Here is a 57671-nt window from a genome sequence, read left to right on the forward strand (position 1 = left end):
ACCTCCCGGGCGTACCTGGTCCAGAAGCTCGGTGACCTGCGGCATGAAGCCCATGTCGGCCATCTGGTCCGCCTCGTCCAGAACGGTGATCTCCACCTGGTCCAGACGGCAGTCACGACGCTCGATCAGGTCCTTGAGCCGGCCCGGCGTCGCCACCACGACCTCGGCCCCGGAGCGCAGCGCACCGGCCTGCCGCCCGATCGACATCCCACCGACCACGGTCGCCATCCGCAGCCGCAGCGCACGGGCATACGGAGTCAGCGCATCGGTGACCTGCTGCGCCAGCTCACGCGTCGGCACCAGAATCAGCGCGAGGGGCTGCTTGGAGTCGGCGCGCCGGCCCGCGATCCGGGTCAGCATCGCCAGGCCGAAGGCCAGGGTCTTGCCTGAACCCGTACGCCCGCGGCCCAGAACGTCCCGGCCCGCCAGCGAGTTCGGCAGCGTGGCGCCCTGGATCGGGAACGGCTCGTTCATGCCCATGCTCGCGAGGAGCTCAAGCACCGCGGCGGGCAGGGCGAGGTCGCCGAAGCTCTCGACGGCGGGCAGCGGCGGGGTGACGGTCACGGGGAGGGCAAACTCGCCCTGCGGCGCGGCGGGCCTGCGGCCACCGCCGGAGCGGTTCGGGCCCTGGGGCCGGAAGCGGGCGCCGCGGTCGGCTCCGGGCCTGCGGGCGGCGGAGTAGCGGTCGTTCGTGCGAGCTGAACGGTTCAAGGAGAACCTTCCTCGATATGGCACGTATCGAGGGACGCCCGGCGAAAGTGAACAGCCGGGGCATCGCAAGAACGAGCCGGAAACAGAAGTCGAATTCCGATCCGGCCGCACGGGGGCGCGGAGATTCCCCCGCCCGATGTCGGAATGCCAGGCAGCCGCCGCCTCGAAGGACGGACGGGCCGGATCGTGACAGCGGGCTGATGCCGCCCGGCCGTGGCCGTGGCGGTTCGTCCGCTGGTGGCGGGAGCCCGGGCGGCGCCCAGGATCCCGCGGGCCGTGAAAATGCCGTCACGGTGTGACGGCGGGCCCGGTGGGACAGCAACGGGCTGGGGCCCGCACCCCAAGGTGCGAGCCCCAGCCGCGTGCAGAAAACGCCTCAGCGTCAGGCAGGCGTGATGTTCTCGGCCTGCGGGCCCTTCTGGCCCTGCGTGACGTCGAAGTTCACCTTCTGGCCTTCCTGAAGCTCACGGAAGCCCTGGGTGGCGATGTTCGAGTAGTGGGCGAACACGTCCGGGCCGCCACCCTCCTGCTCAATGAAGCCGAAGCCCTTTTCCGCGTTGAACCACTTCACGGTGCCAGTAGCCATGTCATATCTCCTTCGGGGCAATGCCCGGGGGTCCGCACTGTGCTGACCCCGTCGTTACTGTGATGATTGCCCCGTCCGGAATGCACCGGAAATACAAAAGCGCCCGACGGCATAAAACCATCAAGGCACTTGAAGTCTTTGGGAACCACAACTGCAACTGACAACAACAGTAGCACGGATCCCACTGGGTGGCACGGGAAATCCTCCTAATGTGCGCGTGTCCTCAGTACCTCTGCGGGCTTTACGTGAATTTCTGCCCCGGCGACACCACATATTCTTCCGCGTCCGCTCCGGCCGTCTTCAGCGGGGCGTCCGCGCTGGCCAGTTATCGGTCCCCGGGCTTGATCTTCGGGCGAGTCCGCGAAGACTGGGGCGGTGCGCGGTGCTGCCCGCGCGCCTTCTGACCTGCCCTCGGAGAAATGCGAGCCGTCATGACCACCACTGTCCTGATCACCGGAGCCACCTCGGGCATCGGTGCCGCCTTCACGCACCGGTTCGCGGGGTTCGGGTGCGCCCTGGTCCTGGTCGCCCGGGACGAGGAACGGCTGCGGACCATGGCGGAGGAGCTGCGGTCCCGGTACGGGGTGGACGTCGAGACGCTCTCCGCCGACCTGGTCGACCGTGACGAGTGCCGCCTGGTCGAGGAGCGGCTGGCCTCCGTCGCGGCGCCCGTGGACGTGCTGGTCAACAACGCGGGCTCCGGCCTTCCCGCGCCCTTCCCGCACAGCCCCGTCGACGACGAGGAGCGCATGCTCGATCTGCTGGTGCGGGCGCCGCTGCGGCTCACCCACGCGGTCGTGCCGGGGATGACCGCCCGCAAGCGGGGCGTCGTGCTCAACGTGTCGTCGGTGGCGGGCCTTTTGCCGACGGGCACTTACGGCGCCGCCAAGGCGTGGCTGACCGCGTTCAGCGAGTCCCTGCGGGTCGACCTCGCTCCGCACGGGGTGCGCGTGCTCGCGGTGGTGCCCGGGTTCACGCGGACGGAGTTCCAGCAGCGGGCCGGCATGGATCTCAGTTCGCTGCCCGAGTGGGCGTGGCTGGACGCCGAGAAGGTGGTGGAGCAGGCCCTGAAGGATCTGCGGCGCCGGCGTCCGGTGAGCATCACGGGCCTCCAGTACAAGACGTACGCCTTCGCGCTGCGCCATGTGCCGCGTACGGTCGCGGCGCGGATGGCCCGCTCCCGTACGGGCGCCAAGTGAGGGGCGGCCGCGCCCGCGGTTGGTAGCGTCGCCGCGTGGTTCTTGAGCGCGGTCCTGACGGCAGTGGCGTTCCTCCCTCGGCCCGGGCGGTGAGGGCGCTGCGGGTGGGGTCGGCGGTGCTGGTGCTCGGGGTGGTCGTGCCCGTGTGTCTGGCGGCGGGGCCCTGGGCCGGTGCCGCCTGGCGGCCCGCAGCCGCCCTCGTACTCGCCGTGGCGCAGGCCGTGGTGCTGGGGTGGGCGGTGCGCGGGCCCGGCGCGGTGCTCGGGGCGAGCGCGCTGCTCGGGGCCGCGATGTGGCTGCTCCTTCCGGCGCTGAGCCTGACCGGGGCGCTGTTGGGGGCGCAGCTCGCGCTGTGCGTCCTGTCGGCGCTGCGGCCGGTGCGGGTCTCGCGGTACGGGCTGCTCGGGATGCTGGCGCTCGGCCCGCTCGCCTATGTAGGCGCGGGCACGCTCTCGCTGGTCACCCATGTGCTGGCGGTGACGCTTGCCTGGACGGCGGGGCAGTGGCGCCGGGCGCAGCAGCAGCGGCTGGCCGCCGAGACGCGGCGGGCGGTGGCCGAGGAGCGGGCCAGGATCGCCCGCGAGGTGCATGACGTGGTGGCCCACACGGTGTCGGTGATGGTGATCCAGGCGAGCGCCGCCGAGGACGTGTTCGACGCCGATCCGGAGCAGGCCAGACATGCCCTGCGCGCCATCGACGACGCGGGACGCTCCGCGCTCGGCGAGCTGCGGGTGCTGCTGAGGGCGGAGGGAGGCCGGGAGGGCGACGACGGGCGCCGCCCGCCACGCGGGTTTGATGATCTGGCCGAGCTGGCCGCCAACGCCCGGGCGGCCGGGCTCGCCGTCGAGCTCGACATCCAGGGCAACGCGCCCGCGCCCCCGGCCGCCGTGGCGCTCGCGGCGTACCGCATCGTCCAGGAGGCCCTGACCAACACGCTGCGGCACGCGGGGGCGAGCCGGGTGCGGGTTTCGGTGTGCCGGGACGAGGAGGCCGTGCGCATCGAGGTGAGCGACAACGGCCGCTTTGGCGGCCGGAGTTGGCGGGGTGGCGGGTCGGGGCGGGGCCTGGCGGGGATGAGGGAGCGGGCGGCGCTGCTCGGCGGCACCCTCGACGCGGGCCCCGGCCCCGACGGGGGATTCCGGGTGCGCGCGGTGCTGCCGATAAGGTGCGCGTCGTGACGATCCGGGTGGTGGTGGCCGACGACCAGGCGCTGGTGCGCGGCGGTTTCCGCCTCATCATCGACGCCCGGGACGATCTCGAAGTGGTCGGGGAGGCCTCCGACGGGCGGCACGCGGTGCGCCTGGTCGGGGAGTTGAGGCCGGACGTCGTCCTGATGGACGTGCGGATGCCCGTGATGGACGGCATCGAGGCGACGCGGGCCATCGTCGCCTCGGGCAGTGGGGCCCGGGTCCTCGTCGTCACCACCTTCGACCTCGACGAGCACGTCCTGTCGGCGCTGCGGGCGGGGGCCAGCGGCTTTCTGCTCAAGGACATCCGGCCCGCCGAGCTCGCCGAGGCGGTGCGGGTCGTGGCGCGCGGTGACGCGCTGCTCGCCCCCACCGTCACCCGGCGCATGCTGGACCGTTTCGCGCACACCACCGACCCGCCGGCGCCGGCCGCCCTGGCCGGTCTTTCGCCGCGCGAACGGGAGGTGCTCACCCTGATCGGGCAGGCGCTGTCCAACTCCGAGATCGCCCGGCAGCTGCATCTGTCGGAGGCCACGGTGAAGACCCATGTGTCGGCGGTGCTGCGGAAGTTGGGGCTGCGCGACCGGGTGCACGCGGTGGTCGCCGCGTACGACCACGGCCTGGTGGAACCGCGCCGGGGCTGAGGCGTCCGCTCATCCCGCGGGATGAGTCGTGGGCCCACTCGTCCCACGGTCGCGGTGCGAGGCGCTACGAGGGGTGGATCCCGGCGCGGCGCACAGTGCCTACCGTCGGTTCCATGACGCACACGCTCTACGGCCGGATGTATCTCGCGGCCTACGACACCGACGCCGGGGCCCTGTACGACCGGACCCGGGCCGGCTTTCTGCTGCGCGCGGCGGTCCTCTCCGAACTGGCCTTCCTCGGCCGCGTCGCCGACGCCGGGGGCGAGGTGGCGGTCGTCAGCGGCGAGCCCATCGGCGACTCCGTGCTCGATCTCGTGCTGTCCTCTCTCGGGGCGCACCGGCGCACCTGGAAGGCGTGGGTGCGCGCCGATCGCGAGGAGACCCTGGTCGCCGTCGAGGACCGGCTCGCCGCCGTGGGCCTGGTCGCCGTGGCGGAACGCCATGCCTTCGCACGGGGCGCCCGGCGCGAGGTGACGGCCCTCGATCCGGAGGGCGTGCGGGCCCTTCAGGCGGGGCTCACCGCGCTGGTGCGAGGGGGCGGGCCGGTCGATCCGTACGACGCGGTGGTGGTGGCGCTGGCCTCGGCGGGCCGGGCCCGGCACCTCGTGTCGCGCGCCGACGCGCGGGCCCACAAGGACCGTCTCGACGAACTGACCGGACGGCTCGACGTGCTCGCGCCCGCTCTCGGCGCGGCCGTCCGGGGGCTCGGGACCACGCTGGTGGCGGCCCAGGGTGGGATGGGCGGCGGCTGAGATGCGGTGGCTCGCGGCGGCGCTCGTCTGCGCCCTGATCCCCCTGGCCCCGGCGGTCGCGTCCCCTTCCCCGGTGGTCACCGGGGCGGTGCGCGGCTCCGTGTCGATCCCGGCCCCCGTGGTGCGCACGAGCGCCGGGGCGGTCCGCGGCTCCGTACACGAGGGCTACCGCCTCTTCCAGGGCATCCCGTACGCCGCCCCGCCCGTCGGCGCGCTGCGCTGGACGCCGCCGCGCCCGGCCGCGCCCTGGAGCGGGGTGCGCGACGCGACCCGGCCGGGCCCGGCGTGCGCCCAGGCGGCCGGCGAGGTGCCGGGCGGCAGCACCAGCGAGGACTGCCTGTATCTGAACGTCACCGCGCCCCTGGACGCGACCGCGCGCCGGCCCCGGCCGGTGATCGTGTGGTTGCACGGGGGCGGCTTCACGAGTGGCGCCGCAAGCTCCTACGACGCACACCGGATGGCGGTCGGCGGCGATGTGGTCGTGGTGAGCGTCAACTACCGTCTGGGCGCGCTCGGTTTCCTCGCCCGGGCGGGGCTGCCCGGCTCGGGCACCTTCGGCCTGGCCGACCAGCAGGCCGCGCTGCGCTACGTACGGGACACCATCGGGGCGTTCGGCGGTGACCCGCGCAACGTGACGCTCGCCGGGCAGTCCGCCGGGAGCTACGCCGTCTGCGCACAGCTCGCCTCGCCCTCGGCGGCCGGGCTCTTCCAGCGGGCGATCATGCAGAGCGGCCCCTGCACGGGCGGTCCGGCGCGCCCGTTCGCCCCCTACGCGGTGGCCCCTGCGGTCGCGCGCACCGCCGGGTCCGAGCTCGCCGCCACGGTGGGCTGCGCCGGGGCGGCGGATGTGCTCGGCTGTCTGCGCCGGGTGCCGGTCTCCCGGCTCCTCGCGGCGCAGGGCGCGGACGCCCATCCCTCGTACGGCACCGCGCTGCTGCCGCGCGATCCCGCCGAGGCGGTCGCCTCCGGCCGGATGGCGCGGGTACCGATGCTGATCGGCGCCAATCACGACGAGGGCACCATCTGGGCGGCCGGTCTCATGGCGGCGGGCATCTCCGTCACTCCCGCCAACTGGCGTGCGGTGGCAGGTGGGTTCGTGCCCGATCCGGCGCGGGCCGACGAGGTCGTGAGGTCCTATCCCGTGCACGGCACGGACGGCGGGCCGGTGTTCGGGGCGGTCATCGGGGACGCGGACTACGCCTGTCCCGCGCTGCGCACCGGATCACTGCTCGCCGCGCACCGGACCGTATGGCGCTACGAGTTCGCGGACCCGGCGCCACCGCGCCCGACGCCCGCTCCCCCGCCCTTCGCGCTGGGCGCGACGCACACCACCGAGCTGCCCTATCTCTTCGATCTGGGCGGCCGGGCACGGGATATGACGGAGGGTCAGCACCGGCTGGCCGACACCATGATCGGGTACTGGACGCGGTTCGCGCGCTCCGGGGACCCCAACGGGGGCGGGGCGCCGCACTGGTCGCGCTCCGAGGTGCAGAGCCTGGCTCCGGGGCGTACGGGTCCGGTGCGGCCGGGCGGGGACCACCACTGCGCGCTGTGGGCGACGATGCCGTGAGCCGTGCCGCGGACGGCGGGGGAGCCGCCTCAGACGGCCGGGAAGCTGAAGGTGTACCCCTGCTGGGAGAGCCAGGGCAGCAGCTCCTTCAGGGCCTCGACCGTCTGGGCGCGGCCGCCGCCACCGTCGTGGAAGAGCACGATCGGGCCGTTCTTGAGCTGCTGCTTCACCGTGTTGACGATCGTCGCGGTGCCGGGCTGCTTCCAGTCCTTGGTGTCGACGTTCCAGCCGAGCGGGCGCATCCCGTGACCGGCCGCGAGGTGGCGGTTGTCGGGGGTGAAGGCGCCGCCGGGGGCGCGGAAGTACTGGACCTTGGCGCCGCCTCCGGCCGCGTCCTCGATCATCTTCTGGGCGTCGAGGACCTCGGCGCTCTGGTAGGCGACGGGCTTCTTGTTCATGGCCTCGTCGTGGCTGACCGTGTGGTCGCACAGCCGGTGACCGGCCGCGACGACCTGCTTGACCATCGCCGGGTTCGCCCTGGCCTGCGGGCCGATCATGCAGAAGGTCGCCTTGACGCCGTACTGCTTGAGGACGGCGAGGATCTTCGGTGTCCACACCGGGCTCGGGCCGTCGTCGATGGTGATGGACACGGACTTCCCGCCGCTCTCGGTGGCGTGGTCGATCGTCTCCGATATGCCGGTGCCGGCGGCGGGCGCGGCGGGTCCGGTGGAGTCGGCGGAACCGTCCGAGCCGTCCGGCGCGCTGTCGTCTCCGCCGGGCCCCGACGGCTCGGCCCCGCGCGGCTTGTTGTCGGACTTCCCGGTGGTGGAGGTGTGGGCGAGGGCGGGACCCGGACCGTCGGCGGAGGTGTCGCTGCCGAAGAGCACCGCGGCGGCGACGCCGCCCGTCAGGACCACGGCCGTAGCCGTGGCCATCGCGATGCGGCGTGTGTGGGCAGTCGGTCGCGCCATGGTTTCCCCATCCCCTCGGTACGTGCCGGATCGGCAGCGGAGCTTCACCGGTTGGCCACGATCGCACGATCGCGCTCGAATCCCGAAATGTGAATTCTCCGGCGGGGTATCGACGGAATGCACCCCTATTCCGACAACTTCCTTGCCAGTCAAGGGGGTTGCTGCGACCTGAGTGCTGCGAGTGGTTCAGTGCGGGCGCCGCGCGTCGGGACTTAGGTCCCTATCGCGCAGGCAAAGACCCCGCCAAGGGCCCTTACGGTTCCCGTTCCGAGCAGGGGATTCGCCGCGGGACGTTCGTCCCGGGCCCGGCCGGCGCCGCGGGAGAGCCTCGTCACTCCGCCGCGCCCGGCCCCCTCAGCGTCCGTGGGCGCCCCCCGGCCGGGCTCAGAACTCGTCCACGGTGTGCGGCAGTTGCTCGGTGCGCAGCGCCGCGTCCAGGACGGCGGCCGCGCCCGGGGTGCACTCGGTCACCAGGCCCGCGAGGACCAGGCGGCGGACCTCGGTGCCGCCGAGGTAGCAGGCGGCCAGGTCACGCACGTCGAAGACGAGGTCGGGGGCCGCCTCGGTCGGCTCGTAGGTGCAGCCGTGCTCGGTGGCGTCCAGGCGGAAGCGGCCGCTGTTGGCGGCGATGCGCTCGTCGCGCACCTCCAGCACGAGGAAGGCCTCGGCCGCCCAGGACCGGGCGGTGAGCGCCGCGCCGACGTCCACCAGGCGGATCCACAGCGCGGGGAACTCAGCGACGGCCCTGACCTGGTCCCGGTCGGTGGCGAACAGGAGCAGCGGGTCGTCCGGCGCCAGGCCCCAGGCGCGGACGGTGCCGGTGAGGTCGATGCCGGCCAGGTAGTTCCACAGGGCGGCCTCGCCGGCGGGGGTGTCCGCCACCAGCTCGGCGACCTGGACGGTGCCGGGCTTGGCGGGGTCGTCCTCGCGCCGGGTGCGGTAGAGGGCGTACCCGGCGAGCGGCTCGTCGGTGGCGCCGAGCCCGACGATGCGGGGCGGGCCGAGCTCCTCGTCGTCCTCGTCGGTCTCGGTCAGCCACTCGGCGCGCCAGCGTTCGGCGTCGCGCGCGATGCGCCCGGCACGGCGGGCGCGGGTCGCCTCGTAGTAGGGGCCGAGTTCGGCGGGGGCACCGGCGGGGTCGATCAGGCGCAGGGGGCGCGGGTCGGGGTCGACGCGCAGGGCGAGCGGGCGCGTCGAGTTGATCTCGACGGTGGTGCCGTAGGTGCCCGCGCCGAAGCCGAAGCGGCCGTAGATGGCGGCCTCGGTGGCCCACAGGGCGGCGATGGGGCGGCCGTGTTCGGCGCAGCGGCGGAAGACCTCGGCGATCATGCCGGAGAGCACGCCGCGCCGGCGGTGGGTGGGGGCGACGGAGACGAACGTGAGCCCGGGGCAAGGGAGTTCGGCGCCCGGCACGGAGAGGGTGAAGCGGTGGGCGACGAGAAAACCGACCAGCGCGTCGCCGTCGTACGCGCCCACCCGGTCGCAGCGCAGCACCATCGCGCGGTGGTACTCGCGCTTCTCCCGCTCGTCGGGCCGGTCGTGGAAGACGAGCCACCAGAGCTCCAGGGCGCGGTCGATGTCGGACTCGGGCACGTCGCGGAACTCCAGCTCGCTCATGCGGCGACCCTAACCCGGCCGAAACGGGCAGTCCCCCGCATATCGGCCGGTTCGGGGACGGAGCCCGTGGAGGGGGTGGTGCGACCGGGTGCGGGCGCCGGGGCGGGGCCGCGTGCGGTCAGGCGACCGAGCCCATGCGGCCCCTCGCCGAGTCCGCGGTGTCGTGGTGGATGGGCGTGTGGGCGCCGGTCAGGGCGATCCCGCTGCCGCCGCGCCGGCTGGCGACGATCTCCGCGGCGATCGACAGGGCGGTCTCCTCCGGCGTACGGGCACCGAGGTCGAGGCCGATCGGGGAGCGCAGCCGGTTGAGTTCGAGCTCGGTGACGCCCACGTCCCGCAGCCGCTTGTTGCGGTCCAGGTGGGTGCGGCGCGAGCCCATCGCGCCGACATAGGCGACCGGCAGCTTGAGCGCGGCCTGGAGGAGCGGGATGTCGAACTTGGCGTCGTGGGTCAGGACGCACAGCACCGTACGGGAGTCGGTGGTCGTGCGCTCCAGATAGGTGTGCGGCCACTCCACGACGATCTCGTCCGCCTCGGGGAAGCGGGCCCTGGTAGCGAAGACGGGACGGGCGTCGCACACGGTGACGTGGTAGTTCAGGAATTTGCCGACCCTGACCAGGGCGGCCGCGAAGTCGATGGCGCCGAAGACGATCATCCGGGGGGCCGGGACGCTCGACTCGACCAGGACGGTCAGCGGGCGGCCGCACAGACGGCCGTCGGCGCCGAGCGAGAGCGTGGCGGTGCGGCCGGCGTCCAGCAGGGCGGTGGCTTCGCCGGCCACGGCACGGTCCAGTTCGGGGTGGCCGCCGAGGGCGCCCTCGTACCGGCCGTCGGGGTGGACGAGCAGGGCGCGGCCCATGAGTTCGGCGGGGCCGTCGGTGACGCGGGCGACCGCGGCGGCCTCGCCGCGCGCGGCGGCGGCCAGCGCGGCGGCGAACACCGCACGGGCGGGCGCCTGGCGCCCGACCGGGGTGACGAGGATGTCGATGACGCCACCGCAGGTCAGGCCCACCGCGAAGGCGTCCTCGTCGCTGTAGCCGAAGCGTTCGAGGACGGTCTCGCCGTCGTCGAGCGCCTGTTGGCACAGCTCGTACACGGCGCCCTCCACACACCCTCCGGAGACCGAGCCGATCGCCGTGCCGTCGCTGTCGACGGCGAGGGCGGCACCCGGCTGCCGGGGCGCGCTGCCGCCGACCGCCACCACGGTGGCCACGGCGAACTCGCGTCCCTGCTCGACCCACCGGTTGAGCTCTTCGGCGATGTCCAGCATGTTCGGTCTCCTTACGGATGTGTGGAGGGCGTCGGCGGCACGGCCGCTACTTGACGCCGAGCCAGTTCTCGATCGGATGGAGGGCGAAGTAGATGGTGAAGACGGCCGACAGGGCCCACATGAACCCGCCGATCTCCCTCCACTTGCCCTGTGCTGCCTTGATCACCGTGTAGGCGACGACGCCCGCGCCGACACCGGCGGTGATGTTGTACGTGAAGGGCATCAGCACCACGGTGAGGAAGACCGGGATGGAGACCGCGCGGTCGCTCCAGTCCACGTGCTTGGCGGCGCTCATCATCATCGAGCCGATGACGACCAGGGCGGCGGAGGCGACCTGGGCGGGCACCAGCTGGGTGACCGGGGTGAAGAAGAGGCAGGCCAGGAAGAAGAGGCCGGTGACGACCGAGGAGAGGCCGGTACGGGCGCCCTCACCGGCGCCGGAGGCGGACTCGATGAACACGGTCTGGCCGGAGGCGCCGCTGACGCCGCCGATCGCGCCGCCCGCGCCGTCGATGAACAGCGCCTTGGACAGGCCCGGCATGCGGCCCTGCTCGTCGGCGAGCTTGGCCTCCTGGCCGACGCCGATGATGGTGGCCATCGCGTCGAAGAAGCCGGCCAGCACCAGGGTGAAGACGATCATGGTGACGCCGATGGCGCCGATCGCGCCCCAGCCGCCGAACTCGACGTGGCCGAAGAGACCGAAGTCGGGAGCGGAGACCGCGCTGCCGTCGAGGCCGGGGGCGCTGCCGCCCCAGTCCGCGTCGGTGAGGCCGGCGACCTTGGTGACCACGAAGGCCAGGACGCTGCCGGAGACGATGCCGATCAGGATCGCGCCGGGGACTCGGCGCGCCTGGAGGGCGAAGATCAGGAGCAGGGTGATCGCGAAGAAGAAGACGGGCCAGCCGACGAGCTGACCGGTGAGGCCGAGGGTGACCGGCGGGCCGTGCTCGGGGCCCTTGCCGACGAAGCCGGCCTTCACCAGGCCGAGCAGGGCGACGAACATGCCGATGCCCATGGTGATCGCGTGCTTGAGCGCCAGGGGGATGGCGTTCATGATCATCTCGCGGAGGCCGGTGACGACCAGCAGCATGATGACGACGCCGTACATGACGCACATGCCCATGGCCTGCGGCCAGGTCATGTTGGGGACCACCTGGGTGGTCAGGGCCGCGGAGACGTTCAGTCCGGCGGCGAGTGCGAGCGGCACCTTTCCGATGAAGCCCATCAGCAGGGTGCTGACCGCGGCCGCGAGTGCGGTGGCGGTCACCAGGCCCGCGTGGCCCAGCGTGTGCTTGTCGACGTCGGGCGTCGAGAGGATCAGCGGGTTGAGCAGGAGGATGTAACACATCGCCATGAAGGTGGTGATGCCGCCGCGCACTTCCTGCGCGGTCGTGGATCCTCGCTCGGATATGTGGAAGTACCGGTCGAGCCAAGACCTGCCGGCGGGGGGACGGGAGCCGGAGCCCGCGTCCTCGGCGGTGGTCTTCGGCTCCAGGGACTGCTGGGTCATGGTGCCTACTCCCAAGGTTCACAGGGGCACCCGCATAAGACTTGAATCACTCAGGTCGGACAAGCTGCGGGATTTGGGATGGTGCGTGGGCTGCACGACCCGGGGGACGGCCCGAGACGAACGGTGTCTGCTCCTGCCGGGGTACCGGACGCGGTACCGCAGTGCAGATGACTACGGGTGTTGCTGGTGTGACTCGGTCACGCTGGGTGGTGCGGGTACTGCTGGTACTGCGGGTTGCTGCGAGGACCGCGAGCGGTGCGGTACTGGTGTGCTCCGGGCGGTGCGGGCTTCGGAAGTGTGACGTTCCAGTGAGGCCCGCACCGCCCGGAGGGCTTGTGGGGAGGGGGCCCGGGGACGTGAGTCCCGCGGGAAAAATCTGCCTTCACCCCTCGACCCTCGGAGGGTCAGGCGCCGGTGCCCGTGAGGTGCTCGGGGCGGACCGGGGTCTTGTTGAGCTCCAGACCCGTCGCGTTCCGGATCGCCGCGAGGACGGCCGGGGTGGACGACAGGGTCGGGGCCTCGCCGAGACCGCGCAGGCCGTACGGCGCGTTCGGGTCGGCGAGCTCCAGGACGTCGACCGGGATGGTCGGGGTGTCCAGGATCGTGGGGATCAGATAGTCCGTGAAGGAGGGGTTGCGCACCTTCGCGGTCTTCGGGTCCACGATGATCTCCTCCATCACCGCGACACCGAGGCCCTGGGTGGTACCACCCTGGATCTGGCCGACGACGGAGAGCATGTTGAGGGCCTTGCCCACGTCCTGGGCGGTGGCCAGCTCGACGACCTTGACGAGGCCGAGCTCGGTGTCCACCTCGACCACCGCGCGGTGCGCGGCGAAGGTGTACTGGACGTGGCCGTTGCCCTGGCCGGTGACGAGGTCGAAGGCCTGCGTCGGGCGGTGCCGGAACTCCAGCTCGACGTCGATCTCCTCGCCCTCCAGGACGTCGGCCAGGTCGGCGAGGACCTCACCGCCGTCGGTGACGACCTTGCCGCCTTCGAGCAGCAGCTCGGCGGTGGCCCAGGCGGGGTGGTAGGAGCCGAACTTGCGGCGGCCGATCTCCAGCGCCTTGGCGCGGACGGCCTCGCAGGTGTTCTTCACCGCGCCGCCGGTCATGTACGTCTGGCGGGAGGCGGAGGTGGAACCGGCGGAGCCGACCTGGGTGTCGGCCGGGTGGATGGTGACCTGCGTGACGCCCAGCTCGGTTCGGGCGATCTGGGCGTGCACGGTGACACCGCCCTGGCCGACCTCCGCCATGGCGGTGTGGACCATCGCGACGGGCTCGCCGTTGATGACCTCAAGCCGCACCCGGGCGGTGGAGTAGTCGTCGAAGCCCTCGGAGAAACCGACGTTCTTGATGCCGACCGCGTAGCCGACACCGCGTACGACGCCCTCGCCGTGCGTGGTGTTGGACAGGCCGCCCGGCAGGGCGCGCACATCCGCCTCCTCGCCGGCCGCGAGCCACTGCTGCTCGGGCGGCATCGGGCGGGCCTTGACGCGGCGCAGCAGCTCGGCGACCGGGGCGGGCGAGTCCACGACCTGGCCGGTCGGCATGATCGTGCCCTGCTCCATGGCGTTGAGCTGGCGGAACTCGACCGGGTCCATGCCCAGCTTCGCCGCGAGCTTGTCCATCTGGGCCTCGTAGGCGAAGCAGGCCTGGACCGCGCCGAAGCCGCGCATCGCGCCACAGGGCGGGTTGTTGGTGTAGAGCGCGATCGCCTCGATGTCGACGTCGTCGATGACGTACGGACCGACGGAGAGCGAGGAGGCGTTGCCGACGACGGCCGGGGAGGCCGAGGCGTAGGCGCCGCCGTCCAGGACGATCCTGCACTTCATGTGCGTGATCTTGCCGTCCTTGGTGGCACCGTGCTCGTAGTGCAGCTTCGCCGGGTGGCGGTGCACATGGCCGAAGAAGGACTCGAACCGGTTGTAGACGATCTTGACCGGCTTGCCCGTGCGCAGCGCCAGGAGACAGGCGTGGATCTGCATCGAGATGTCCTCGCGGCCACCGAAGGCGCCGCCGACGCCGGACAGCGTCATGCGGACCTTCTCCGGCGGCAGGCCGAGGACCGGGGCGATCTGCTGGAGGTCGGAGTGCAGCCACTGGGTGGCGACGTACAGGTCGACGCCGCCGTCCTCGGCGGGCACCGCGAGGCCGGACTCCGGGCCGAGGAAGGCCTGGTCCTGCATGCCGAAGGTGTACTCGCCCTCGACGATCACGTCGGCGCGCTTGCGGGCCTCCTCCACGTTGCCGCGGATGATCGGCTGGCGGTGCACGATGTTGGGGTGCGGGACGTGACCGGCGTGGTGGTCGTCGCGGCCCTCGTGGATCAGCGGCGCGTCCGGGGCGATGGCCGAGGCCTCGTCCGTGACGAGCGGCAGCTCCTTGTAGTCGATCTTGATCTTGGCGGCCGCGCGGCGGGCGGTCTCCGGGTGGTCGGCGGCCACGAGGGCGACCGGCTCACCGTGGTGGCGGACCCGGCCGTTGGCCAGGACGGGGGTGTCCTGGATTTCGAGGCCGTAGTTCTTCATCTTGGCCGGCAGGTCGTCGTAGGTGAGCACGGCGTACACGCCGGGCATCGCGACGGCCTCGGAGATGTCGATGTTCTCGATGAGGGCGTGGGCCACGGTGGAGCGCAGCGTCTGGCCCCACAGCATGTCCTCGTGCCACATGTCCGAGGAGTAGGCGAACTCACCGGTCACCTTGAGGGTGCCGTCCGGGCGGAGGGTCGATTCGCCGATGCCGCCCTTGGTGTGGTTCTGGGTGACGTTGGTGGGCGTACCGGCCGGAGCGGTGCGGGTGTTCTGCGCCATGATCAGACCGCCTCTTCCTGACGGGCGGCCGCGAGGCGGACCGCGTCGAGGATCTTCTCGTAACCGGTGCAGCGGCACAGGTTGCCGGAGAGCGCCTCGCGGATGTCCGCGTCGGACGGCTCGGAGTTGCGCTCCAGGAGCTCGTCGGCGGCGACCAGGAGACCGGGGGTGCAGAAACCGCACTGCACGGCGCCGGCGTCGATGAAGGCCTGCTGGATCGGGGAGAGACCGCCCGCTTCTCCAGTCTGCCCGTCCTGCGGCTTGGCCTGCCAGCGCTTGGCCGCGTCGATGGAGGTGCCGCAGGAGCCGGAGGCGCAGCCGCCGCCGGGGTGGGCGTCGGTGCGGTGGGCGGCGTAGTCGGCCAGACCCTCCACGGTGACGACCTCGCGGCCCTCGACCTGACCGGCCGCGACCAGACACGAACACACCGGAACACCGTCGAGGCGGACCGTGCAGGAGCCGCACTCGCCCTGCTCGCAGGCGTTCTTCGAACCCGGAAGCCCCATGCGCTCGCGCAGGACGTACAGGAGGCTCTCGCCCTCCCAGACGTCGTCGGCCTCCTGCTTGCGGCCATTGACCGTGAAATTGACGCGCATGGTTATGCAGCTCCTTCAAGGGTGCGGCCGTTGCTGCCGCGGTACGTCTCCCAGGTCCACATCAGCGTGCGACGGGCCATGACGCCGACGGCGTGACGGCGGTAGTTCGCGGTGCCGCGGACGTCGTCGATCGGGTTGCACGCGCCCGAGGCGAGCGTGGCGAACTGCTTCGCGATCGACGGGGTGATGATCTTGCCGTTGTCCCAGAAGCCGCCCTCTTCGAGCGCCGCGTTCAGGAATTCCTCGGCCGCCTTGGCCCGAATGGGGGTGGGGGCCGCCGAGCCGATGCCGGTACGCACCGTGCGGGTGTCGGGGTGCAGGGCCAGGCCGAACGCGCAGACCGCGATGACCATGGCGTTGCGGGTGCCGACCTTGGAGAACTGCTGGGGGCCGTCCGCCTTGGGGATGTGGACGGCCTTGATCAGCTCGTCCGCCTCCAGGGCGTTGCGCTTGACACCCTTGTAGAACTCGTCGATGGGGATGAGCCGGACGCCGCGCGCCTGGGACTCCACCTCGACGTCGGCGCCGGAGGACAGCAGCGCCGGGTGGGAGTCGCCGGCCGGCGAGGCGCAGCCGAGGTTGCCGCCGACGCCTCCGCGGTTGCGGATCTGCGGGGAGGCCACGGTGTGCGAGGCGAGCGCGAGGCCCGGCAGCTCCGTCCGCAGGTTCTCCATGATGTGGGTGTACGGGACGGAGGGGCCGAGCCGGACGCTCTCCTCCCCGACCTCCCACTGAGCCAGCTCGCTGATGCGGTTCAGGTCCAGGAGGTACTCGGGCCGCCGGTGGTCGAAGTTGATCTCGACCATCACATCGGTGCCACCCGCAATGGGCACAGCCGTGGGGTGCTCGGCCTTGGCGGCGAGCGCCTCCTCCCAGCTGGCGGGGCGAAGGAAGTCCATGAGTGGCTCTCTTCCGATTCTCAAATTCGGGGTCGTTCGCGCGGGTCCCGGGGACGGCAGGCCCTCGACATCTCAGTCGTTCATGTGCTGTTAACGCGGTGTGGAATCAGTACACAAGTCCCCGATCCCTCGGGTGCAGTCACCGAAACCATGAAGGAGTTGGCTGGTGTTCGCTCACGTCTTGTAGATTCGTATGAAAGGCGGTGCTCCGTTACCTCACCGCTTTCCAACGGCAACATCAAGACAGATCGGCGGCGACACGCGATGCGGCTGCGCGCACTTCTGGAAACCGACGCGCTGGGGCTGCGGCTGCTCGGCGGCGAGGACGAGCTGGACCGCACGGTGCGGGGGGTGATGACCACGGACCTGCGCGATCCCAGCCGCTACCTGACGGGGGGCGAGCTCGTCCTGACGGGTCTCGCCTGGCGGCGGGACGCCGAAGATTCCGAGCCATTCGTACGCATCCTCGCGGGCGCGGGCGTGGCGGGCCTGGCGGCCGGAGAGGCGGAGCTCGGCGCCATCCCCGACGATCTTGTCGTGGCTTGTTCTCGCCACCGCCTTCCGCTGTTCGCGGTGAACGAGTCGGTCGCGTTCGCGACCATCACCGAACACGTCGTACGGCAGGTCTCGGGCGAGCGGGCGGGCGACCTGGCGGCGGTGGTGGACCGCCACCGCCGGCTGATGACGTCCGGCCCTGCGGGCGGCGGCCCCGAGGTGGTTCTCGACCTGCTCGGCTCCGATCTCGATCTGCGGGCCTGGGTGCTTTCTCCCACCGGCCGCCAGATCGCGGGCGCGGGCGACGCCCTGAGCCCCGCGGTCGGCGCCGCGCTCGCCGCCGAGCACCTGGGCGCGACCCGCACCGGGCGCCGGGGCCCGCACCGCACCACCGTGGACGGCGTGACCTACTCGCTCTTCCCGATCCGCAACAACGGCCGGGGCGCCGCTCCCGCCGCCCGCGATGTGCGCGAGACGGTGCTTTCGGACTGGCTGCTCGCCGTCGAGGCCGACGCGAGCGACTGGCCGGCGGCCCGGCTCGACCTCCTCCAGGGCGTCACCCAGCTCATCGCGGTCGAGCGCGACCGGCGCGACGCGGCCCGCTCGGTGCGCCGCCGGCTCGCCCAGGAGGTCCTGGAGCTGGTGCAGACCGGGGCCGCGCCCGCCGAGATCGCGGCCCGGCTGCGGGTCGCCGCCCCCGTGCTGCTGCCCGGCCTCGGCTCGGCGCCGCACTGGCAGGTCGTGGTGGCCCGGGTGGACTGGGAGCGCGACTCGGGCGCCGAGATCGCGGGCGGCCCGGTCGCCCAGTCGCTCCTGGAGGAGATCCTGGTCGATCCGGCGGTGGTGGGACCGGAGTCCTCCGACCGGATCGCGGTGGCCCACGCGGGTGACGAGGCCATCGCTCTCGTACCGCTGCCCGCGGTCACGCCCGAGGGCGTCGAGGGCGGTCTGCACGCCGACGCGCTGCTCTCCACGGTGCGCGCGCCGCTCTCCCCCGGCCTCGCCGACGACGGTCGTCTGACACTGGGTGTCAGCGCCGCGGTGCACTCCGCCGAGGGGCTGCGCGGCGCCCTGGAGGAGGCCCGGCACGCCCGCCGGGTCGCCGCGGCCCGGCCCGGCCGGGTCTGCGCGGCCGGCCACCACGAGCTGGCCTCACACGTGCTGCTGCTCCCGTTCGTGCCGGACGACGTACGGCGTGCCTTCACGGCCCGCCTCCTGGACCCGCTGCGCGACTACGACCGGCGCCACCGGGCCGAGCTCATCCCGACACTGGAGGCGTTCCTCGACTGCGACGGATCCTGGACGCGCTGTGCGACGCGGCTGCACCTGCACGTCAACACCTTGCGCTACCGGGTGGGCAGGATCGAGCAGTTGACGGCCCGTGACCTCTCCCGCCTCGAGGACAAGCTGGACTTCTTCCTGGCGCTCCGTATGAGCTGACGGTCGATCCCGGCCATGGTCGGAAGATTGTGAACTCATTCACGCACCCCCCTTGGCCCGGCGTGCCATTCCGTGTTGAGATGCGGATCGACTCAGCAGCTCAATGGCGCGCTCGGGGAGGGCAACGTGGCGCATCCCGCCATGTCTGGTTCCGGAACGACTGCGGAGGACGGGGATCCGCTCCAGACCGCGATATGGCGGCTGCGTTCGCGCGGCTGCTGGACGGATGCCGCGGCCCTGCTCGAACCACATGCGGCGACGCCGGCCGGCGCGCTCCAGCGCTCCGCCCTGCTCACCGAGCGCTGCGTCTACACCGAGTCCGGCTGGGCGGAGGCCGAGGAGGCGCTGCGCGGCGCCGAGGCCGTCGCCCGCAGCGACGAGGAGCGCGGCGCGGCCGCCTGCGAGCGCGGCTATCTCGCCTACGCCTCCACGCTGTTCGGGGTACGGGACCGGGCGGACGAAGCACGCTCCGCGTTCGGCCGGGCCGCCGCCCTGACCGCGCTCTCCGGGCGCGGCCGGGCCCTGCTCGACTTCCGGCGCGGGCTGCTCGCCGAGAACGTGTCCGACGCCCCGCAGGCCGCGCGCGCCGCCTACCTCCGCGCGCACGAGGGCGCCGCCGCCCACGGCGACACCCTGCTCCTCTCCTTCACCTGGCGCCATCTGGCCGGACTGGCCCTGCGCGAGGGGGAGTTGGCGGAGGCGAGACACGGGTTCACCGAGTCCCTGCGGATCCGGGAGGAGCTCGGTTACCTCATCGGCACGGCTCCCGCGCTCGCCGCGCTGGCCGACACCGAGGAGGAGCCGGTCTCGACCCGGCTGCGCACGGAGGCGGCACGTCTGGTGCGGCTGCTCGGCGTTCCCACCTGGCTCGCCGCCCACCTGGACACCGTACCGGCGCCGCGCCCCGCCACCTGAGCCCCCGCGGCCGCTCCCTGACGGACAGTCAGCTCCTGAACGAGCTTGTTCCACCAGGGAGTTGAGGTCCGTGTGGCCGTGACGAGTGGGCTCGGGGCCCTCCCCGCGGCGGGCGGGTGGGTAAGACGGCCGACCGTCGGTGGCCGGGCCTTCGGATCCGCAGGCGCACGTCACCCGGGCCCCGGCGCGTCAGAGTGCGGAGCCCGTGAAGTGTTCCCGTACGAGCGACTGGACGACCGGCAGGTTCTGGGCGCACAGGGCGTCCAGGAGGGCCAGGTGTTCCGCGGCGTCGGCCACCAGGTCGGCCCGGCGGGCGACCGGCGCCGCGGTCAGCGGCCACTGCGCGCGCCGGTGCAGGTCGTCGGCGACCTGGACGAGCTGCTGGTTGCCGGCGAGCGCGAGGACCGCCCGGTGGAAGGCGCGATCGCATTCGGCGTACCCCGCCCGGTCGCCGGTGGCGGCGGCCTCGGTGGTGGCCAGCGCCAGCGGCCGCAGCTCGGCCCAGCGGGCCGCCGGGACGGTACGGGCCAGGCGCAGCATCACCGGGACCTCGATCATGGCCCGCACCTCGGCGAGCTCCGCCAGTTCGCGGGCGCTGCGCTCGGTGACCCGAAAGCCCCGGTTCGGCACGACCTCGACCGCGCCCTCGATGCTGAGCTGCTGCATCGCCTCGCGCACCGGGGTCGCCGAGACCCCGAACCGCTCGCCGAGCGCCGGGGCCGAGTACACCTCACCGGGCACCAGCTCCCCGTCGACCAGCGCGGTGCGCAGGGCGGCCAGGATCTGGCCGCGTACGGAGTGGCGGTGGACGGCGCGGGGGGCGGGGGGCTCGCCGTGGGTGTGTTCACCGCGCGCGGCGCCGGGGCGCTCCCCGGCCCTGGCCTGGCCGGGGACCCTGGGTGACCCGGATGGAGGCACCACCGTCTCGTGCGCTCTGCCCTGCTCCACCCCGGCCTCCTACGGCTCCGCCTGCCCCTCACAGACCATAGGCGGACAAAGCGCGAGTTCAAACATCGAGCACATCGGCTAAGGTAAGCCTTACCTGCCAACGATCGTGATTCGGTGGTTCCGCATGACCGTGTCCGCCTTGCTGCCCAGCCCCGCGCCGAGCCCCGTCGGTGACTCCTACGCCCGGCTCGCCGAGGTGTTTCCCGGTCTGGGCATCAGGGAGCTGACCGCCGCCGAGCCCGCGCCCGAGGGTGCGGGCTGGGTCGGCGCGGCGGAGCTCGCGGCCGGTGGCAGCGCCCTCGACGCCTTTCTGGCCTGGGACAACGCCCAGGTGGTCCGGGACTACGGACACCAGGCCCGCCCCGATGTCATCGCCTCGTTCGGCTTCCACCGGTACGCCTGGCCGGTCTGCCTCCTGGTGACGGTCCCCTGGTTCCTGCACCGCCGGGTGCCGAGGGTGCCGGTCGCCGATGTGGCCTTCCAGCGGACGCACGGCCAAATCGCCGTGCGGGTAACGGAGTTCGCCTGTCTGCCCGACGACCCGGCGGCCGGGCTCCCCGGCGCTTGCGTGGTGGCGGACGAGGAGGCGCTGCGGGCCGAGGTGCGGGCGTCGCTGGCCGAGCACCTCGGGCCGGTGCTCGACGGGTTCGGGCCGCGCATGCGGCGCGGCCGGCGGGCCCTGTGGGGGATGGCGACGGACGAGATCGTCGAGGGGCTCTGGTACATCGGCTCGCTGCTCGGTGAGGAGCCGCGTGCGATGGCCGAGCTCGACGCGCTGCTGCCCGGCACCGCGAAGCCGTATGTGGGCACCCCCGGCTTCCGCGAGCTGACCGCGCCCGACGGGCGGCGCCTGCCGACCCGCGACCGCGCGAGCTGCTGCTTCTTCTACACCGTGCGCCCCCAGGACACCTGCGTCACCTGTCCCCGGACCTGCGACGCCGACCGCGTGCGTCGGCTCAGCGCCGCATCCTGACTCCATGCCACCCGTCCGGGTGAGCGCCAGTCGAACTCAACTCGCGCGCCGGGCACGGTCGTTCGAGTGAATCGCCCCTATCCGAGGGCCCTCGCACTCCGTTGGCGTCCTCTTGCCCCGAAACCCTCCTGCCGCCCCGTCCGGCTGGAGCAGTATGGCGGCCGATACGCCCTACGCGATGCAAGGGACACCGCATGCGACTGACCGACATATCGCTGGACTGGCTGCTTCCGGGCGGCGTGATGATCGTGGGGGTCGTCGTGGCTCTGGTAGTGCTCGCGCGCGGCAAGCGCGCCGGTGACAACGCCACCGGCGACGACTCGTGGGAACGCAGCGAGGAGCGCCGCAGAAGGAAGGAGGCGGTGTACGGCACCGCTTCCTATGTGCTCCTGTTCTGCTGTGCGGCGGTGGCCGCCGCCCTCTCCTTCCACGGTCTGGTCGGCTTCGGCCGGCAGAACCTCAATCTGACGGACGGCTGGGAGTATCTGGTCCCGTTCGGGCTCGACGGCGCGGCGATGTTCTGCTCCGTGCTCGCGGTGCGCGAGGCCAGCCACGGCGACGCGGCGCTCGGCTCACGCCTTCTGGTGTGGACGTTCGCGGGCGCCGCGGCGTGGTTCAACTGGGTGCACGCGCCGCGCGGCATGGACCACGCGGGCGCCCCGCAGTTCTTCGCCGGGATGTCGCTCTCGGCGGCGGTGCTCTTCGACCGCGCGCTGAAGCAGACCCGCCGGGCGGCCCTGCGTGAACAGGGCCTGGTACCACGGCCGTTGCCGCAGATTCGTATCGTCCGGTGGCTGCGCGCCCCCAGGGAGACCTTCGGCGCCTGGTCGCTGATGCTCCTCGAAGGCGTACGCACCCTGGACGAGGCGGTCGACGAGGTACGCGAGGACAAGCGCACCAAGGAGGAGAACAAGCTGCGCAGGCGCGACCAGGAGAAGCTGGACCGGGCGCACTTCAAGGCGCTCAGCCGGCAGAACCGGGCCTGGGGACGCGGCAGGGGCGGCGGCCGTCAGGTCGACGTACCGGGGATCGGTCCGGGGCCGGGCTCCGCGCAGCCCAAGGCTGTCGCGGAGCCGGCCATAGCGGAGCCGGGACAGCTTCCCCTGCGCAACCGGCCCTCCCTCCAGGCCGTCGGGGCCGCTGAGGCCGCGGCCGCCAGGACCGTCGACCTCACCGCCGAGGACGACACCCAGGCGCTGCCGCGGCTCGACTCCCTGGAGCGCAAGCTGAAGGATCTTGAGCAGCAGTTCGGATAAAGGTGACGGCGGTGTCCGCGCTAGGGGCGCGGCGCCGTTCCGTCACCGAGTTCGAACCAGACGGCCTTCCCCAGGTCGTGTTCGTGCACGCCCCAGGCGTCGGCCAGCGCCTGGACCAGCAGCAGCCCCCTGCCGTGCGTCCCGTCGTCGTCGGACGGCGCGTGCGGGGTGGGCAGCGCGGGAACGAAGTCCCGTACCTCCACGCGGAGTCGGCGCTCCTCCGCGGTCACCGTCACGATCGCGCCGTCGTCGGTGTGGACGAGCGCGTTGGTCACCAGCTCGCTGGTGAGCAGTTCCGCCACGTCCACCGCCCCCGCGTGCGGCCAGGGGCCCAGGAATTCCCGCACCGCTCGGCGTATGTCGCGGACGGCACTCAGGTCCGCCCGTCCAACTTTTCTGCGCAGCAGACGCTGGTCCCCCTGCTGCGCATCAGGTGTCCGGACGGGTCCGCTCCCCGCGGAGCCCCGCCCTGCCTGATGCCTTGTCATAACCCCCACCTGCACGTTGCGACGACCTTCCTCCCTCGAACACGCACACGGGATGCATGCCCCACCGGGCCCTGGTCACTCATGGTGATTCCGCAACGACCGAACGGGACCCCTTCGCGCGGCCCGACAGGAGGGGTGGGCACGGGGCGGGAATTCCACGCGGGAGTTTCGGCACGGGGTGTCGTGCGGCGCTCCCCCGCCTCGCCCCGTGCCCAGTCCGGCGTCGCGGCCTTGCCCACCCAGCGGGACTGAAAAGCGCCAACAGGGCTCGCGTACAAGGGTGTTGACGGCGGCATACGAGTCGTACGGGACCGGCGAAAAGCGGCGGCGGCCCCGCTCGGCGGCCCGGTTCCGGATCGAAGGGAGGCCGCCCGGCGCGCGGCCGGGACGCAGGGCCGATGGCGTCCTCGTCCCCGCTTTCACCGGAGCGGGCCTGGGCTTTCGGACGAGCGGGCCGGAGCCCGGCCGCGTGGGCCTCCGGCGGGAGGCGGCCCGGCTCCCCACCGGCATATCCCGGCGGCAGCGGGTCCACGCGGGAATGAGACCCCCCGCCCGGTGGGCGGGCCGCTCCCGCGGCGACGGGGCACGACGTCGAACCGACCCCGTCCCGGGACACGGCGACCGCCGGGCATCGGCCGATCTGCCGAGGGGCGGCTGTCGCGCCCGCCCGGGTCGCCGCGCTCCCCGCGTACAGCGTTGCGTACGACGGTGCCGCCCGGCTGAGGAAGGCCGCGCTGCCCCATCGGATCCACCCGTCCCGCCGGTTGCGTCGATCCCCCGGGCAGACGGGGAAAGCACGAGACGTAGGCCGGGGTACGCGAGGTGCCGGAGGCGTCGTAGCGGGCCCGACCCGGCTCCCGGTACGGCGGGCCGGGCCGGGGGCCGGCCGGAGGGTGCTCAGTAGGGCACGGTGCCGCACCACGTCTCCGCCCATGCGGAGGCGCCGTACTTGTTGGCGGCCCGCACCGAGACGCAGATCTCGTCGCCGGAGAAGGGGCCGTTGATCGTGTAGCTGGTGCCACCCGTGGAGTAGATCGTGTCGACGCTCTTCTTCGTGAAGTTGCTGCCCTTGTTGGTGTAGTGGACGTCGTAGCGGGTCGCCCCCGAGATCGCCGACCAGCTCACCGCGAGCGGCATGGAACACGCCCCCACACAGCCGTTGGTGTACTCGACCTTGTAAGCCTTCAGGGCGGGCGGCGGGGAGCCCGCGGGCGTGCCGCCGCCGGACCCCGACGAGCCCGAACCGTTGGAGGCTCCCCCCGAGGGCCCGGAGGGACCCGAGCCGCCGCCGTCACCGGTGCCCCGCGTCGCGGCTCCCCCGCCCCCGGGCGAGCCCCCGGCCCCGCCCGCGACGGCGCCTCCCTGCGCGGCCGAACTCCCGCCGTTGTTCTGGGCGTTCTGGCCGCCGGCGCCGCCCTTTCCGTCCGGGCCCTTCGTCTCGTTGGCCTTGTCACTGGGCCCGGGCGACGGTGAACTGGCGCTCGGGCTCGGCGAGTTGATCGCGGACGGCGCGCCGCTGGGGCCGGCACCGGGGCCGGCACTGGCACTGGCGCCGGGGCTCGCGCTCGCGCTGCTGCTCGGCGGCTGGGCGTGTGCCTCGCTCCCGCTGTCCCGCGCGAACGGCTGGAGCACGGCGATCGTGCCGCCGCCGACGGTGAGTACGGCGATGACGGGCAGCACGATGAGCCGGCGACGGCGGCGGGGCCGTTCCCGGTGCTCCCGCAGCGTGACGGCGTCGCCCGCCACGACGCCGTCGGGGTGGCCGTCCTGCGGACGCAGGCCGATGGTCGCCCGGTCCACGGGCTCCTCCCGCAGCGGCTTCGCCTCGGCGTCGAGCAGCCGCGCGGACTGCTGGGCCAGGCGCGCCACCACCCGGGCGGGCAGCCAGGCGCCGCGCGCGGTGCTCGGCCGGGGCCGCTCGGGGTCCGTCAACAGCTCCTCGACGCCCGGCCGTTGATCGATGTCCTTGGCCAGGCACCGGGCGATGAGCGCGCGCAGCGGGGCGTCCTCGACTCCGGCGAGGTCCGGTTCGCCCTCCACGATCTGGAACATCACGGCGTGCTGGTTGCTGGCCCCGTGCCCGAACGGGAGCTGTCCGGTCGCCGCGTAGGTCAGCACGCAGCCCAGCGTGAACACATCGCTCTTGACCCCGGCGCTCTGGCCGCGCACCTGCTCCGGCGACATGAAGCCGGGCGAGCCGACCGCCATGCCCGTACTGGTCAGCAGGGACTCGACGGAGGTTTCGAGGGCCCGCGCGATCCCGAAGTCGATGACCTTGGTGCCGTCCACGGTGAGCATCACGTTGGACGGCTTCAGGTCGCGGTGCACGATGCCCGCGCCGTGAATGTCCTTGAGGGCCTTCAACAGCCCTTCGGCGAGGGCGTACAGGGAGGTGGCGGGCAGTGGTCCGTACCGCCGCACGATCTGTTCGAGCGAGAGCCCGGGTACGTATCCGGTGGCGACCCACGGCGGCTCGTCGCCGGGGCCCGCGTCGAGCACCGGTGCCGTGTACCGTTCGCCGACCTTGCGGGCCGCGTCGATCTCGCGGCGGAATCGCGCCCTGAACTGCTCGTCGGACACGTGCTCCTCGTGCACGACCTTCACGGCGACGGTGCGCCCGCTGTCCGAGCGCGCGAGGAACACCCGCCCCATGCCTCCTGCGCCGAGCCGCCCCAGGAGCAGATAGGGGCCGATGCGCGCGGGGTCGCTGACCGCGAGCGGTTTGATGCCCCCGTCGATGTAATCGTCCTTCTCGCCGCGTCCGTCCCCGTTGCTACCGCTCATGATGGTGTGGCTCCCCCGGCCCTTCTCGCCTGGTCATCGGCGTAACTCGGTTGAGAGTAGTCGCTGTTGCGGCGCCGAGTGAAGGCGAGGAAGTGCGCGGGGAGCGCGATGGTCGTGTGGGGCGTGGCGGAGGGGCCGCGTCCCTTTCGGCCCCGGCCGGGCCGTGTGCGGCCGGGACGTTACGGCCTCGGCACGTTGCGGAGGTTGGAGCGGGCCATCTGGAGCATGCGGCCCACCCCGCCGTCGAGCACGATCTTGCTCGCGGAGAGCGCGAAGCCCGACACCATCTCGGCGCTGATCTTCGGCGGGATGGAGAGCGCGTTGGGGTCGGTGACGATGTCGACGAGGGCCGGGCCCTTGTGCCTGAAGGCGTCCTTGAGGGCACCCGCGAGTTGCTTGGGCTTCTCCACGCGCACCCCGTAGGCGCCCGCCGCCCGGGCGATGGCGGCGAAGTCGGGGTTGTGGTTGGTCGTCCCGTACGAGGGCAGTCCGGCCACCAGCATCTCCAGCTCGACCATGCCGAGCGAGGAGTTGTTGAACAGCACGATCTTCACCGGTAGGTCGTACTGGACCAGGGTGAGGAAGTCCCCCATCAGCATGGAGAAGCCGCCGTCGCCGGACATCGAGACGACCTGACGGCGGCGGTCGACGAACTGGGCACCGATCGCCTGCGGCAGCGCGTTCGCCATCGAGCCGTGGCTGAACGAACCGATGATGCGCCGCCTGCCGTTGGGCGAGATGTAGCGGGCCGCCCACACATTGCACATCCCGGTGTCGACGGTGAACACGGCGTCGTCGTCGGCCAGTTCGTCCAGGACGGAGGCCACGTACTCGGGGTGGATCGGGACGTGCTTGTCCACCTTGCGGGTGTACGCCTTGACGACACCCTCCAGGGCGTCGGCGTGCTTCTTCAGCATCTTGTCGAGGAAGCGGCGGTCCTTCTTCTCCTTCACGCGGGGCGTCAGACAGCGCAGCGTCTCCTTCACGTCGCCCCACACCGCGAGGTCCAACTTCGAGCGCCGTCCCAGGTGTTCGGGGCGGACGTCCACCTGGACGATCTTGACGTCGTCGGGCAGGAAGGCGTTGTAGGGGAAGTCGGTGCCGAGCAGGATCAGCAGGTCGCACTCGTGGGTCGCCTCATAGGCGGCGCCGTAGCCGAGCAGGCCGCTCATGCCGACGTCGTACTCGTTGTCGTACTGGATCCACTCCTTGCCGCGCAGCGCGTGCCCGATCGGCGACTTGACGCGCCCGGCGAACTCCATGACCTCGGCGTGCGCCCCGGCGGTGCCGCTGCCGCAGAACAGGGTGACGCGTTTGGCCGCGTCGACGAGTGCGGCGAGCCTGTCGATCTCGGCGTCCCCGGGCCGCACCGTCGGCCGGGACGTGACCAGGGCGTGGTCGATGGCCTTGTCCGGGGCCGGCGCGGAGGCGATGTCGCCGGGCAGCGCGAGGACGCCGACACCGCCCCGGCCGATCGCGTGCTGGATCGCCGTCTGGAGCACCCGGGGCATCTGCTGCGGGCTGGAGATCAGCTCGCAGTAGTGGGAGCACTCCTGGAACAACTGGTCGGGGTGGGTCTCCTGGAAGTAGCCGAGGCCGATCTCCGAGGACGGGATCTGGGAGGCGAGGGCGAGGACGGGGGCCATGGAGCGGTGCGCGTCGTACAGGCCGTTGATGAGGTGGAGGTTGCCGGGCCCGCACGAGCCCGCGCACGCCGCCAGCCTTCCGGTGAGCTGGGCCTCGGCGCCGGCCGCGAAGGCCGCGACCTCCTCGTGCCTGACCTGGATCCAGTCGATCGCGGAGTTGCGGCGGATGGCGTCGACGACAGGGTTCAGACTGTCGCCGACGACTCCGTACATCCGCTGGACGCCCGCGCGGGTGAGGATGTCGACGAACTGCTCCGCAACATTCTGCTTGGCCATGGGTCCATCAACCCACGGCCCCCGCGGTTACGCCTCCCAGACCGCGACGGCCGTACGGTCGTCGGCGTACCCCTTCACCCTGAGCTGTACGTCGGCGAGGAACCCGGCGAGACCGGGCGGCTCGGCGGCGGCCCAGCGTTCGGCGAGTTCCTTGGCGAGGGCGGCCTCGCCGCGCAGCGGTTCGGCGAGGCCCGCGCTGCACAGCAGGAGGGTGTCGCCCGGACGGGCCACCGAGGCCCGGAAGCGGAACGGTTCGCCCGGGGGCGCGGGCGGGTCGATGTAGGGGCGGGCGGGCTCGACCGTGCCCAGGTCCATCGTCAGGCGGTCGCCCGCCGGGGTCTCGGCCGGCGCGGAGCCGAAGCCGACCACCGGCTCGCCGAGGACCGTGCCCGGTTCGGGCACGGCGGGCTCGATGTCCTGCCAGACTCCCCCGCGCAGCCGGAACAGGCCGCCGTGCCCGACGCCGAAGAACACCCGGGTACGGCAGGCCGGATCGGCGGACAGCAGCAGACAGCGCAGGTTCGCGGTGTACTCCTCGGGCTCGGCCCCCAGCTCGGCGGCGCGGGCCCGCAGCATCCCGTAACTGCGGTCGGTGAGCCGGTGCAGGCCCGACTTGAGGTCGCCGCGCCGGCCCGCCCTGATGTCCTCGGCGAGGCGGACATGGCTGCGGCCGATGGCTCCGCCGATCCAGTGGCAGGCGTCGGCGGCCGCGAGCTGTGCCCGGTCGCTGGTGCGCACGCCGCTCGCCACGGCCACCAGGACCAGGGCGTTCTCGCCGGTGCCGAAGCGGGCGGTGAGCAGGGCGTCGCGGCGCGGCTCGCCCCGGTAGCGGGCGGAGTCCCCGCGCGCGGACACGGCCCGCAGGACGTAGGTGCCGTAGCGGGCGCCGTCGAGCACGGTGTCCGCCACGAGGTCGTCGAGCTCCTCGGGCCGGGCGGTGGGCAGCGCGGTGGGCTCGGCGTCATAGGTGGGCGGCCCGTCGCCCACATGGCCGGTACGGGGCCGGGGCACCGACTCGAACCGCGCGGACGGCGCGAACTGCTCGTCGGGCGCGGTCATGGGCGGGCCGGAGGCGTCGGGGGTGGGCGTACGTGGTGCGCGCGGGGCGTTGGTGACGAGCGGGTCGTCATCGGCGTCACGGGATGTCGCGGCCGTCCCGGTGACGGGCGGCCGCGCCCCGGGCGGGTGCGGGGCGTCCGAGGACTCGCTCTCCGCCCATCCCGGCGGCAGATCGGGCAGCGGCGCGGGTTCCGCCGGAGGCGGCGGCGCGGCGGGAACGGACTCCCACCAGGCGGCGGCCTTACGCGGTTCGGCCACCCCCTCGGGCGGCTCCCAGGGCGCCCGGGGCCTTGGTTCCGGGGCGGTCGGGCCGGGCGGGGGCGCGGTCGGTGAGTCGGCGGGGCGGCCGGGTGCGGGGGCCGCGAGCGGCGGCTCGGCGGGGCGGGCGGGACCGGGGGTGCCCGTATGCGGCGAGGCGGCCTGGGGGACTGGCGCGGCGGGGGCGGGTGCGGGGGCGGCGGCCGACGGGTCGGCCGAACGGTCGGCGCCCGGCGGTGGCGCGGTCGGTGGTGGCGGCGCCCCGTCGTTCGGCGGGGCGGCCCCGGCCGATGGGGCGGCTCCGGGCGATGGCGGAGGCGGAGCCGATGGCGCGGCGGCGGGCGGCGCGTGGGGCGGCGGGGCCGCGTCCGGTGGTGGGGCGGCGCGCCCCGCCGGGGGCGAAGTCGGCTCCGGCCCCTCGACCACCGCAGGACAACGCACCGTGTCGGAGACCGAGTTGAAGCGGTCGTCCAGGCTGTCGCGCGAACCGTCGGGACCGGCGTCCGGAGCCGACTCGTCGTACAGCCGGTTCCACCAGTCGTCGTCCCGGGCTGGCCTCTCCCCCTGCTGGCTCATGCCCTTATTGTCCACCGCTGGAGGCGTACGAAAACGGGGCATCGGGAAAATGTGCTCAACGGACAAGCCCGGCCAAGCCCGGCAGCGGCCGTCGAAAGGTCCGCCGGGCGTCCCCACCCCCCACGGGAGGGACACCCGGCGGACCGGCTTCGTGGCTAGCGCACCGTGTAGGCGTTCACCACGGTCTGGGTGACCGAGTTGCCGTGGGCGTCGGTCAGTTCGGCCCTCAGGGTCACGCTCTTGGCCGAGGCGCCCGCATGGTTCACGGTCGCCGCCCAACTGCCGCCCTGGTGAACGGAGTTGGCCTTGGTCCAGGTCGCGCCACCGTCGTAGGAGTACGACAGCGTGGCCGAGACGAGGGCGCCCGGGGTGTAGCCGGCGTGCCCGGTGGCGGTCAGGCCGATCTTCTGGCCGTCGGCTGCCGGGACGGTCTTGAGCGCGTCGTCGGGGACGTCGTAGTGCGGGAAGAGCAGCGGGATGGCCTGGGAGTACACCTTCTCCTCCAGGTGCGAGCGGAACTTCCAGCTCGTGACGACCTCATTGGAGCGCTTCCAGACCGAGGCGGAGGGGCCGATCTTCTGGTTGTCGCTGATGAGCTCGTACGCCGCGTCGTCGGCGGGGACGGTGAACACCCCCGAGGGCCAGCCGCTGCTGTCGTAGTCCTGGCCGTCGCGGCGCAGCAGCAGCGAGCCGATGTCGCCGAACGAGCCCGGCTGGGCGCTGTGTTCGGTGTCGCCCCACGTGCCGGGAGCGAAGCCGATCAGGTTGCCCTGGCGTTCGGCGGCGAGCAGGGGCCTGCCCGCGGCGTCGCGTCCGGCGTCGGGCCCGACCACCCCGTCGTACCAGCTCTCCTTCGTCTGCTCGCCCGCCCAGTACGCGGTCGGCGGGGACAGCATGAACTCGCCGAAGGGGAAGCTGGACGAGACGAAGTGGTCCCAGGTGGTGGCGCCCGCCGTGTAGAACTCGGTGCGGGTGGAGGGGACGGCCACCAGGTCGATGCCGGAGACGCCGATCGCCCGGCCGTCGGGACGGTGGGCGGACACGCCGTCGACGAAGTCGGCCGGCACGCCCATCGAGTGGTAGGTGGAGGCGTTGCGGCCGAGCTGTCCGTCGCGTACCCGGTAGGTGCGGTCGGAGCCGAAACCGCCGTCCTCCTGGAAGCCCAGGTCGTAGACGTAGCCGCTCTTCGCGGTGGCCTTCCAGTCGAGCGTGACCGGACCGTCCGCCAGGCGGTGGGTGAGCGCCTCGGCCTCGGCGGCCTCGATGGCGAGGGTGGGCAGCGGGCCGCCCATGAAGCCGTACGCGGGCAGCCAGCGGCCGGCCGAGGGACGGTGCACGAGGAGCGCCTTGGCGCCGGCGGCCTGGGCGTCCTTGCCCAGCGTCGACAGCGAGCCCGCACCGTCCGGTACCGCGACGAAGGCGATCCTTCCGGCGACGCCCGCGGCCTTGAGCTCCTCGGGGGTGCCCTTGCCCGCGTCCACCAACGGGGCGCGGCCGGTGCCGTCGAGGTTGTCGGAGCCGACACTCGCGGTGAGCGGGTGCAGCTCGGGGCCGCCGATCACGGCGAGCCTCTCGACCTGCGGGGCGTACGCCCGCCAGTAGCTGCCGAACTCGAAGTCGCCGGTGCGGGCGTCGCCCCGGACGTCCGCGAAGTACTGGTTGATCAGGCGCGATCCGCTGATGGAGCCGGAGTGGAGCCACTGGCCGCCCCAGGAGCGGGCGAAGTCGAGGGTGGTGGTGCGGACCTCGCTCGGCCTCTCGGTGCGCACCGAGAGGCGGTGCGCGGAGCGGGCGTCCAGGACGAGGGTGGTGTCCTTCTTCAGGTCGAGCTGGGGCCGGCCGAGATAGCTGACCGAGCCGATGTCGGCGCCGGTCGCGTCGCCGGGGTCGGGCGAGGTGACGAAGGAGGACACGAAGTAGGCGCCGGGGCGCAGCCGGTAGACCTGGTCGGCGGCGCCGTCGTTGAAGCGGCGCTCGCCGGTCGCGGTGTCGGTGCCGATGACGTCGAGCGAGGACGCCCCGGCGGCGGCCCTGCCCTCGCGGTCGACGAGCTTGACGCGCAGGGTGAGCGTCTCCGGCTCGACGTACAGCGAGAACGGGGTGGAGACCTTCACACCGTTCGCCGTGGCGAGCACCCGGCCGGTGACGTCTCCGTACTGGGCGGCCTTGAGGCGGGCGGTCGGGTCGATGGCGAGCGGCACCTTGACGGTGGCTCCGGCGGGAACGGTGACCGTGCCCGAACTCAGCCTGGCCACACCGGAGTTGACCACCGATCCGTCGTTTCCGGTGACGCCCGCGACCTTCAGGTCGAGCCGCACCGGCTTGCCGGTGAGGTTGGTGTACGGCACGTCGACGGTGGTGCGGTCGCTCCTGTCCTGCGGCCAGGCGAAGGTGCCGGCCTGAAGGGCGGGCGCGCCGAGCACCCCGGTGTCGATGGCGGCCTTGACGTCGAGCCGGCCCCCGCCGGTCTCGCGCACGTCCCCCGGGACACCGCTGTCGGCGGACGAGACGAGGGCGGCCTTGATCTGCCGCGCGCTCCAGTCGGGGTGGCGCTGCTTGACGATGGCGGCGGCTCCCGCGACGTGCGGCGTGGCCATCGAGGTGCCGGACATCGTCTGGTACGCGTAGACGCCGCGGCCGCCCGCGTTGGCGGCCGAGATGGCGACGCCGGGGGCGGTGATCTCCGGCTTCAGGGTGTGGGTGAAGGGAGCCGGGCCGCGGCTGGAGAAGTTCGCCGTGGTGTCGTCGCGGTCGACGGCGCCGACGGTCAGGACGCCCGGCGCGCAGCCCGGCGAGGACACGGTGTTCAGGGCCGGGCCGGAGTTGCCGGCCGCGACGACGAACAGGGTGTCCGGGGCGCTGGTCGCCAGCTCCTGGGCGGCGACGCTCATCGGGTCGGTGCAGTCGGTGGGAACGGGGCTGCCGAGCGACATCGACACCACGTCGGCCTTGTTGTCGACGGCCCACTGCATTCCGGCGATGATCCACGAACTGTCGCCGGAACCCGAGTCGTTGAGGACCTTGCCGACCAGCAGGCCGGTGCCGGGCGCGATGCCCTTCTTCTTTCCGTCGCTGGCCGCGCCCGAGCCGCCGACCGTGGAGGTGGTGTGGGTGCCGTGCCCCTGGCGGTCCTCGGTGTCGGGCGAGTCGGTGAAGTTCCTGGAGGCGGTGACGCGGCCCTTGAGGTCGGGGTGCTCGGCGTCCACTCCGGTGTCCAGGACGGCGACCTTGGTGCCCTTGCCGTCGTATCCGGCGGCCCAGGCGAGGTCGGCGCGGATCTGCTTCGCCGACCGGTCGAGGGAGGCCGTCACCTTGCGGTCGAGCCACAGCTTCTTGAGACCCGAGGAGGCGTCCCTGGTACGGGAGTTGGCGACCTCGGCCCACAGCCGCCCGGCCGTGGCCTTGTCCACGGTGAGGGCCGTACCGTTGACCGCGGGCAGGTCGAGGCCCGCCTTGGCGCCGCGCGGCACGGCCCGCGCCGACCGCGTCGCGGCGTGGTCGTACACCGCGATGAGCGGGAGGGTCTTGGTGTGGGCGTCGTCGTAGCCCTGGCGAATCAGCCCCGAGACGTTGAACAGCTCCTCGTCGACCCTTCCGGCGGCGAGCGCTCCGGCCGCGCCCTCGGGGTAGACGTACAGCTCGTTCCCCGACCGCCTGGTCTGGACGAGCGGTACGGAGCCGTCCTCGCGGGGCAGGGCGGTGACGCCGGTGGGGGCGCCGGAGCGGTCCCTGCTCACCACGACCTTGTCGCCGGTGACGAGGGTGACGGTGGCCGGTTTCCCGGTACCGCTCGCGGCGCCGCCCACGAGCGGTCTCTTGGCGGTGGCCGCGGTGTCGTCGTGTCGTGGCGCTGCCACGGACGGCGCCACCGCGGAGACGGCGAGGGCGGCGGCGACCGCCACCCCCAACGCCGTACGCGATATCGGGCGCATCGCTCTCCCCAGGTCGATCCGGCACAAAAGACACCGCGCACAAAACGCGCAAATCCCCCGTACCCGGAGGCTGTTGGTGCTGCGGTGGCTCGACATTGGCAGAGCGGCGGGAGATACGGGGATGATGTTGGGAGGCGGGTTTGCGCCGGGGCGGTTTCCCGCCAGACACAGGCTCTGAGAGGCGGTCCATGGTGCTGGGAGCGATAGGTCTCGACGAGACGCAGGAGTCGGCGTACCGCGCCCTGGTCGCGGTGGGCGCGGCCGAGGTGACGGATCTCGCGCACCGGCTCGCGCTCCCCGAGAGCGAGACCGAGCGCGCGCTGCGCCGTCTGGAGCGGCACGGCCTGGCCGCCCAGTCCTCGGCCCGCACCGGCCGGTGGGTCGCGGCGCCGCCCGGGGTCGCGCTCGGCGCGCTGCTCACCCAGCAACGCCACGAGCTGGACCAGGCCGAACTGGCGGCGGCGCTGCTCGCCTCCGAGTACCGGGCCGAGGCGGCCGAGCCGGCCGTGCACGACCTGGTCGAGGTGGTGACCGGGGCGAGCGCGGTCTCCCACCGCTTCCACCAGTTGCAGTTGGGCGCCGCCGAGGAGGTGTGCGCGCTGGTGACGGGCAAGCCGGTGGCGGTCACCGGGATGGACAACGAGTCCGAGGAGCGGGCCTCGAACCGGGGGGTCGCCTACCGGGTGGTCATCGAACGCGAGGTGCTTTCGCTGCCCGCCGGGATCGTCGAGCTGTCGGCGGCGCTGGGCCGCGACGAGCAGGTGCGGACGGTGGAGCGCGTACCGACCAAGCTCGTCGTCGCGGACCGCAGCCTCGCGATGGTGCCGCTGACCGGCCGGGACGCCGAGCCGGCCGCGCTCGTGGTGCATGCGAGCGGCCTGCTGGAATCGCTGATGGGCCTCTTCGAGGCCGTGTGGAAGGACGCGCTGCCGCTGCGGCTCGGCGGCGGGGACCTCGGCATCGTCGAGGATGCACCGGGCCCGGACGCCACCGACCTGGAGATCCTGTCGCTGCTGCTGGCGGGAATGACCGACGCGAGCGCCGCGAAGCAGTTGGAGCTGGGGTTGCGGACGGTGCAGCGGCGGGTCAAGGGCCTGATGGAGCTCACCGGCGTGACCACCCGGCTCCAGCTCGGGTGGCACGCCTACGAACGGGGCTGGGTCACCCGCTGAGGCCCAGGGTGCCCGCACCCTCTTCCGCCTGCGGGTCGTGGTCGCTTCTCGCGCAGTTCCCCGCGCCCCTGAACCCTCTTCCGCCTGCGGACCGCGGGGGCTTCTCGCGCAGTTCCCCGCGCCCCTCAACCCCCCTTCGACCTGCGGCAACGGGCTGGTTGCCGCACCCTGGGCAGATGGGCGTGTGGCAGCTTCTCGTGGTGGGGGCGGTGATGCTGATGGGGCTGGGCGGCGTGCTGGTACCCGGCATCCCGGGGCAGGCGATCGTGTGGGCCGCCGTGGCGTGGTGGGCGCTCGACGACATCACCGGACTCGCCTGGGGCGTACTCGCGGGGGCCACCGGCGTCCTCCTCCTGAACCAGGCGCTCAGACCCCTCCTGCCGCCGCGCCGGTTCAAGGCGGCCGGGGTGTCCAGGAGATCGGTCCTCGCCGCGGGCGCGACCGCCGTCGCCGGGTTCTTCGTGCTGCCCGTGCTCGGCGGACTCGCCGGGTTCGTCGGCGGGCTCTACGGTGCGGAGCGCAGACGGCTGGGCAGCCACGGGGACGGCTGGACCTCGGCCCGTACGATCCTGCGCGCGGGCGGCTACTCGGTGATGGCCGAGCTCTTCGCCTGTCTGCTCGTCGCCGGGGCCTGGCTCGGCGCGGTGATCTGGGGCTGAGCGGCGCTCCGGCGTGTGAGGGTGACCCCATGACCGAATTCAGCGAGGCCGAGCGCGGCTATCTCAAGAGCCAGCGGCTCGGCCGGCTCGCCACCGTGGACGGCAAGGGCCAACCGCAGGCCAACCCCGTCGGCTTCTTCCCGCAGGACGACGGGACGATCCTCATCGGCGGGTACGCGCTGGGCACCACGAAGAAGTGGCGCAACCTCCAGGGCAACCCGAAGGCCGCCCTGGTGATCGACGACGTGGTGAGCGTACGGCCGTGGAAGGTGCGCGGCGTCGAGATCCGCGGCAGGGCCGAACTCCTCACCGGGCCGCACGAGTTGGGGCCGCACTTCAGCGAGGAGCTCATCCGTATCCACCCGGAGACGATCCACAGTTGGGGTCTGGACCAGTGAGTGAAGCCGTCCCGTCGGCGAGGGTGCACCGAAGCGGACCCTGACCTTCCGGCGCGTCCGGCGGGGATACCGACCGGTAAGGGGCTTTGGTCTCCCGGTTGTTAGGATTTCGTGCATCTACTGCGGGGGGATTTTGTTGATGGTGGGGGGATTCGCGCCCTCCGGCTGCCCTCCTGCACACGTATCGCCCATGACCAGGAGAGCACGTGCACCCTTCCGCCATACCGAGCCGGACCCGATCGCCTCGTTCGACCGGGGGGCCGAACCGGCTCGTCACCGCGGCAACTCTGCTCGCCCTGGCGGTGACCGCCGGACCGCTCGCCTCGCCCGCCCTGGCCGCCCCACCGGTGGCGCCCACCGCGTCCGGCGCCGCGCCGGCCTCTCGTGCGGCGACGTTCAAGATCGCCGCCGACGCGGAGGTCCTGAGCGCGGGACGGACCGGGTTCCTGTCCATCGCGAAGTCGGGAAGCGGACACGACGTGCTGTGGACGCGGTACGCCGACGGGCATACGACGGTGGTGCTGAAGGACGCCCCCTCGTACGCATCCCTGCCCTCGTTCTTCGGGACCTCGTCGGACATGGTGGCGGTCAGGGACGACGCCGGTACCAAGGTCACCCTGCTCGACATGACCACCGGGTCGTCGAACGTCGTCGACCTCGCCTCGTACGGCTACTTCTACCTGGGCACGGTCGGTTCACACATCCTCGCGTACAAGCGAACCGGTGACACCGTGGAGCCTCACGTCCTGGACGTCGTGGACCAGAAGGTGACCGACCGGGTCATCACCGGCCTGCCCGCAGGCGTCCGGGAGGTCGACGTGGAAGCGGGGTCGGGTGACTTCGCGGCGCTGCGGTACACGATTTCCTCGACCAACAGCGAGTTCTTCGACTACATCGCGGCCGACCTGTCCTCGGCCAAGGTGGTCACCGGGAACAGCATGCTGGGTGGTTACATCACGAAGGCCGCCGTGTCCGCCACCCATCTGGCGCTGGCGGGCGGCGTGTTCACGAGCGACACCTCGTCGTCGGTGCGGACCATGGAGCTCGGCGGGGACCAGAAGCGCTGGGACATGAACCTGGACCGCAAGCAGGGGGACGGGCTGGTGGGACTGGTCGGCGGCTGGTCCCTGTACGGCGAGAACCGCAGGCTCAACGAGGGGAACAACCTCACGGATTCGGCGCTGCGCGCCACGCCGATCGGCGGTGGCACGGAGCGCACGGTCATGGACCACGCCAGTTCCGCCGCTCCCGCCCCGGACGGCAGCCTGCTGGTGATGGGCGGCACCTCCGCCGAGGGCGAGGGCCTCTACCGGATCTCGGCCGGAGCCGACGGGGCGCCGGTCGCCCAGCTCCTCTCGGGCACGGGCCACCCCACGAAGCTCATCGTGGAGGAATCGCAGGTCCCGGCGGTGGCCGCGCTCGACAATGCCCCGTGGCGGCCCAAGTGGCGGCTGACGCACAGCAACACCGATGTGACCGTCACCCTGCGCCACACCGCGTCCGGCGCCCAGCGCGAGATCGAGCTCCGGGTCGACCCCGCCCAGTGGGAGTCGACCGCCCCCGCCTGGCGCGAGCTCGACTGGGACGGCCTGATGGGGCCCTCCTACTCCCCGAACACGGCCGCCCCCAACGGCGGTTACACCTGGACCCTGACGGCCAAGCCCCGCAACGGCATCGGCCCCGACCTGATCGAGAGCGGCGCCTTCACGGTGTCCCGCAAGGCCGCCCCGCACGACTTCACGGACAACGGCTCTCCGGATCTGCTGATCCGCAGCGGCCTGGGCACCCTCTGGCGCACGGACACCTACCGCGAGCCGGGGACCGGGCAGCTCAAGGGCGGCGAAGCACAGACCATCGGCAGCGACTGGGACATCTACAACCAGGTCACGGCCGTCGGTGACGTGGCCGGAGCCTCCGGCGCCGACGCGGTGGCTCGGGACAAGGACGGCGTCCTGTGGCTGTACCTCGGCAAGGGCGACGGCACCTTCGACAGCCGGGTGCGGATCGGCTCGGGCTGGGGCGCGTACAACCAGCTCACGGGCGGCGGCGATGTCAGCGGCGACGGGCGCAGCGACCTGCTGGCCCGGGACGCCCAGGGGGTGCTGTGGCTGTACAAGGGCACCGGCAACTGGCGGGCCCCGTTCGCTCCCCGGGTGAAGGCCGGTACCGGCTGGGACATGTACAACCAGGTCACGGCGGTCGGGGACGTGGCCGGTGGCCCCGGCGGCGACCTCGTCGGCCGGGACAAGGACGGCGTCTCGTGGCTGTACCTCGGCAAGGGCGACGGCACCTTCGACAGCCGGGTGCGCATCGGCGAGGGCTGGGGCGCGTACAACCAGACGGTCGGGATCGGGGACTCCGACAGCGACGGCCGGGCCGATCTGTTCGTCACCACGTCCACCGGCGACTCGTACGTCTACCGCGGCACGGGCAACTGGCGGGCCCCGTTCGCCGCGCGTGAGCAGACCGGCCTGTCCCGCGTGTGGTCCGACGAGACCATCAGCTAGGCACGGGCCGGCCGGGCGGGGTGGCACGCCCGGCCCACCCGGCCCTGCTCGCCGCGGGCTCCGCCCCTCCCGCTACGCCAACTTCAGCTCCGGCTTGTACAGGTCGAGCCAGATCGCGAGATCGAGGGTGCGCTCCAGGCCCCTGCGCGAGGCCTGGTGGATCTGCGGGGCGCTCACCTCGGCGGCCCGGCGCAGCCCGTCCCGGTCGATGAGGTCGAAGACCGGGTGGGAGGGCCGGGCCAGCAGATCCTTGGCGTGGCCCTGGAGGGCGGTGGCGTACTTCGGGTCCTGCGTGGAGGGGTAGGGGCTCTTGACCCGGTCGTACACGGACCGCGGGATGACGTCCCGGGCCGCCTCGCGCAGCAGGCTCTTCTCGCGGCCGTCGAAGGACTTGACGGACCAGGGCGCGTTGTAGACGTACTCGACGAGGCGGTGGTCGCAGAACGGCACCCGCACCTCCAGGCCGACGGCCATGCTCGCGCGGTCCTTGCGGTCGAGCAGGACGCGGACGAAGCGGGTGAGGTGGAGGTGGCTGATCTTGCGCATCCGGTACTCGAAGTCGCTCTCGCCGTCCAGGCGTTGGACGGCCGCGACGGCGGTGTCGTAGGAGTCCTTGACGTAGGCGGGAACGTTGAGGGCGGCCGAGAGGTCCGGGCGCAGCAGGCCCGCGTCGTCGCCGAACTGCTCGGCGAACTTCACCAGCCAGGGGAAGGTGTCGGCGGCGCGGGCTTCCTCGTCGAAGAACTGCTTGTAGCCGCCGAAGACCTCGTCCGCGGACTCGCCGGACAGGGCGACCGTGGAGTGTTCGCGTATCGCCTTGAAGAGCAGATAGAGCGAGGCGTCCATGTCGCCGAAGCCCATGGGGATGTCCCGGGCGCGGATCACCTTGGCCCGCACCTCCGGGTCGGCGAGGGCCTGGGCGTCGAGCACGATGTCCTGGTGGACGGTGCCGGAGGTGCGGGCCACGTCGTGGACGTAAGGGGTGTCGGGGGTGGCGCGCAGTTCGTCGGCGACGAAGTTCTCGGTCTGGCCGACGAAGTCCACCGCGAAGCTGCGCACCCGCTCGCCCTGCTCGCCGAGTTGACGGGCGGCGAGCGCGGTGAGCGCGGAGGAGTCGAGGCCGCCGGAGAGCAGCATGCAGCGCGGCACGTCGGCGACGAGCTGGCGCCGGACGGTGTCGTCGAGCAGCTCACGGACCCGGCGGATGCTGGTGGCGCGGTCGTCGTCGTGCGGCCGGGTTTCGAGCTTCCAGTACGTGTGGGTGCGCAGGCCGCCGCGGTCCACGGTGACGACGGTGCCGGGCTCGACCTCCTTCATGCCGTCCCACACCGCGTGGCCCGGCGTCTTGACGAAGGTGAACAGCTCGCGCAGCCCGTCGAGCGAGACCGAGCGGCGGGCCAGCGGGTTGGCGAGGATCGCCTTGGGTTCGGAGCCGAACAGCACGCCGTCGGCGGTCTCGTAGTAGTAGAAGGGCTTGATGCCCATCCGGTCGCGGATCATCACGAGGCGCTGGACGCGCTCGTCCCAGATCGCGAACGCGTACATGCCGTTGAGGCGTTCGGCGACGGCCTCGCCCCATTCGAGGTAGCCGTGCAGGACGACCTCGGTGTCGGAGTCGGTGGTGAACCGGTGCCCGCGGGCGGTGAGTTCGGCCTTCAGCTCGGTGAAGTTGTAGGCCTCGCCGGAGTAGACGAGGGCGACGGTCCTGCCGTCCGCCTCGACCGTCATGGGCTGGCGCCCGCCCGGGAGATCGATGATCGCGAGCCTGCGGTGGCCGAGAGCCGCCGGTCCCCCGGCCCAGACGCCGCGGTCGTCGGGGCCGCGGCAGTCCATCGTCTCGGTCATCGTGTCCAGGGTGTCCCGCTCGGCGCGCAGTTCACGGTCGAAGGATATCCAGCCGGTGATGCCACACATGGTTCCTCCTGTTTCGCCTCTCCGGCCGGAGGGGGGACGTGCCGCCGACCGAAGCGGATGTATTGAGCACCTACCTATCTTCTGCATCGTGGGATGTGGTGGGGCGGGGTGTCAACAGGGCCTGGGTGAGGGTGGCTTGAAGGTGGGGGGGCGGAGGTTTCTGCGCAGGTCCCCGCGCACCGAGTTGCCTGGGGTCGATGGTCGAGCGCGGCCCGCCTGGGGTTGAGCGCGCAGTTTCCCGCGCTCCTGAGGGCCGGGCCGACCGGGCCGGGGCCTCGGCAGGGTTACGGGCTGACGGCCAGGACGATGTACGCGGCGAACAGGGAGAGATGCACCCCGCCCTGCATCAGGGTGGCGCGGCCCGGCACGACGGTGAGGATGCCGACCGCCACCGTCAGCGCGAGCAGCACCATGTGGCTGGCGCCCAGGCCCAGGACCAGCGGACCGGACAGCCAGATGGTGGCGAGGGCGACGGCCGGAATGGTGAGGCCGATGCTGGCCATGGCCGAGCCGAGCGCCAGGTTGAGGCTGGTCTGCACCCGGTCGCGGCGGGCGGCGCGCACCGCGGCGATCGTCTCGGGGAGCAGCACGAGCAGCGCGATGACGACGCCGACGACCGAGGCGGGCAGCCCGGCCGCGGCCACCCCCCGCTCGATGGTGGGCGAGACTCCCTTCGCCAGTCCCACGACCGCGACGAGCGCCACCCCGAGCAGGACGACGCTGGTCCAGGCGGTGCGCGCGGAGGGCGGGTTGGCGTGCGCGTCGTCCCGCATCACCTCGCCCTGCTGCGTGACGGGCAGGAAGTAGTCGCGGTGACGCACGGTCTGGGTCGCCACGAACAGCCCGTACAGGAACACCGAGGCGATCGCCGCGAAGATGAGCTGGGCGGGCGAGAACTCGGGGCCCGGCTTGCTGGTGGTGAAGGTAGGCAGGGCGAGGCTGAGGCCCGCGAGCGTGGTGACCGTCGCGAACGCGGTGACGGTGCCCTCGGCGTTGAAGACGGCCAGCCGGCGACGCACCGCGCCCACCAGGAGGCACACCCCGACGATGCCGTTGCAGGTGATCATCACCGCGGCGAAGACGGTGTCGCGGGCGAGCGAGGCACTCTTGTCGCCGCCGTCCGACATCAGGGTGACGATCAGCGCGACTTCGATGACGGTCACCGCGACCGCGAGCACCAGCGAACCGAACGGCTCGCCCACCCGGTGCGCCACCACCTCCGCGTGGTGCACGGCGGCGAGCACCGCGCCGGCCAGGAAACAGGCCACCAGCGCGACGAGCGCGCCGGGCAGCGAACGGCCCCACGTCAGCGCGAGCAGCACGATGGCGAGCGGCGGCATCACCGCCGACCAGCGGTCCAGGGGCAGGCGCGCGAGACGGATCATGCCTTCGACGTTCTCAGAAGTGGCCGGGCCCCGCCCGTCGGGCTACCGCCGTCCGGCCGCCGCGAGCGCCAGGTGGCGGCGGGCGTAGGAGCGCCAGGGCCGCCATGCGTCCTGGCCCGCCGGGCCCACGTCCGGGTCGCCGAGCGCACGCGTGCGGATGACTTGGACGGTCTCCTCGTCCATACCGGGAAGGGTGCGCAGGACGCGGGCGGCCTCGTCGCGGTCGGCGCCGGCGTCCAGGCGCAGGGCGGCGTCGGCGAGCGCGGTCGCCAGGGCGGCCAGGTGCGGATCGGGGTGCCCTGCGAGCGAGGCGGAGTCGGGGAACAGATGGGTGAGCGCCCCGCAGGGCACGTCAAGCCGCTTGCCGTACGTCTCGACGAGGCCGGCCGCGCGCTCCGTCCCTACCAGCGCCCGCACCGCGCACTCCTCGGGGTCGGCCGCACCCGGCGAGCGAAGGCCCGGGGTGCGGGCGACGAGCGGGGCGAGGAGGGGGTCGGCGCCGAGCCGTTCGTCGACGGCGTACGGGTCGGCGTCCAGGTCGAACAGGCGGCGCAGGCGCTGGACGGCGGTGGTCAGGTCGCGCAGGTCGGTGAGGTGGATCCGGGCGTCCAGCCAGCCCTGGCGGGCCGCAGTGTGGGCAGGCTCGGCCTCGTCGACGGCCACGACGGCGGTGCCGTGGGGCAGCGCGAGGGTGCGGCGGTAGGTACGGGCGCCGCTCGCGCCGACGACCTCCTCGACGTGCTCGACGGCCTCGGCGGCCAGCAGGTCGAAGGTCTCCTTCACGGCGTACGCACCCCGGTGGGCGAGCCGCAGCGGGATCCCGGCCGCGGCCGCGACGCCGGACCTGACGGCCCGCGTGCCGGCCTCCTCGCGCAGGCCGCTGGGTGTGCGGGCGTAGATCTGCCGGATCGTGTCATTGAACTGGCGCACGCTCGCGAACCCCGACGCGAACGCGACCTCGGTGACCGGGAGCGAGGTGGTCTGGAGCAACACCCTTGCCGTGTGGGCGCGTTGGGCCCGCGCCAGGGCGACGGGGCCCGCGCCCACCTCCGCGGTGAGCTGGCGCTGCACCTGGCGGGCGCTGTAGCCGAGGCGGCTCGCCAGCCCCGGCACGCCCTCCCGGTCCACCACACCGTCCCCGATCATGCGCATGGCCCGGCCCACGACATCGGCTCGCGCGTTCCACTCGGCGGAGCCGGGCACGGCGTCCGGGCGGCAGCGGCGGCATGCGCGGAAGCCGTGACCCTGAGCGGCGGCGGCGCTCGGGAAGAACCGGACGTTCTTGCGGCGGGGGGTTACGGCGGGGCAGCTCGGGCGGCAGTAGATGCCGGTCGTCGCCACGGCGAAGAAGAACTCCCCGTCGAACCGGGCGTCCCTGCTGGTGACCGCCTCGTACCGCGCGTCGTGATCCATCACGCCTCCATTGTCCGGCCCCGCGCCGGCACCCACTGGCGGCATTCGGACACTGCGCTGCCCCACTCCGGCGGGGGACTCCCCCACACCCCCATACGGACCCGCAACGGCACTGCCAGGGGCGCGAGGAACTGCGCGACCAGCCACACACGGCCCGCAGACCGAGGGGCCTTTAGGGGCGCGGGGAACTGCGCGACCGGCCACACACAGCCCGCAGCCGAAAGCGGGTTTCCAGGGGCGCGAGGAACTGCGCGACAAGCCACACACGGCCCGCAGCCGAAAGCGGGTTTCCAGGGGCGCGGGGAACTGCGCAACAAGCCACACACGGCCCGCAGGTGGAAACGGGGTTGAAAGGGGCGCGGGGAACTGCGCAACAAGCCACACACGGCCCGCAGGTGGAAACGGGGTTGAAAGGGGCGCGGGGAACTGCGCAACAAGCCACACACGGCCCGCAGCCGAAGGCGGGGTCGAGGGGTGAGGGGAGGCCAAGCACCCACCCCCCGACCGCCCACCCCCGGAGGGATCAGCGCCCCCGCTTCAGCAGCCCGTTCGCCCGCCCCTCCGCCCCCTTCGCCTTCCACTCCCGCCGAATCTCCGCCCTCAACCGCGCATCCGTCTTCGCCACGATGCGCTGGTTCTCGCGCAGCAGCTTGCGGTAGCTGTCGAGGCGGCGCTCCGCCAGTGAGCCGTCCTCGACGGCCGCGAGCACCGCGCAGCCCGGCTCCGCCCCGTGCGCGCAGTCGTGGAAGCGGCAGTCCGCGGCCAGTTCCTCGATCTCGGCGAAGACCTGGCCGACGCCGCTCTGCGCGTCGTACAGGCCGACACCGCGCAGCCCGGGGGTGTCGATGAGGACGCCGCCGCCGGGCAGCACCAGCAGGTTGCGGGTGGTCGTAGTGTGGCGGCCCTTGCCGTCCACGTCACGGGCGGCCTGCACCTCCATCACCTCCGCGCCGAGCAGCGCGTTGGCGAGCGTGGACTTGCCCGCGCCGGACTGCCCGAGCAGCACACTGGTGCCGCCCGCGACGACCGCGGCGAGGATCTCGATGCCCTCGCCGGTGGTCGCGCTGACCGGCAGGACCTGTACGCCGGGCGCGGCCGTTTCGACGTCCCGGACGAGGTAGGACAGCCCGACCGGGTCGGGGACCAGGTCGGCCTTGGTGAGGACGACGAGCGGCTGGGCGCCCGACTCCCAGGCCAGGGCGAGGAAGCGCTCGATGCGGCCGAGGTCGAGTTCGACGGCGAGCGACACCGCGATGATCGCGTGGTCGACGTTGGCCGCCAGGATCTGCGCCTCGGACCGGTTGGAGGAGGTGCTGCGCACGAACGCGGTGCGGCGCGGCAGATAGGCACGGACGAAGCGGGGGTCGCCGCCCGGTTCGACGACGGCCCAGTCACCGGTGCAGATCACCCGCATCGGGTCGTGCGGGGTGACATACGCGGTGTCGGCGCGCAGGGTGCCGTCGGCGGTCGCCACGTCGCACTGGCCACGATCGACCCGGACGACGCGGCCGGGCACCAGGCCCTGTTCGGCGTAGGGGGCGAACTCGGCGGCCCAGGCGTCGTCCCAGCCGTACGCGGCGAGCGGACGCGACGGGGCGGAGGTGTTGAACCCCCAGCTACCGAGGGCGGAGGTGTTGAACGGGGTGGAGAACGAGGAAGACAAGGGGGACCCTTCGAAGGGCGGTCCCGGCGGCGCGCTGCGAGCGCGCGGTTCGCTTGGGTGTCAGCCGGAGACCACAGGGGTGGGAACGATGAACTCCTGAATGCGGGCAGTGCCCGTCACCGTGACCGTCATCAATGTCCTCACCTCCTGCTTCTTCTCCACGAACCGACATCGCTCGCCGTCGCGCGAGCGGATGAGCAGAACCATAACCACGCCCCGGGCGCGGCACCACCGAATTAACGGCATCACCGGCTCACCGCGGGGAACGGGCCGGCCCCGGTGGGAGTCTGGGGTCATGGACGACCCGACGCAGGACCCCCGCTTCCACCAGGACCCCTACCCCGCGTACGCCGCCCTGCGGTCCGGGTGCCCGGTGCGGCGCCTCGCCAACGGGCCCGGCGGGCACGCCAGTTATGTGGTCACCGGCTACGCGGAAGCCCGGGAGGCCCTCGCGGATCCTCGACTGTCGAAGGACACGGCCGCCTTCTTCGCGGGCACGGGCTCGTCGCGGCGGCTGCACCCCGCGGTGGCGCAGACCATGCTGGCCTCTGATCCGCCCCGGCACACCCGGCTGCGCAAGCTGGTCACCAGGGCGTTCACGCCGGGGGCCGTCGCGGAGCTGCGCCCGTTCGTCGCCCGGGTCACCGACGAGCTGCTGGACGGGTGGCCCGTCGGCCAACAGGTAGATTTCGTGGCCGACTTGGCGGTGCCGCTGCCGGTCGTCGTGATCTGCGAGCTGCTCGGGGTGCCGCGGGCGGACAGGCCGGATGTGCGGCGCTGGTCGGGAGAGCTGTTCGCGGCGGGACGCCCCGACGTCATCGACGCGGCCTCGCACTCCCTCGCCGAGTACATGACGGGCCTCATCGCCGCCAGGCGCCTGGACCCGGGTGACCGCCTCCTCGACCGGCTTGTCGCGGCTCGCGACGGCGACGACCGCCTGAGCGAGGAGGAGTTGGTCTCGCTCGCCGTGCTGCTGCTCGTGGCCGGGCACGAGACCACCACCCACTTCCTCGGCAACGCCGCCCTCGCGCTGCTCCAGCACCCCGCCGAGCTCGACCGTCTCCGTAAGGATCCGGACGGCGTCCGGGCCATGCTGGAGGAGCTGCTCCGGTTCGACTCTCCGGTCGGCACGGCCACGTTCAGGTTCACCACCGAGCCCGTCACGCTCGGCGGCACGGACATCCCGGCCGGAGTCCCGGTCGTGGTCGCGCTCGGAGCGGCCAATCGCGACCCACGGCGCTTCCCGCGGCCGGACCTGCTCGACCGGGACCGGGACGCCTCCGGACATCTCGGCTTCGGCCACGGCATCCACCGCTGCGTCGGCGCTCCCCTGGCCATGGCCGAGGCGGAGATCGCGCTGCGAGCGGTCCTGGTGCGCTTCCCCGGCATCCGGCTCGCCGTGGCGCCCGATCGACTTGAATGGCGGCGCACCCGGCTGGTCCGTGGGCTGACCTCGCTGCCGGTTCTGACGTAGCACCTGTCCTGACGTGGCCATCTGTCCTGACGTGTCCGCCTGTCCCGACTAGCCGCTCCGCGCGTCGTCGACAGCCGCTCCGTGCGTCGTCGAGTCGTCGGCGCGGCCGCGCCGGCGGCTTCGTACGCCCCCGTTCAGCGCTGGTAGACGGCGATGCCGTTGGGGACGCGTCGCTGCTGGCCGTGGTCGAGGGTGTTGCGTACGGTCAGGCGGTCCGTCGCCGGGTCGCGGGTGACGAGGGTGGTGGAGGCGCCGCCGTCGAGGAAGAGGCCCTCGTCGCACTTCAAGGACGCCAGAAATCGGGCGAGTTCGGCGACGGTGAGGCCGGTGGCGGTGCCTTCGCGGCCGTCGGTGGCCACCAGGCGCAGCAGATGCCCGTCGTCCGCGAGCGCGGCGGCGGTCCGCGGCTCCGCGGTGACTTCGTCCAGACCGGGCAGCGGCACCTGATCCTTGAGGAGCGGATAGGCGCCGAGGGCGAAGTCGAACGGGACGTCGCCGGTGGAACCGAGGCGGTAGTCGACCGAGACGGGGGTGCCGGGCGTCAGGGCGCGCAGGGCTTGGGCGCCCTGTTCGCGTCCCAGCAGGACGAGCGACCCGGCCGGGATGGGGCCACTGCCCGGGGTGGCGGCGGTAGTGGCGACGCGCCCGTCGCGGACGGTGACCTCGAAGGTGTCGCGGGTGCAGGGCGCGGACCGCTGGCGGTCGGTCCCGCAGGCCGCTCGCGCGCGGGAGGCGCTGCCCCAGTCCGGGGTGAAGACCCCGATGGACCCTTCGGGAAGGGCGTACTGGTTGAGGCCGCCGAGCGCCAACGAGCGCTGTGCGGTGCGGAGTTGACCGTTGAGCGGGAGGCGGGCGGTGCGGGCGCGGCCGTCCGGGCCGACACCCAGGACGTCCTCGCCACTGGCGTCGGCCGGCATCTTCCAGCCGAACCGCTGGCTTCGGGGCACCGCGCCCTTCAGGGGCTGCCCGTGCAGGACGGCTGCCCCGGACGCCGAACCCGTGGCGGCGATGCCGGGGTGCTCCCCCTCGGTCATGTTGAAGAAGTCGCCGTTGATGGCGGCGACGGCCCCCTGCTTCTCGGCCATGGCGGACACCGACGCCCGGTCGGTGACGGTCCCGGCGTGCAGCAGACCGGCCCCGACCCCGGCGTGGCGCAGGTCGACGGTCACCAGGTGGACCCGGCTCGGGCCGTGGCCGGTCCGCAGGGTGAAGAGCTGGTAGTCGACGCCCGGGGCGATGTGCTCGACGGCCGGCTCCCGCACGGCGTCCGTCGCGCGCGCCGGCCGGTCGGCACCCACGGTGAGGGTCGTGGTGAGGCTGAGCAGGAGGACGGCGGCGACAGCGATACGAACCCGGTTCATGCCGCCACCGTGATGCCGGTGCGAGTCGTGCCCCGGGAGGCGCGCGTGCCGGTTGCCCGGTGACACCCGCGCGGGCGCACCCCGCGTACCGCCCGGGGAAGGAGCGCGGGGATCAGCGGCATCGTTCGTCCCTGGGGGAGGATTCGGCCCGGCCCGTCGGCCGCCAACAGGCCGGCGGTGTGCCGGACGCGACCAGGCGGCCCTGGTCGAGTACGTGGACGAGGTCGGCGTGCCAGCTCTCCCGCCCCGCTCGGCCCCTGCGCCGCGCCACTCTTGAGGGCGACGCCGGATCAGGACAGCTTTTCGGGTCGCGTCCGCCATCGCCCCGGGGCCCGGCCGCGCACGGTTCCGTGAGCTCCAACTGCCTTCGTGCGGCGCCCAGTTGAGGGCAGGCAACCCGGCTCGGCACGGGTGCGGCACGGGAGGCGCGGCGACCGCACCCTTTATTTGCGTATCAGCGCAATAACCGGCAGACTGCACAGGTCACCAAAAGCCGCATCGCCGACATCACGGAAGGGGGCAGCCATGGACGCCGAGCCTCCCAGTCCGCGCCGCCCCATCGGCCGCGCCTGAGCCCTCCGCCACCTCCCGGCATCCGCGACGGGATGCTCCGTGGTGATCCGGGGCCCGGGCGACGGCTCGGTGCGGGCAGCAGGTTTCCAGGGCCCCCGAGGGCCCCCTGCCCCTTCCCTTTCTCACCACACCGGGCTCCGCCGCGTCGGGGTGCGCGCTCGCGCCCCCGGGACCGCTGTGCCCACAGTGTGGTCGGAGGTTTCTTGTGATGTCGTTCAAGACGAGTGGCCCCGCGCCGCGGGCCGCCTCCCGTTTCACCGGGCGCCTGGCCCGGCTGAGCTGGGTCGACGCGGTGGTCGCCGCCGCCGTGCTCGTGCTCTTCTATGTAGTTCTCCAGGTCGGCCACGGCACCACGGTCCGGTTCTCCACCGATCAGTCGATCAAGGTCGACACCGATCCGGCCGCCTTGCCGTACGACGCCGCGCGCTCGCTGCTGCGGATGTTCGTCGCGCTCGCCGCCTCGGTCGTCTTCACCTTCGGCTACGCGCTGGCCGCCGCCAAGAGCCGGCGTCTGGAACGCGTCCTGATCCCGGCGCTCGACATCCTCCAGTCGGTGCCGGTGCTCGGCTTCCTCACGGTCGCCGTCAGCGGGTTCATCGCCCTGTTCCCGGGCTCCCTGCTGGGCCTGGAATGCGCGTCGATCTTCGCGATCTTCACCTCGCAGGCCTGGAACATGACGTTCGGCTTCTACCACTCGCTGACCTCGCTGCCGCGTGAACTCGACGAGCTGTCACGGTCGTTCAGGTTCACCCGCTGGATGCGGTTCTGGCGCGTGGAGCTGCCGTCCGGGATGATCGGCCTCGTCTGGAACGGCATGATGAGCTTCGGCGGAGGCTGGTTCTTCCTCGTCGCCTCCGAGGCGATCAGCGTCAACAACAAGGACTACGCGCTGCCCGGCGTCGGCTCGTACGCGGGCGCCGCCATCGCCGACGGCGACCTCGGCAAGGTCGGCTGGGCCATCCTCACCATGGCCGTCATGGTCGTCGGCGTGAACTTCCTCTTCTGGCGGCCGCTGACCGCCTGGGCCGAGAAGTTCAAGAACGAGCAGTCCCGGGCGGGCGAGATCCAGCGCTCGGTCGTCCTGGACTTCCTGCGCCGCTCCCACTGGCCCCAACTGCTCGGGACGGCGCTGCGGCCCGTGGGCCGCGCCCTGGGCCGCGCGGGCCGCCTCCTGGGCACCGACGACCGGCCACTGATCGTGGACCGAGCGCGCCGGCGCACCGGGGACATCACGTTCACCGTCGTCGCGGGCGGCCTCATCCTGTGGGGCCTGTTCGACCTCGGCCGCTACCTCCACCACGAGACGGGCCTCGGCGTCTTCGGCGAACCGCTGCTCCTCGGCCTCGCGACACTGGCGCGGGTGGTGGTCCTGGTGGCCGCGGCCACCGTGGTCTGGGTGCCGATCGGCGTGTGGATCGGGTTCTCGCCGCGGCTGACCCGGATCGCCCAGCCCGTGGTGCAGGTCCTCGCGAGTTTCCCCGCCAACTTCCTCTTCCCGCTGGCCGTCTGGTTCTTCCTGAAGACGGGCCTGTCCATCGACGTCGGCGGCATCCTTTTGATGGCGCTCGGCGCCCAGTGGTACATCCTCTTCAACACCATCGCGGGCGCCATGTCGATCCCCGCCGATCTGCGCGAGGCCATGGACGACCTGGGCGTCCGGGGCCTTCGGCGCTGGAAGCGGCTGATCCTGCCCGGCGTCTTCCCGGCGTACGTCACCGGTGGCATCACCGCGTCGGGCGGCGCCTGGAACGCCTCGATCGTCGCGGAGGTGGTCACCTTCGGCGGCACGACCCTGACGGCCACCGGACTCGGCGCGTACATCGCGAAGGCCACCGCGGCCGGCGACTTCCCGCATCTGCTCGCGGGCGTGGCGGTGATGAGCCTGTACGTCGTCGGCCTCAACCGCCTGCTGTGGCACCGCCTGTACCGGCTCGCCGACACCCGCTTCGCCCTCTGACACCCCTGAACTTCTCGGGAGCCCCTCATGGTTCTGAACACCCTTCGCACCCTGCGCAACGCCCGGCACACGGCCGCCCCGAGGGCGCCCCGCCCGGCCGACGGGGAGATCCTGCTCGAAACGGTCGGCCTCACCAAGGCGTACGCCGGTGCCGACGGCGAGCTCCCCGTGCTCGGCGGCATCGACCTGACGGTGCGGGCCGGTGAGGTCGTCGCGCTGCTCGGCAAGTCGGGTTCCGGCAAGTCGACGCTGCTGCGCTGCCTGGCCGGTCTCGTACCCCCGAGCTCCGGCACCGTCTCCTACCGGGGCGCCCCGCTGACCGGCGCCAACCCGGGCACCGCCATGGTGTTCCAGACCTTCGCGCTGCTGCCCTGGCTGACCGTGCTCCAGAACGTCGAACTGGGCCTGGAGGCGCGCGGCGTACCGGCGGACGCGCGGGCGACGGCCGCGCGCCAGGCGATCGACCTGATCGGTCTCGACGGCTTCGAGTCGGCGTACCCCAAGGAGCTGTCGGGCGGCATGCGCCAGCGCGTCGGCTTCGCGCGGGCCCTGGTCGTCGAGCCGGATGTCCTGATGATGGACGAGCCGTTCTCGGCGCTCGACGTGCTGACGGCGGAGAATCTGCGCGGCGAGCTGATGGAGCTGTGGGAGTCCGGCCAGTTCCCGACCCGGGCGATCGTGCTGGTCACGCACAACATCGAGGAGGCGGTCCTCATGGCCGACCGGATCGTGGTGCTCGGCTCACGCCCGTACGGCACGATCCGCGAGACGTTCGAGGTGGGTCTCGATCGGCCGCGCGACCGTGACGCGCCGGCCTTCGCCGAGCTCATCGACCGGGTCTACCGCACGATGACGGGCCGCACCAAGGACACCCCGCGCCCCGTGCGGGCGGCGGAGGGCTCCGGGCGCCCCGACGGCGTCGAACCCGAGCGGCGCATCCCCGCGAACACCCCGCTGCCCGCCGCGAGCGTGGACGGCCTGTCCGGACTGGCCGAGATGGTGGCCCACCGCGGGCGCGGCTGCGACCTCGCGGACCTCGCCGACGACCTCGGCCTGGAGATCGACGACGTACTGCCGCTGGTGGACGCCCTGGAGCTGCTCGGCCTCGCGGCCGTCACCGGTGACGATCTCGTCCTGACCGACCGGGGCGCGGCCTTCGCCGGCGCCGATGTCCAGCGCTCGAAGCAGATCTTCGCCGAGGCCGCCCTGGAGGTCCCTCTGGTCCGCCTGATCACGACGAGCCTGCGGCAGAGCCCCGACGGCACGCTGCGAGCGGGCTTCTTCCGCGATGTGCTGGCCCACCACTACACCAGCGAACAGGTGGCCCGGCAGGTCGAGACCGCCACCGACTGGGGCCGGTACGCGGAGCTGTACGCCTATGACGCCGAGCGGGAGGAGTACCGGCTGGACGAGGGCGCCGCCGCGTGAACCCCGGGGCCCCGCGTCCGGCGGTTTCGCGGCGCTAGTCGGCCACGGGCCGCGCGGCCCTCGCCCGGCGGGCCGCCCGCGCCGGAGCGGCCGCCTCGGGCGCGGCAGCCGGAACCGCCCCCTCGGGCGATACGGCGAGGGCCACCACGGACGCCTCCTCCAGGAGGGCCCGCACACGCGGCCCGGCCGCCCGGTAGAAGATCCGGGTGCCGTCCCGGCGCGAGGTGACGAGACCGGCCGCCCGCAGCTTCGCCAGATGCTGCGAGGTCGCGGCGACATGCGCCCCGATGAGTTCCGCCAGCGAGCTGACCGGAAGCTCCGCCGCGCCGAGCGCCCACAGAAGGCGGTACCGCGAGGGGTCCGCCACCGCCTTGAGGACGGTGACCGCCCGCTCGGCCCGCTCGGCGTCCCAGCTCTCTCCTTGCGCTCCCATGCAAAGAGCGTAACGCCCGGAGGCAGCCGGTTCAGTCGTGGTCGCGCGGGGACTTGTGGTGGTCGCGCGCAGGGGTGTCCTGGGGCTTGTCCTCGTGCCTCTTCCCGCTGTGCAGACGGGACTTCACGTCCTCGGGAGGCAGGAACTTCGACCAGCGCTCGGGGAACTCGGACGGCATCCCCGGGTCGTTGCCGTCCTCGCCGTCCTCCTCCTCGAAGAGCATCGGCTGGACATGGGCGCGGGCGACGATCTGGGCGGCCTGGGCGGCCCGCACCCGTTCGCCGGCCGCGCGGGCGGCGGCCGTCGCGACCGAGGGCCAGACCCGGTCGATGGCCGCGTTGACGGCCGCGCCCACCAGGACCGCGAACGCCGAGATGCCGATCCACAGCAGCACCGCGATGGGCGCGGCCAGCGAGCCGTAGATGGTGGGGCCCTCGACCGTGCTGGTCAGGTAGATGCGCAGCAGGAACGAGCCGAGCACCCACATCGCGAGGGCCACAAGCGCGCCCGGCACGTCCTCGATCCAGGGTGAGCGGACCGGCACCGAGACATGGAAGAGGGTGGTGAGGAAGGCGATGGACAGCAGGATCATCGTGGGCCAGTACAGGAAGCTGATCACATCCGTGCCCCACGGGATCCACTCCACCACCCGGTCCGGGCCCACCACCGCGAGCGGCAGCACGACCGCGCCGATCAGCAGCGCCACGATGTAGAGGACCAGCGAGAGCAGCCGGGTCTTGACGATGCCGCGCTGGCCGTCGAGCCCGTACATCACGGTGATGGTGTCGATGAAGACGTTGACGGCGCGCGAACCCGACCACAGGGCGATGGCGAAGCCGATGGAGACGATCTCCGGGCGCTTGCCCTGGGTCACGTCGTCGAGCAGCGGCTGGGCGAACTCGTGCACACCCCGGTCGGAGAGCACGGTTCCGGCCGCGTTCAGGATGTTCTGCTCGATGCTGGCGACGGTGTGGGTGCTGGTCCAGCCGTCCACGTAGCCGAGCAGCGCGATGACACTGAGCAGCAGCGGCGGCAGCGAGAGCAGCGTGAAGAACGCGGCCTCGGCGGCCAGGCCCAGGATGCGGTACTCGATACAGGAGTTGACGGTGTCCTTGAGGAGCAGCCAGCCCAATTTCCGCTTGGAGACGTTGCGGTAGAGCACACGGGCCCGATGAAGGCGGCCGGATGTCCGCTCGGGTGTTTCATTTGCTGGCTGCACGTCCTTACCGTATCGGCATGGCAGCCACCACCCACACAGTGACCAACCAGGCTCCGCCCCTGGTGGGGTACGACGTCTTCACCGCCGACCGCGTCCTCGGCGAGGCCGTCGAGCGGCACACCGCGCCGGAGCTCGTCGACGAGGTGACCGAGGAGCTCGCGACCCTCGGACGCTCGGCCGGATCGGCCCAGGCCCAGGAGTGGGGTGTGCTGGCGAACGAGAACCCGCCGAAGCTGCGCACCCACGACCGGTACGGGAACCGGATCGACGAGGTCGAGTTCCATCCGAGCTGGCACCGGCTCCTCGGCAAGGCCGTGACCTCCGGGCTCACCGACGCCTGGGGGCGGCCCGCCGGGCATGTGCGCCGGGCCGCCGGATTCCTGGTGTGGACCCAGGCGGAGGGCGGGCACGGCTGCCCGGTCTCCATGACGCACGCGGCCGTGCCCGCGCTGCGCACCGACCCGGAGCTCGCCGCCGAGTGGGAGCCGCGGCTCACCTCGCACGTGTACGAGGAGGGGCTGCGGCCCGCCGCGGAGAAGGCCGGGGTCATCTTCGGCATGGGCATGACCGAGAAGCAGGGCGGCAGCGACGTCCGGGCGAACACCACGTCGGCGGCTCCGCTCGCGGCCGACGGCGAGTACGCCCTGACCGGGCACAAGTGGTTCTGCTCGGCGCCCATGAGCGACGGCTTCCTGGTCCTCGCCCAGGCATCGCCCTCCGCACAGGACAGCCTGACCTGCTTCCTGGTGCCCCGGGTGCTCGCCGACGGCACCCGCAACGCGTTCGCGATCCAGCGGCTCAAGGACAAGCTGGGCAACAGGTCGAACGCCTCCAGCGAGGTCGAGTTCGACGGGACGTGGGCGCGCCGGGTCGGCGAGGAGGGGCGCGGGGTGCGCACCATCATCGAGATGGTGGCGGCGACCCGGCTGGACTGTGTGATCGGCTCGGCGGCGATCATGCGGCAGGCCGTGACGCAGGCGATCCACCACGCCTCCTACCGACGTGCGTTCGGTGGGTTGCTCGTCGAGAAGCCGCTGATGCGCAATGTGCTCGCCGATCTGGCCCTGGAGTCGGAGGCGGCCACCACCCTGGCGCTGCGCCTCGCGGCCGCCTACGACGCCGACACCGAGGAGGAGCGCGCGTTCCTGCGGCTCGCGGTGCCGGCCGCCAAGTACTGGGTCACCAAGCGGTGTACGCCGGTGGCGGGCGAGGCGCTCGAATGCCTCGGCGGCAACGGGTACGTCGAGGAGTCGGGGATGCCCCGGCTGCTGCGGGAGGCACCGCTGAACTCGATCTGGGAGGGCTCGGGCAACGTCCAGGCCCTGGACGTGCTGCGGGCGCTCCAGCGCGAGCCGCAGGCGATCAACGCCTTCCTCCAGGAGGTCGGCAAGGCACGCGGCGCGGACCACCGGCTCGACGGGGCGATCAAGAACCTGCTGACCGAACTCGCCGATCTGGACGGTATCGAGGGCCGGGCCCGGCGTCTGGTGGAGCGGATGGCGCTGGTGCTCCAGGGTTCGCTGCTGGTGCGCTGGGCGCCGGCGGAGGTCGCGGACGCGTTCTGCGCCTCGCGGCTCGGCGGCGACTGGGGAGCGGCCTTCGGGACGCTGCCGCACTCGCTGGATCTGGCGTCCGTGGTCGAGCGCGCCCGCGTCGAGATGTGAAGCGGTCCCGCACCGAGGTCTCAGGACAGCCCCGAGCGCGGCCGAAAGCCGGTGCCCGGGGCGGTCCGTCGGGGGTGGTGCTGCGCCGACACGGCACCACCCCCGCACTCTCATGCGTCCGAGGACGGAGCATGACGACCGGACTTCCGGTGCACTGCCACCTTCGTACCCACGCGGGGCCGTTCGCGAGGGTTGCAAAGGGTTGCAACCATGTGGGGCATATCGCCACGCGCCAACCGCCGGGCGGGCACGATGAATTCAGGACACCCGGGCTCGGCGGTCGGCAAGGCCGGTGTCGACGGCAGGAGGATCTGGTGCACACCACCACGCTGGACGTGGCCCGGCTGGCCGCCATGGACGCCCAGGAGGCCGCCCGGCTCCTGAAGCGCGTACGCGCGGCCACGCTGGCGGGCGAGCACTCGAAGATCGCCCCGCGTACGGAGATCGGGGAGTCCTGGCGGCGGGCGCTGAGCAGCGGGCTCGATCCCGACGGGGACAACCGCGCGGGGCTGCTGTCGCTGGCCGAGGTCGAACGGCGCAGGCGGCGCTCGCCGTTGGCGGAGGTCCTGCCGGTGCTGCGGGACGCGCTGGTGTCGGTGGCGGACGCGGCCCAGCACATCATGGTCGTCTCGGACGCCGAGGGGCGCCTGCTGTGGCGCGAGGGGCACCCGTCCGTCCTGAAGCTGGCCGACACCCTGGGGTTCGAGGTCGGCGCCGACTGGAGCGAGGCGGCCGCCGGCACCAACGGCGTGGGCACCCCGCTCGTCACCGGCCGGCCTGTGCAGGTGTACTCGGCCGAGCACTTCGTGGCCTCCCACCACACCTGGACCTGTGCGGGCGCGCCCGTCGTGGACCCGCGCGACGGGCAATTGCTCGGCGTCGTCGACATCAGCGGCCCGCTCGGCACCATGCATCCGGCCACGCTGTCCTTCGTGACCTCGGTGGCCCGGCTGGCCGCCGCCGAGCTGCGCAACCGGCACTTCGCCGCCCTGGAACGGCTGCGCACGTCGGCCGCCCCGGTGCTGTGCCGGGTCGGCGGACGGGCGCTGGCCGTCGACGACAACGGCTGGGTCGCGGCGGTCACCGGCATGCCGCCCACCGACCGGCTCGCCCTGCCCAAGGAGCCGCGCGCGGGCCGCGTCTGGCTGCCCTCGCTCGGCATGTGCGCCATCGAGCCGCTGCCGGGCGGCCGGCTGGTGCGGGTCTGCGAGGAGGCGGGCGGCGCCGACACCCCGACGGCCCGGCGGGTCGTGCTCGACCTCGGCAGACCCCGGCGCTGCTCGGTGACGGTGTCGGGCGACGCGGGGAGCTGGACCCAGGAGCTCAGCCCCCGCCACGCCGAGCTCCTGTTCGTGCTTGCCCTGAACCGGGAGGGCCTCAGCGCCGCCCAGCTCGCGCGGCACATCTTCGCGGACCCGACGCGCACGGTGACCGTACGGGCCGAGATGTCCCGGCTGCGCCGCCACCTGGCGGAGGTGCTCGCCCATCGCCCGTACCGCTTCAGCGAGGACATACAGGTGGAGGTGGTCCGGCCGGAGCACGCGGCGGACCTGCTCCCCCACTCGCTGTCCCCGGCGATCGCGCGGGCCCGGGGCGGCCATTCCTGACCTGCGTTGGAGGCGTCGGCGGCCCCGTGATTGCCTGGCGTGCATGAGTATCACCGTCACCACCTGGTCCCTGGAACAGACAGCCGTCTCCGATCTGCGCCCGGCCGCCGAGCCGGCCGGCGACATCACGATCGCGCGCGCCCAGGTCCCCTCGCCGGAGTTCAGCCGCTTCCTCTATACGGCGGTCGGCGGCGACATCGCCTGGGTCGACCGTCTCGGCATGACGTACGAGGCGTGGGAGCGGGAGCTGAACAGGCCCGGCACCGAGACATGGGTGGCCTACGACCGGGGGACGCCCGCGGGCTACGTCGAGCTTCAGGCCCAGCCCGGCGGCTCGGTCGAGATCGTCTACTTCGGCCTGATCCCCGCCTTCCGCGGCCGGCGCATCGGTGGCCATCTGCTGACGTACGGGACCCGGCGCGCCTGGGACCTGGGCGAGCGCTGGCCCGGGCTGCCCGCGACCGAGCGGGTGTGGCTGCACACCTGCTCACTGGACGGCGAGCACGCCATGGACAACTATGTGCGGCGCGGCTTCAAGCTGTTCGCCACCGTCGAGGAGCAGGCGGCGGAGGCCGCCGCTCCGGGCCCCTGGCCGGGGGCGTTCTGACGGTCCTCGTCGTCACGGACGTGCGGGTCCGGGAGGCGCACGGCGTGCGGAGCGACCGCCTCCGCCAGTGACCCGCACCACACCGTCCCACGATGCGGGACAGGTACGTCCACATTCTGGATAGTGGTGGACTGGGTCCAAAGTCCCGTGACACGCTTCCGTCATGTCTGGAACTGGAATTGCCTTGGTGAGTCGGCGGCACGTCGACCTCGGCCGCATGTCCAGCGCCATCTGTCCGGCCCGCTGACGCCTCCAGCACCGCCGCGATCCCCTTTTCCCGGTTTCCCTCTGTCCTGATTGCGCACCGCCGCGCCGAAGCGCGAGTGTGCAGGTCAGAGCCGCCCCCTTGCAGTCCCGAAGGACATACGCCATGGCCGCCAGCCCAGAAAACCCTGCCCCCACGACGCCCCGCCGCAAGCCGGGCCGCCACCGTGGTGAAGGCCAGTGGGCCGTCGGCCACTTCACGCCGCTCAACGGGAACGAGCAGGTGAAGAAGGACGACGACGGTCTCAATGTGCGGACACGTATTGAGACGATCTACTCCAAGCGCGGCTTCGACTCGATCGACCCCAGCGACCTGCGCGGCCGGATGCGCTGGTGGGGGCTCTACACCCAGCGCCGTCAGGGCATCGACGGCGGCAAGACGGCGATCCTGGAGCCGGAGGAGCTGGACGACGAGTACTTCATGCTGCGCGTCCGCATCGACGGCGGCCGGCTCACCACCGAGCAGCTGCGGGTGATCGGCGAGATCTCGCAGGAGTTCGCGCGCGGCACCGCCGACCTCACCGACCGGCAGAACATCCAGTACCACTGGATCCGCATCGAGGACGTCCCGGAGATCTGGAACCGGCTCGAAGCGGTCGGCCTGTCCACCACCGAGGCCTGCGGCGACACCCCGCGCACCATCCTCGGCTCGCCGGTCGCCGGGA

At 72.6% G+C, this 57671-nt stretch carries 44 protein-coding genes (1 of these 44 running past the window's edge); 21 read left to right on the top strand and 23 right to left on the bottom strand.

The features are described from left to right. Positions 1-711: DEAD/DEAH box helicase (locus N4G70_RS31475; protein WP_261716180.1), on the bottom strand; the 711-nt coding region annotated here is incomplete at its 3' end. Positions 712-1093: 382 nt separating this feature from the next. After that, positions 1094-1297 (bottom strand): cold-shock protein, encoded by a 204-nt coding sequence (locus N4G70_RS31480; RefSeq protein ID WP_035796868.1) that lies wholly within the window; start codon positions 1295-1297, stop codon positions 1094-1096. A gap of 431 nt (positions 1298-1728) precedes the next feature. On the opposite strand from N4G70_RS31480, the gene N4G70_RS31485 reads away from it, so the two are divergent. The 5 genes from N4G70_RS31485 (at position 1729) to N4G70_RS31505 (ending at position 6649) form a co-directional block, all read left to right on the top strand. Beyond that, positions 1729-2496 (top strand): SDR family oxidoreductase, encoded by a 768-nt coding sequence (locus N4G70_RS31485; RefSeq protein ID WP_261716181.1) that lies wholly within the window; start codon positions 1729-1731, stop codon positions 2494-2496. A 35-nt stretch (positions 2497-2531) separates the two neighbouring features. Further along, positions 2532-3674 carry a sensor histidine kinase gene (locus N4G70_RS31490; protein ID WP_261716182.1) on the top strand — a complete coding sequence of 381 codons (1143 nt, stop codon included), beginning with the start codon at positions 2532-2534 and terminating at the stop codon, positions 3672-3674. Continuing rightward, positions 3671-4327, top strand: a complete 657-nt coding sequence (locus N4G70_RS31495) for a response regulator transcription factor (protein ID WP_261716183.1) — start codon at positions 3671-3673, stop codon at positions 4325-4327. Before N4G70_RS31490 ends, N4G70_RS31495 begins: the two co-directional genes overlap by 4 nt. 113 nt (positions 4328-4440) lie before the next feature. Next, positions 4441-5079 (top strand): GPP34 family phosphoprotein, encoded by a 639-nt coding sequence (locus tag N4G70_RS31500; protein WP_261716184.1) that lies wholly within the window; start codon positions 4441-4443, stop codon positions 5077-5079. A 1-nt stretch (position 5080) separates the two neighbouring features. Continuing rightward, positions 5081-6649, top strand: coding sequence for a carboxylesterase/lipase family protein (locus N4G70_RS31505; protein ID WP_261716185.1), 1569 nt, complete (start codon positions 5081-5083; stop codon positions 6647-6649). Positions 6650-6678: 29 nt separating this feature from the next. Here the strand turns inward: N4G70_RS31505 and N4G70_RS31510 are convergent, their stop codons facing one another. The 7 genes from N4G70_RS31510 to N4G70_RS31540 all read right to left on the bottom strand — a co-directional run bounded on the left by N4G70_RS31510 (position 6679) and on the right by N4G70_RS31540 (position 16262). Next, entirely contained in the window at positions 6679-7560 is an 882-nt protein-coding gene (locus tag N4G70_RS31510; RefSeq protein ID WP_261716186.1) for a polysaccharide deacetylase family protein, read from the bottom strand. Between the two features lie 384 nt (positions 7561-7944). Beyond that, on the bottom strand, positions 7945-9177 hold the full coding sequence (locus tag N4G70_RS31515) for a GNAT family N-acetyltransferase (RefSeq protein ID WP_261716187.1): 1233 nt from the start codon (positions 9175-9177) through the stop codon (positions 7945-7947). Between the two features lie 118 nt (positions 9178-9295). Then, positions 9296-10447, bottom strand: a complete 1152-nt coding sequence (locus N4G70_RS31520) for an XdhC family protein (protein WP_261716188.1) — start codon at positions 10445-10447, stop codon at positions 9296-9298. 46 nt (positions 10448-10493) lie between these two features. After that, positions 10494-11957, bottom strand: coding sequence for an NCS2 family permease (locus N4G70_RS31525; RefSeq protein WP_261716189.1), 1464 nt, complete (start codon positions 11955-11957; stop codon positions 10494-10496). 404 nt (positions 11958-12361) lie between these two features. Next, positions 12362-14767, bottom strand: coding sequence for a xanthine dehydrogenase subunit D (pucD, locus tag N4G70_RS31530; RefSeq protein ID WP_261716190.1), 2406 nt, complete (start codon positions 14765-14767; stop codon positions 12362-12364). Positions 14768-14769: 2 nt separating this feature from the next. Further along, positions 14770-15363 (bottom strand): (2Fe-2S)-binding protein, encoded by a 594-nt coding sequence (locus N4G70_RS31535; protein WP_261716191.1) that lies wholly within the window; start codon positions 15361-15363, stop codon positions 14770-14772. Positions 15364-15365: 2 nt separating this feature from the next. Beyond that, positions 15366-16262, bottom strand: coding sequence for a xanthine dehydrogenase family protein subunit M (locus N4G70_RS31540; protein WP_261716192.1), 897 nt, complete (start codon positions 16260-16262; stop codon positions 15366-15368). A 264-nt stretch (positions 16263-16526) separates the two neighbouring features. Between N4G70_RS31540 and N4G70_RS31545 the strand changes: the two genes are divergently transcribed. Together N4G70_RS31545 and N4G70_RS31550 are read left to right on the top strand one after the other, a co-directional pair. Continuing rightward, a complete protein-coding gene (locus N4G70_RS31545) occupies positions 16527-18197 on the top strand; it encodes a PucR family transcriptional regulator (protein WP_261716193.1) in 1671 nt (556 codons plus the stop codon). Positions 18198-18338: 141 nt separating this feature from the next. Continuing rightward, complete coding sequence (locus tag N4G70_RS31550; RefSeq protein WP_261716194.1) at positions 18339-19112, top strand: hypothetical protein; 774 nt, start codon at positions 18339-18341, stop codon at positions 19110-19112. Between the two features lie 189 nt (positions 19113-19301). Here N4G70_RS31550 and N4G70_RS31555 read toward each other — a convergent pair whose 3' ends face one another. Beyond that, positions 19302-20060, bottom strand: coding sequence for a GntR family transcriptional regulator (locus N4G70_RS31555; RefSeq protein WP_261716195.1), 759 nt, complete (start codon positions 20058-20060; stop codon positions 19302-19304). Positions 20061-20184: 124 nt separating this feature from the next. Here N4G70_RS31555 and N4G70_RS31560 point away from each other — a divergent pair, with 124 nt between their 5' ends. Next, positions 20185-21033: a (2Fe-2S)-binding protein gene (locus N4G70_RS31560; protein WP_261716196.1), complete on the top strand. Its 849-nt coding sequence runs from the start codon at positions 20185-20187 to the stop codon at positions 21031-21033. 194 nt (positions 21034-21227) lie between these two features. Further along, a complete protein-coding gene (locus N4G70_RS31565; RefSeq protein ID WP_261716197.1) occupies positions 21228-22289 on the top strand; it encodes a DUF2637 domain-containing protein in 1062 nt (353 codons plus the stop codon). Between the two features lie 20 nt (positions 22290-22309). Here N4G70_RS31565 and N4G70_RS31570 read toward each other — a convergent pair whose 3' ends face one another. From N4G70_RS31570 to N4G70_RS31590, 5 genes are all read right to left on the bottom strand, one after another. Next, positions 22310-22777, bottom strand: a complete 468-nt coding sequence (locus N4G70_RS31570) for an ATP-binding protein (RefSeq protein ID WP_399037538.1) — start codon at positions 22775-22777, stop codon at positions 22310-22312. 897 nt (positions 22778-23674) lie between these two features. Further along, positions 23675-25561 carry a serine/threonine-protein kinase gene (locus N4G70_RS31575; protein ID WP_261716198.1) on the bottom strand — a complete coding sequence of 629 codons (1887 nt, stop codon included), beginning with the start codon at positions 25559-25561 and terminating at the stop codon, positions 23675-23677. Positions 25562-25740: 179 nt separating this feature from the next. Further along, positions 25741-27483, bottom strand: a complete 1743-nt coding sequence (locus N4G70_RS31580; protein ID WP_261716199.1) for a pyruvate dehydrogenase — start codon at positions 27481-27483, stop codon at positions 25741-25743. Positions 27484-27510: 27 nt separating this feature from the next. After that, positions 27511-29376: a protein phosphatase 2C domain-containing protein gene (locus N4G70_RS31585; protein ID WP_261716200.1), complete on the bottom strand. Its 1866-nt coding sequence runs from the start codon at positions 29374-29376 to the stop codon at positions 27511-27513. Positions 29377-29531: 155 nt separating this feature from the next. Beyond that, entirely contained in the window at positions 29532-33308 is a 3777-nt protein-coding gene (locus N4G70_RS31590) for a S8 family serine peptidase (RefSeq protein WP_261716201.1), read from the bottom strand. A gap of 191 nt (positions 33309-33499) precedes the next feature. Here N4G70_RS31590 and N4G70_RS31595 point away from each other — a divergent pair, with 191 nt between their 5' ends. The 4 genes from N4G70_RS31595 to N4G70_RS31610 all read left to right on the top strand — a co-directional run bounded on the left by N4G70_RS31595 (position 33500) and on the right by N4G70_RS31610 (position 38044). Then, positions 33500-34480, top strand: coding sequence for a helix-turn-helix domain-containing protein (locus N4G70_RS31595; protein ID WP_261716253.1), 981 nt, complete (start codon positions 33500-33502; stop codon positions 34478-34480). 176 nt (positions 34481-34656) lie between these two features. Next, the gene (locus tag N4G70_RS31600; protein ID WP_261716202.1) at positions 34657-35139 is read left to right on the top strand and encodes a DUF456 domain-containing protein; all 483 of its coding nucleotides are present in this window, start codon (positions 34657-34659) and stop codon (positions 35137-35139) included. A 29-nt stretch (positions 35140-35168) separates the two neighbouring features. Beyond that, positions 35169-35537: a PPOX class F420-dependent oxidoreductase gene (locus N4G70_RS31605; RefSeq protein ID WP_261716203.1), complete on the top strand. Its 369-nt coding sequence runs from the start codon at positions 35169-35171 to the stop codon at positions 35535-35537. A gap of 206 nt (positions 35538-35743) precedes the next feature. After that, the gene (locus N4G70_RS31610; RefSeq protein ID WP_261716204.1) at positions 35744-38044 is read left to right on the top strand and encodes a VCBS repeat-containing protein; all 2301 of its coding nucleotides are present in this window, start codon (positions 35744-35746) and stop codon (positions 38042-38044) included. Between the two features lie 72 nt (positions 38045-38116). Here N4G70_RS31610 and asnB read toward each other — a convergent pair whose 3' ends face one another. From asnB to N4G70_RS31635, 5 genes are all read right to left on the bottom strand, one after another. Further along, a complete protein-coding gene (asnB, locus tag N4G70_RS31615) occupies positions 38117-39958 on the bottom strand; it encodes an asparagine synthase (glutamine-hydrolyzing) (RefSeq protein WP_261716205.1) in 1842 nt (613 codons plus the stop codon). Between the two features lie 284 nt (positions 39959-40242). Continuing rightward, positions 40243-41343: a calcium:proton antiporter gene (locus N4G70_RS31620; protein ID WP_261716206.1), complete on the bottom strand. Its 1101-nt coding sequence runs from the start codon at positions 41341-41343 to the stop codon at positions 40243-40245. 42 nt (positions 41344-41385) lie between these two features. Then, positions 41386-42756 carry a bifunctional transcriptional activator/DNA repair enzyme AdaA gene (locus N4G70_RS31625; protein ID WP_261716207.1) on the bottom strand — a complete coding sequence of 457 codons (1371 nt, stop codon included), beginning with the start codon at positions 42754-42756 and terminating at the stop codon, positions 41386-41388. 523 nt (positions 42757-43279) lie between these two features. Beyond that, entirely contained in the window at positions 43280-44419 is a 1140-nt protein-coding gene (gene rsgA / locus N4G70_RS31630) for a ribosome small subunit-dependent GTPase A (protein ID WP_261716208.1), read from the bottom strand. Positions 44420-44479: 60 nt separating this feature from the next. Further along, the gene (locus N4G70_RS31635; protein WP_261716209.1) at positions 44480-44626 is read right to left on the bottom strand and encodes a hypothetical protein; all 147 of its coding nucleotides are present in this window, start codon (positions 44624-44626) and stop codon (positions 44480-44482) included. A gap of 88 nt (positions 44627-44714) precedes the next feature. Here N4G70_RS31635 and N4G70_RS31640 point away from each other — a divergent pair, with 88 nt between their 5' ends. Beyond that, positions 44715-45893 carry a cytochrome P450 gene (locus N4G70_RS31640; protein WP_261716210.1) on the top strand — a complete coding sequence of 393 codons (1179 nt, stop codon included), beginning with the start codon at positions 44715-44717 and terminating at the stop codon, positions 45891-45893. A gap of 134 nt (positions 45894-46027) precedes the next feature. On the opposite strand, the gene N4G70_RS31645 is transcribed toward N4G70_RS31640, so the two are convergent. Further along, on the bottom strand, positions 46028-47254 hold the full coding sequence (locus N4G70_RS31645; protein WP_261716211.1) for a phosphodiester glycosidase family protein: 1227 nt from the start codon (positions 47252-47254) through the stop codon (positions 46028-46030). Between the two features lie 781 nt (positions 47255-48035). On the opposite strand from N4G70_RS31645, the gene N4G70_RS31650 reads away from it, so the two are divergent. Then, positions 48036-49784, top strand: coding sequence for an ABC transporter permease subunit (locus N4G70_RS31650; protein ID WP_261716212.1), 1749 nt, complete (start codon positions 48036-48038; stop codon positions 49782-49784). Positions 49785-49811: 27 nt separating this feature from the next. Beyond that, positions 49812-51212, top strand: a complete 1401-nt coding sequence (locus N4G70_RS31655; RefSeq protein ID WP_261716213.1) for a nitrate/sulfonate/bicarbonate ABC transporter ATP-binding protein — start codon at positions 49812-49814, stop codon at positions 51210-51212. A gap of 34 nt (positions 51213-51246) precedes the next feature. Here N4G70_RS31655 and N4G70_RS31660 read toward each other — a convergent pair whose 3' ends face one another. Together N4G70_RS31660 and N4G70_RS31665 are read right to left on the bottom strand one after the other, a co-directional pair. Next, positions 51247-51645: a metalloregulator ArsR/SmtB family transcription factor gene (locus N4G70_RS31660; protein WP_261716214.1), complete on the bottom strand. Its 399-nt coding sequence runs from the start codon at positions 51643-51645 to the stop codon at positions 51247-51249. A 31-nt stretch (positions 51646-51676) separates the two neighbouring features. Next, a complete protein-coding gene (locus N4G70_RS31665; protein WP_261716215.1) occupies positions 51677-52864 on the bottom strand; it encodes a YihY/virulence factor BrkB family protein in 1188 nt (395 codons plus the stop codon). A 17-nt stretch (positions 52865-52881) separates the two neighbouring features. Here N4G70_RS31665 and N4G70_RS31670 point away from each other — a divergent pair, with 17 nt between their 5' ends. The 5 genes from N4G70_RS31670 to N4G70_RS31685 form a co-directional block, all read left to right on the top strand. Next, entirely contained in the window at positions 52882-54528 is a 1647-nt protein-coding gene (locus tag N4G70_RS31670) for an acyl-CoA dehydrogenase family protein (protein WP_261716216.1), read from the top strand. A gap of 353 nt (positions 54529-54881) precedes the next feature. After that, entirely contained in the window at positions 54882-56135 is a 1254-nt protein-coding gene (locus tag N4G70_RS31675; RefSeq protein ID WP_261716254.1) for a helix-turn-helix domain-containing protein, read from the top strand. A gap of 43 nt (positions 56136-56178) precedes the next feature. Further along, complete coding sequence (locus N4G70_RS31680) at positions 56179-56742, top strand: GNAT family N-acetyltransferase (RefSeq protein ID WP_261716217.1); 564 nt, start codon at positions 56179-56181, stop codon at positions 56740-56742. A 163-nt stretch (positions 56743-56905) separates the two neighbouring features. Next, entirely contained in the window at positions 56906-56989 is an 84-nt protein-coding gene (locus N4G70_RS37080; protein ID WP_310591794.1) for a putative leader peptide, read from the top strand. 123 nt (positions 56990-57112) lie between these two features. Continuing rightward, positions 57113-57671, top strand: partial view of a nitrite/sulfite reductase gene (locus tag N4G70_RS31685; RefSeq protein WP_261716218.1) — the 5' end (the start) only. 1139 nt of this gene lie beyond the right edge of the window; only the first 559 of its 1698 coding nucleotides appear in the window; it begins with the start codon at positions 57113-57115; the stop codon falls past the right edge of the window.

This window comes from Streptomyces sp. ASQP_92, from assembly GCF_025399895.1.
Lineage (GTDB): Bacteria > Actinomycetota > Actinomycetes > Streptomycetales > Streptomycetaceae > Streptomyces.

Excerpts from the sequence above, each read along its gene's own strand:
- N4G70_RS31640 (WP_261716210.1), top strand. The coding sequence starts at position 44,715 with ATGGACGACCCGACGCAGGACCCCCGCTTCCACCAGGACCCCTACCCC.
- N4G70_RS31575 (WP_261716198.1), bottom strand. The coding sequence starts at position 25,561 with ATGAGCGGTAGCAACGGGGACGGACGCGGCGAGAAGGACGATTACATC.
- N4G70_RS31505 (WP_261716185.1), top strand. The coding sequence starts at position 5,081 with ATGCGGTGGCTCGCGGCGGCGCTCGTCTGCGCCCTGATCCCCCTGGCC.
- N4G70_RS31535 (WP_261716191.1), bottom strand. The coding sequence starts at position 15,363 with ATGCGCGTCAATTTCACGGTCAATGGCCGCAAGCAGGAGGCCGACGAC.
- N4G70_RS31515 (WP_261716187.1), bottom strand. The coding sequence starts at position 9,177 with ATGAGCGAGCTGGAGTTCCGCGACGTGCCCGAGTCCGACATCGACCGC.
- N4G70_RS31590 (WP_261716201.1), bottom strand. The coding sequence starts at position 33,308 with ATGCGCCCGATATCGCGTACGGCGTTGGGGGTGGCGGTCGCCGCCGCC.
- N4G70_RS31485 (WP_261716181.1), top strand. The coding sequence starts at position 1,729 with ATGACCACCACTGTCCTGATCACCGGAGCCACCTCGGGCATCGGTGCC.
- N4G70_RS31645 (WP_261716211.1), bottom strand. The coding sequence starts at position 47,254 with ATGAACCGGGTTCGTATCGCTGTCGCCGCCGTCCTCCTGCTCAGCCTC.
- N4G70_RS31565 (WP_261716197.1), top strand. The coding sequence starts at position 21,228 with ATGCGACTGACCGACATATCGCTGGACTGGCTGCTTCCGGGCGGCGTG.
- N4G70_RS31520 (WP_261716188.1), bottom strand. The coding sequence starts at position 10,447 with ATGCTGGACATCGCCGAAGAGCTCAACCGGTGGGTCGAGCAGGGACGC.
- asnB (WP_261716205.1), bottom strand. The coding sequence starts at position 39,958 with ATGTGTGGCATCACCGGCTGGATATCCTTCGACCGTGAACTGCGCGCC.
- N4G70_RS31580 (WP_261716199.1), bottom strand. The coding sequence starts at position 27,483 with ATGGCCAAGCAGAATGTTGCGGAGCAGTTCGTCGACATCCTCACCCGC.
- N4G70_RS31620 (WP_261716206.1), bottom strand. The coding sequence starts at position 41,343 with ATGATCCGTCTCGCGCGCCTGCCCCTGGACCGCTGGTCGGCGGTGATG.
- N4G70_RS31605 (WP_261716203.1), top strand. The coding sequence starts at position 35,169 with ATGACCGAATTCAGCGAGGCCGAGCGCGGCTATCTCAAGAGCCAGCGG.
- N4G70_RS31570 (WP_399037538.1), bottom strand. The coding sequence starts at position 22,777 with ATGACAAGGCATCAGGCAGGGCGGGGCTCCGCGGGGAGCGGACCCGTC.
- N4G70_RS31525 (WP_261716189.1), bottom strand. The coding sequence starts at position 11,957 with ATGACCCAGCAGTCCCTGGAGCCGAAGACCACCGCCGAGGACGCGGGC.
- N4G70_RS31670 (WP_261716216.1), top strand. The coding sequence starts at position 52,882 with ATGGCAGCCACCACCCACACAGTGACCAACCAGGCTCCGCCCCTGGTG.
- N4G70_RS31660 (WP_261716214.1), bottom strand. The coding sequence starts at position 51,645 with ATGGGAGCGCAAGGAGAGAGCTGGGACGCCGAGCGGGCCGAGCGGGCG.
- N4G70_RS31635 (WP_261716209.1), bottom strand. The coding sequence starts at position 44,626 with ATGGTTCTGCTCATCCGCTCGCGCGACGGCGAGCGATGTCGGTTCGTG.
- N4G70_RS31600 (WP_261716202.1), top strand. The coding sequence starts at position 34,657 with ATGGGCGTGTGGCAGCTTCTCGTGGTGGGGGCGGTGATGCTGATGGGG.
- N4G70_RS31550 (WP_261716194.1), top strand. The coding sequence starts at position 18,339 with ATGTCTGGTTCCGGAACGACTGCGGAGGACGGGGATCCGCTCCAGACC.
- N4G70_RS31500 (WP_261716184.1), top strand. The coding sequence starts at position 4,441 with ATGACGCACACGCTCTACGGCCGGATGTATCTCGCGGCCTACGACACC.
- N4G70_RS31680 (WP_261716217.1), top strand. The coding sequence starts at position 56,179 with ATGAGTATCACCGTCACCACCTGGTCCCTGGAACAGACAGCCGTCTCC.
- N4G70_RS31675 (WP_261716254.1), top strand. The coding sequence starts at position 54,882 with ATGGACGCCCAGGAGGCCGCCCGGCTCCTGAAGCGCGTACGCGCGGCC.
- N4G70_RS31545 (WP_261716193.1), top strand. The coding sequence starts at position 16,527 with ATGCGGCTGCGCGCACTTCTGGAAACCGACGCGCTGGGGCTGCGGCTG.
- N4G70_RS31585 (WP_261716200.1), bottom strand. The coding sequence starts at position 29,376 with ATGAGCCAGCAGGGGGAGAGGCCAGCCCGGGACGACGACTGGTGGAAC.
- N4G70_RS31560 (WP_261716196.1), top strand. The coding sequence starts at position 20,185 with ATGACCGTGTCCGCCTTGCTGCCCAGCCCCGCGCCGAGCCCCGTCGGT.
- N4G70_RS31540 (WP_261716192.1), bottom strand. The coding sequence starts at position 16,262 with ATGGACTTCCTTCGCCCCGCCAGCTGGGAGGAGGCGCTCGCCGCCAAG.
- N4G70_RS31655 (WP_261716213.1), top strand. The coding sequence starts at position 49,812 with ATGGTTCTGAACACCCTTCGCACCCTGCGCAACGCCCGGCACACGGCC.
- N4G70_RS31625 (WP_261716207.1), bottom strand. The coding sequence starts at position 42,756 with ATGGATCACGACGCGCGGTACGAGGCGGTCACCAGCAGGGACGCCCGG.
- N4G70_RS31650 (WP_261716212.1), top strand. The coding sequence starts at position 48,036 with ATGTCGTTCAAGACGAGTGGCCCCGCGCCGCGGGCCGCCTCCCGTTTC.
- N4G70_RS31510 (WP_261716186.1), bottom strand. The coding sequence starts at position 7,560 with ATGGCGCGACCGACTGCCCACACACGCCGCATCGCGATGGCCACGGCT.
- pucD (WP_261716190.1), bottom strand. The coding sequence starts at position 14,767 with ATGGCGCAGAACACCCGCACCGCTCCGGCCGGTACGCCCACCAACGTC.
- N4G70_RS37080 (WP_310591794.1), top strand. The coding sequence starts at position 56,906 with ATGTCTGGAACTGGAATTGCCTTGGTGAGTCGGCGGCACGTCGACCTC.
- N4G70_RS31480 (WP_035796868.1), bottom strand. The coding sequence starts at position 1,297 with ATGGCTACTGGCACCGTGAAGTGGTTCAACGCGGAAAAGGGCTTCGGC.